This window comes from SAR324 cluster bacterium, assembly GCA_029245725.1.
Lineage (GTDB): Bacteria > SAR324 > SAR324 > SAR324 > NAC60-12 > JCVI-SCAAA005.
On the sequence record JAQWOT010000148.1, the window covers coordinates 1 to 57,671 of the forward strand.

55 protein-coding genes and 1 riboswitch are annotated in these 57,671 nt (G+C 43.7%); of the genes, 29 read left to right on the top strand and 26 right to left on the bottom strand.

Features of this window, described 5'->3' with window-relative positions; genetic code table 11:
- On the top strand, window positions 1-210 hold a 210-nt coding region (locus tag P8O70_06730), incomplete at its 5' end, for an RCC1 domain-containing protein (protein ID MDG2196570.1).
- A 374-nt stretch (window positions 211-584) separates the two neighbouring features.
- Window positions 585-737, top strand: a complete 153-nt coding sequence (locus tag P8O70_06735; GenBank protein ID MDG2196571.1) for a hypothetical protein — start codon at window positions 585-587, stop codon at window positions 735-737.
- Between the two features lie 108 nt (window positions 738-845).
- On the opposite strand, the gene P8O70_06740 is transcribed toward P8O70_06735, so the two are convergent.
- Window positions 846-974, bottom strand: coding sequence for a hypothetical protein (locus P8O70_06740; protein MDG2196572.1), 129 nt, complete (start codon window positions 972-974; stop codon window positions 846-848).
- Window positions 975-1,574: 600 nt separating this feature from the next.
- Here P8O70_06740 and P8O70_06745 point away from each other — a divergent pair.
- Window positions 1,575-1,760 carry a hypothetical protein gene (locus P8O70_06745; protein MDG2196573.1) on the top strand — a complete coding sequence of 62 codons (186 nt, stop codon included), beginning with the start codon at window positions 1,575-1,577 and terminating at the stop codon, window positions 1,758-1,760.
- 351 nt (window positions 1,761-2,111) lie between these two features.
- Here the strand turns inward: P8O70_06745 and P8O70_06750 are convergent, their stop codons facing one another.
- Together P8O70_06750 and P8O70_06755 are read right to left on the bottom strand one after the other, a co-directional pair.
- Window positions 2,112-3,776: an iron ABC transporter permease gene (locus P8O70_06750; GenBank protein MDG2196574.1), complete on the bottom strand. Its 1,665-nt coding sequence runs from the start codon at window positions 3,774-3,776 to the stop codon at window positions 2,112-2,114.
- A 4-nt stretch (window positions 3,777-3,780) separates the two neighbouring features.
- Window positions 3,781-4,794, bottom strand: coding sequence for a thiamine ABC transporter substrate-binding protein (locus P8O70_06755; GenBank protein ID MDG2196575.1), 1,014 nt, complete (start codon window positions 4,792-4,794; stop codon window positions 3,781-3,783).
- 139 nt (window positions 4,795-4,933) lie between these two features.
- A riboswitch (TPP riboswitch) is annotated at window positions 4,934-5,028 on the bottom strand.
- 176 nt (window positions 5,029-5,204) lie between these two features.
- Here P8O70_06755 and P8O70_06760 point away from each other — a divergent pair.
- The 4 genes from P8O70_06760 to P8O70_06775 all read left to right on the top strand — a co-directional run bounded on the left by P8O70_06760 (window position 5,205) and on the right by P8O70_06775 (window position 9,289).
- Window positions 5,205-6,011 carry an ion transporter gene (locus P8O70_06760; protein MDG2196576.1) on the top strand — a complete coding sequence of 269 codons (807 nt, stop codon included), beginning with the start codon at window positions 5,205-5,207 and terminating at the stop codon, window positions 6,009-6,011.
- A 34-nt stretch (window positions 6,012-6,045) separates the two neighbouring features.
- Window positions 6,046-6,867: an ion transporter gene (locus P8O70_06765; GenBank protein ID MDG2196577.1), complete on the top strand. Its 822-nt coding sequence runs from the start codon at window positions 6,046-6,048 to the stop codon at window positions 6,865-6,867.
- A 356-nt stretch (window positions 6,868-7,223) separates the two neighbouring features.
- The gene (locus P8O70_06770) at window positions 7,224-8,105 is read left to right on the top strand and encodes a substrate-binding domain-containing protein (protein MDG2196578.1); all 882 of its coding nucleotides are present in this window, start codon (window positions 7,224-7,226) and stop codon (window positions 8,103-8,105) included.
- 239 nt (window positions 8,106-8,344) lie between these two features.
- A complete protein-coding gene (locus tag P8O70_06775; protein ID MDG2196579.1) occupies window positions 8,345-9,289 on the top strand; it encodes an AEC family transporter in 945 nt (314 codons plus the stop codon).
- 279 nt (window positions 9,290-9,568) lie between these two features.
- On the opposite strand, the gene P8O70_06780 is transcribed toward P8O70_06775, so the two are convergent.
- The 3 genes from P8O70_06780 to P8O70_06790 form a co-directional block, all read right to left on the bottom strand.
- Window positions 9,569-10,039, bottom strand: coding sequence for a DsrE family protein (locus tag P8O70_06780; GenBank protein MDG2196580.1), 471 nt, complete (start codon window positions 10,037-10,039; stop codon window positions 9,569-9,571).
- 144 nt (window positions 10,040-10,183) lie between these two features.
- The gene (locus P8O70_06785) at window positions 10,184-11,428 is read right to left on the bottom strand and encodes a multidrug effflux MFS transporter (GenBank protein ID MDG2196581.1); all 1,245 of its coding nucleotides are present in this window, start codon (window positions 11,426-11,428) and stop codon (window positions 10,184-10,186) included.
- A gap of 59 nt (window positions 11,429-11,487) precedes the next feature.
- Window positions 11,488-12,378: an alpha/beta hydrolase gene (locus tag P8O70_06790; GenBank protein ID MDG2196582.1), complete on the bottom strand. Its 891-nt coding sequence runs from the start codon at window positions 12,376-12,378 to the stop codon at window positions 11,488-11,490.
- Between the two features lie 199 nt (window positions 12,379-12,577).
- On the opposite strand from P8O70_06790, the gene P8O70_06795 reads away from it, so the two are divergent.
- From P8O70_06795 to P8O70_06845, 11 genes are all read left to right on the top strand, one after another.
- On the top strand, window positions 12,578-13,222 hold the full coding sequence (locus P8O70_06795; GenBank protein MDG2196583.1) for a glutathione S-transferase family protein: 645 nt from the start codon (window positions 12,578-12,580) through the stop codon (window positions 13,220-13,222).
- 9 nt (window positions 13,223-13,231) lie between these two features.
- Entirely contained in the window at window positions 13,232-13,561 is a 330-nt protein-coding gene (locus P8O70_06800) for a multidrug efflux SMR transporter (protein ID MDG2196584.1), read from the top strand.
- 102 nt (window positions 13,562-13,663) lie between these two features.
- Window positions 13,664-14,416, top strand: a complete 753-nt coding sequence (gene nanR, locus P8O70_06805) for a transcriptional regulator NanR (GenBank protein ID MDG2196585.1) — start codon at window positions 13,664-13,666, stop codon at window positions 14,414-14,416.
- 50 nt (window positions 14,417-14,466) lie between these two features.
- On the top strand, window positions 14,467-15,258 hold the full coding sequence (locus tag P8O70_06810; GenBank protein ID MDG2196586.1) for an aldolase/citrate lyase family protein: 792 nt from the start codon (window positions 14,467-14,469) through the stop codon (window positions 15,256-15,258).
- Between the two features lie 52 nt (window positions 15,259-15,310).
- Window positions 15,311-16,315, top strand: coding sequence for a sugar ABC transporter substrate-binding protein (locus P8O70_06815; GenBank protein ID MDG2196587.1), 1,005 nt, complete (start codon window positions 15,311-15,313; stop codon window positions 16,313-16,315).
- Window positions 16,316-16,398: 83 nt separating this feature from the next.
- On the top strand, window positions 16,399-17,463 hold the full coding sequence (locus P8O70_06820; GenBank protein MDG2196588.1) for an ABC transporter permease: 1,065 nt from the start codon (window positions 16,399-16,401) through the stop codon (window positions 17,461-17,463).
- A gap of 3 nt (window positions 17,464-17,466) precedes the next feature.
- Entirely contained in the window at window positions 17,467-18,957 is a 1,491-nt protein-coding gene (locus P8O70_06825; GenBank protein MDG2196589.1) for a sugar ABC transporter ATP-binding protein, read from the top strand.
- 24 nt (window positions 18,958-18,981) lie between these two features.
- On the top strand, window positions 18,982-19,956 hold the full coding sequence (locus P8O70_06830; GenBank protein ID MDG2196590.1) for an ABC transporter permease: 975 nt from the start codon (window positions 18,982-18,984) through the stop codon (window positions 19,954-19,956).
- A complete protein-coding gene (locus tag P8O70_06835; protein ID MDG2196591.1) occupies window positions 19,919-21,031 on the top strand; it encodes a Gfo/Idh/MocA family oxidoreductase in 1,113 nt (370 codons plus the stop codon). The genes P8O70_06830 and P8O70_06835 overlap by 38 nt, the downstream gene beginning before the upstream one ends.
- Window positions 21,032-21,131: 100 nt before the next feature.
- A complete protein-coding gene (locus P8O70_06840) occupies window positions 21,132-21,998 on the top strand; it encodes an SMP-30/gluconolactonase/LRE family protein (GenBank protein MDG2196592.1) in 867 nt (288 codons plus the stop codon).
- Window positions 21,999-22,159: 161 nt separating this feature from the next.
- Window positions 22,160-23,230 (top strand): NAD(P)-dependent oxidoreductase, encoded by a 1,071-nt coding sequence (locus P8O70_06845; GenBank protein MDG2196593.1) that lies wholly within the window; start codon window positions 22,160-22,162, stop codon window positions 23,228-23,230.
- Window positions 23,231-23,271: 41 nt separating this feature from the next.
- On the opposite strand, the gene P8O70_06850 is transcribed toward P8O70_06845, so the two are convergent.
- Window positions 23,272-23,814, bottom strand: a complete 543-nt coding sequence (locus tag P8O70_06850) for an SCO family protein (GenBank protein ID MDG2196594.1) — start codon at window positions 23,812-23,814, stop codon at window positions 23,272-23,274.
- A 166-nt stretch (window positions 23,815-23,980) separates the two neighbouring features.
- Between P8O70_06850 and P8O70_06855 the strand changes: the two genes are divergently transcribed.
- The 8 genes from P8O70_06855 (at window position 23,981) to P8O70_06890 (ending at window position 34,044) form a co-directional block, all read left to right on the top strand.
- Window positions 23,981-25,576: a methyl-accepting chemotaxis protein gene (locus P8O70_06855; protein MDG2196595.1), complete on the top strand. Its 1,596-nt coding sequence runs from the start codon at window positions 23,981-23,983 to the stop codon at window positions 25,574-25,576.
- A gap of 259 nt (window positions 25,577-25,835) precedes the next feature.
- Entirely contained in the window at window positions 25,836-26,315 is a 480-nt protein-coding gene (locus tag P8O70_06860; GenBank protein ID MDG2196596.1) for a hypothetical protein, read from the top strand.
- A gap of 116 nt (window positions 26,316-26,431) precedes the next feature.
- The gene (locus P8O70_06865; protein ID MDG2196597.1) at window positions 26,432-28,798 is read left to right on the top strand and encodes an MMPL family transporter; all 2,367 of its coding nucleotides are present in this window, start codon (window positions 26,432-26,434) and stop codon (window positions 28,796-28,798) included.
- 10 nt (window positions 28,799-28,808) lie between these two features.
- Window positions 28,809-29,627: an outer membrane lipoprotein-sorting protein gene (locus tag P8O70_06870; protein MDG2196598.1), complete on the top strand. Its 819-nt coding sequence runs from the start codon at window positions 28,809-28,811 to the stop codon at window positions 29,625-29,627.
- A gap of 3 nt (window positions 29,628-29,630) precedes the next feature.
- A complete protein-coding gene (locus P8O70_06875) occupies window positions 29,631-30,830 on the top strand; it encodes a hypothetical protein (protein MDG2196599.1) in 1,200 nt (399 codons plus the stop codon).
- Window positions 30,831-31,155: 325 nt separating this feature from the next.
- Complete coding sequence (gene dctP / locus P8O70_06880) at window positions 31,156-32,184, top strand: TRAP transporter substrate-binding protein DctP (protein ID MDG2196600.1); 1,029 nt, start codon at window positions 31,156-31,158, stop codon at window positions 32,182-32,184.
- Window positions 32,185-32,264: 80 nt separating this feature from the next.
- Entirely contained in the window at window positions 32,265-32,744 is a 480-nt protein-coding gene (locus P8O70_06885; GenBank protein MDG2196601.1) for a TRAP transporter small permease, read from the top strand.
- Between the two features lie 7 nt (window positions 32,745-32,751).
- Window positions 32,752-34,044 (top strand): TRAP transporter large permease, encoded by a 1,293-nt coding sequence (locus P8O70_06890; GenBank protein ID MDG2196602.1) that lies wholly within the window; start codon window positions 32,752-32,754, stop codon window positions 34,042-34,044.
- Between the two features lie 60 nt (window positions 34,045-34,104).
- Here the strand turns inward: P8O70_06890 and P8O70_06895 are convergent, their stop codons facing one another.
- The 9 genes from P8O70_06895 to P8O70_06935 all read right to left on the bottom strand — a co-directional run bounded on the left by P8O70_06895 (window position 34,105) and on the right by P8O70_06935 (window position 44,763).
- Window positions 34,105-35,574 carry an amidase family protein gene (locus tag P8O70_06895; GenBank protein ID MDG2196603.1) on the bottom strand — a complete coding sequence of 490 codons (1,470 nt, stop codon included), beginning with the start codon at window positions 35,572-35,574 and terminating at the stop codon, window positions 34,105-34,107.
- 60 nt (window positions 35,575-35,634) lie between these two features.
- Window positions 35,635-36,768, bottom strand: coding sequence for a YHYH protein (locus tag P8O70_06900; GenBank protein ID MDG2196604.1), 1,134 nt, complete (start codon window positions 36,766-36,768; stop codon window positions 35,635-35,637).
- A 102-nt stretch (window positions 36,769-36,870) separates the two neighbouring features.
- Window positions 36,871-38,952: a SpoIIE family protein phosphatase gene (locus tag P8O70_06905; GenBank protein MDG2196605.1), complete on the bottom strand. Its 2,082-nt coding sequence runs from the start codon at window positions 38,950-38,952 to the stop codon at window positions 36,871-36,873.
- Window positions 38,953-38,988: 36 nt separating this feature from the next.
- The gene (locus tag P8O70_06910) at window positions 38,989-39,921 is read right to left on the bottom strand and encodes an MBL fold metallo-hydrolase (GenBank protein MDG2196606.1); all 933 of its coding nucleotides are present in this window, start codon (window positions 39,919-39,921) and stop codon (window positions 38,989-38,991) included.
- A gap of 263 nt (window positions 39,922-40,184) precedes the next feature.
- Window positions 40,185-41,171 (bottom strand): adenylate/guanylate cyclase domain-containing protein, encoded by a 987-nt coding sequence (locus P8O70_06915; GenBank protein MDG2196607.1) that lies wholly within the window; start codon window positions 41,169-41,171, stop codon window positions 40,185-40,187.
- Window positions 41,164-41,550, bottom strand: a complete 387-nt coding sequence (locus P8O70_06920) for a DUF1987 domain-containing protein (protein MDG2196608.1) — start codon at window positions 41,548-41,550, stop codon at window positions 41,164-41,166. The genes P8O70_06915 and P8O70_06920 overlap by 8 nt, the downstream gene beginning before the upstream one ends.
- A gap of 9 nt (window positions 41,551-41,559) precedes the next feature.
- Window positions 41,560-42,111: a SiaB family protein kinase gene (locus P8O70_06925; protein MDG2196609.1), complete on the bottom strand. Its 552-nt coding sequence runs from the start codon at window positions 42,109-42,111 to the stop codon at window positions 41,560-41,562.
- 7 nt (window positions 42,112-42,118) lie between these two features.
- Entirely contained in the window at window positions 42,119-44,215 is a 2,097-nt protein-coding gene (locus P8O70_06930; GenBank protein MDG2196610.1) for a SpoIIE family protein phosphatase, read from the bottom strand.
- 218 nt (window positions 44,216-44,433) lie between these two features.
- Entirely contained in the window at window positions 44,434-44,763 is a 330-nt protein-coding gene (locus P8O70_06935) for a GYD domain-containing protein (GenBank protein MDG2196611.1), read from the bottom strand.
- Window positions 44,764-45,081: 318 nt separating this feature from the next.
- Between P8O70_06935 and P8O70_06940 the strand changes: the two genes are divergently transcribed.
- A complete protein-coding gene (locus P8O70_06940; protein ID MDG2196612.1) occupies window positions 45,082-46,359 on the top strand; it encodes a DUF839 domain-containing protein in 1,278 nt (425 codons plus the stop codon).
- A gap of 182 nt (window positions 46,360-46,541) precedes the next feature.
- Complete coding sequence (locus P8O70_06945; GenBank protein ID MDG2196613.1) at window positions 46,542-47,069, top strand: pentapeptide repeat-containing protein; 528 nt, start codon at window positions 46,542-46,544, stop codon at window positions 47,067-47,069.
- 169 nt (window positions 47,070-47,238) lie between these two features.
- Here the strand turns inward: P8O70_06945 and P8O70_06950 are convergent, their stop codons facing one another.
- Window positions 47,239-48,237, bottom strand: a complete 999-nt coding sequence (locus P8O70_06950; protein ID MDG2196614.1) for a CDP-alcohol phosphatidyltransferase family protein — start codon at window positions 48,235-48,237, stop codon at window positions 47,239-47,241.
- A gap of 9 nt (window positions 48,238-48,246) precedes the next feature.
- Here P8O70_06950 and P8O70_06955 point away from each other — a divergent pair, with 9 nt between their 5' ends.
- Complete coding sequence (locus P8O70_06955) at window positions 48,247-50,142, top strand: sulfatase-like hydrolase/transferase (protein MDG2196615.1); 1,896 nt, start codon at window positions 48,247-48,249, stop codon at window positions 50,140-50,142.
- Here P8O70_06955 and P8O70_06960 read toward each other — a convergent pair.
- The 9 genes from P8O70_06960 to P8O70_07000 form a co-directional block, all read right to left on the bottom strand.
- Window positions 50,137-50,949 carry a phosphocholine cytidylyltransferase family protein gene (locus tag P8O70_06960; GenBank protein MDG2196616.1) on the bottom strand — a complete coding sequence of 271 codons (813 nt, stop codon included), beginning with the start codon at window positions 50,947-50,949 and terminating at the stop codon, window positions 50,137-50,139. The genes P8O70_06955 and P8O70_06960 overlap by 6 nt on opposite strands.
- A gap of 219 nt (window positions 50,950-51,168) precedes the next feature.
- Window positions 51,169-51,894 (bottom strand): sulfite exporter TauE/SafE family protein, encoded by a 726-nt coding sequence (locus P8O70_06965; protein ID MDG2196617.1) that lies wholly within the window; start codon window positions 51,892-51,894, stop codon window positions 51,169-51,171.
- Window positions 51,887-52,255 carry a GFA family protein gene (locus P8O70_06970; GenBank protein ID MDG2196618.1) on the bottom strand — a complete coding sequence of 123 codons (369 nt, stop codon included), beginning with the start codon at window positions 52,253-52,255 and terminating at the stop codon, window positions 51,887-51,889. Before P8O70_06970 ends, P8O70_06965 begins: the two co-directional genes overlap by 8 nt.
- 204 nt (window positions 52,256-52,459) lie before the next feature.
- Window positions 52,460-53,374, bottom strand: coding sequence for an SDR family NAD(P)-dependent oxidoreductase (locus tag P8O70_06975; GenBank protein ID MDG2196619.1), 915 nt, complete (start codon window positions 53,372-53,374; stop codon window positions 52,460-52,462).
- Between the two features lie 79 nt (window positions 53,375-53,453).
- Window positions 53,454-53,906: a GFA family protein gene (locus P8O70_06980; GenBank protein MDG2196620.1), complete on the bottom strand. Its 453-nt coding sequence runs from the start codon at window positions 53,904-53,906 to the stop codon at window positions 53,454-53,456.
- 202 nt (window positions 53,907-54,108) lie between these two features.
- Entirely contained in the window at window positions 54,109-55,479 is a 1,371-nt protein-coding gene (locus P8O70_06985) for a SpoIIE family protein phosphatase (protein ID MDG2196621.1), read from the bottom strand.
- Window positions 55,480-55,509: 30 nt separating this feature from the next.
- A complete protein-coding gene (locus P8O70_06990; protein MDG2196622.1) occupies window positions 55,510-56,559 on the bottom strand; it encodes an adenylate/guanylate cyclase domain-containing protein in 1,050 nt (349 codons plus the stop codon).
- Between the two features lie 114 nt (window positions 56,560-56,673).
- A complete protein-coding gene (locus tag P8O70_06995; GenBank protein MDG2196623.1) occupies window positions 56,674-57,201 on the bottom strand; it encodes a SiaB family protein kinase in 528 nt (175 codons plus the stop codon).
- Window positions 57,202-57,224: 23 nt separating this feature from the next.
- Entirely contained in the window at window positions 57,225-57,584 is a 360-nt protein-coding gene (locus P8O70_07000; protein ID MDG2196624.1) for a DUF1987 domain-containing protein, read from the bottom strand.
- Window positions 57,585-57,671: the final 87 nt, after the last annotated feature.

The window sequence follows — 57,671 nt, forward strand, 5'->3', positions numbered from 1 at the left end:
GGTGTTGCTACAGATGTCGCTGCTGGCACAGATCATATCTGCTACCTAGAGAGTGGTGCTGTTACTTGTGTAGGCAGTAACTCAGCTGGACAGAGTACTGTACCTACACTGAGCAAGACTCCAACTTCAGTTCACGCTGGCGCTGACTGGAGTTGCGCTGGATTTACTGATGGCACCTATACTTGCTGGGGAAGCAAGGCTGGTTGGTAAGAGTACAGACACGGCTTCCATAGTTCTCCTTGCTGCAGAACTGCTGTTATTCTGAAGCAATCTGACAACCTTTGAAGCCCTGAATCACTACTCGTGGTCCAGGGCTTTTTTGTTTATCCACAAACTCCCTCATCTGCCTTTCAGCCAGCTTCTCCCTATGGGAGTAGGAAAATTGCGTCTGGTCTAAACTCACCGATTTGCAAATAAATTTGGATTCAACGTAGTCTGAAAACTGTCACCTAGCTTGGAGAGTTGAGAACACACAAGCCGTCGATGAGAGTTTTGTAAAGATAGAAATTGAGAGAAGAATGAAAAGCTTATCAGAATACGATCATTCTGCCTAAGGGCCACCTGATCTCTGAGACAGATGGTAAATGATCCAATGCTTTGAAGACCGATCCAGAAAACGATTATCTACTGAGCATGCAGACCGTTCGACCAGCAGAAACATGCCCACTGACATCGCCAGCGGAATGACACCACTTGCTGAGGCTGGAAGGAAACGACAGCTCGACACGGCGAAATAGATCTCTAAAGGTAGGGTCCGTATCGTTTCATCAGCGATCATCAGGTTTGAATTGAGTTCTCCCAATAAAAGCGCAAAAGCGAAACTAAAGACCTAGCAACTAGGTTGGTCACTGCCAAGGCCAGAGTACCATTTTCCAGAAACGTAGACGTGGGATATGAGGGATCTTCGATTCAGTGTGCCATTGAGCGCGAATGGCTCTCCCAGTGGCAGCACCAAGCGGAGCCAGTAGGGGCATCCCAGGATCACTTGCAATGGTGCAACAATCCAAAAAAGGAAGCTACCCCACGATTTGCTGATGGATTCCTACAGAGAATTTAAAATTCGAACCTACAGCAGTTAATTTTTACTAGAAGAATGCCTGATGAGGAGAGCGCGAAGAAAGGAGAGAAGAAATCGTTGGCAAAGGACAAAAAAAAATGTGCTACAGTTAAATCAGCAGATATTCCGTCAGGATGTCTTGTTGTGTTGGGCCCCTGTATCCGTTGCCAAACCATCCGGATGCCGGGGCTTTTGCATTTGTATGTACGCAAAGTTGGATCGAGTTTTTACCAGTTTTTTATATTTATAGTTCTACCTCTTCTGAGTGTCAATTATTTTTCAGACAACCCTAAAAAGAATAATTATTGAAATTCAATAATATATAAAATATTTTTTCAATCAGAAAGTCTGATTTAATCAATTTTTGTCATAATTTTTAAACAAAAATCGGACATAAAAGCAGTATTAAAAGAAAATTACAATTTAATCACTCATTTTAAAGCTGAGTTCCTAAAATTTCTTGTCACGTTTATGCGATAATTTTGGAGAATGAAAAATAAACGAGAAGAAAAAACACATGAATCACATCAAGAGAATTCCAGATTATACCAATCTCCTGGAAGAGCTAAGCTCCACGGAAACCTGGTATCTTGATCTAACTACCATGAAATTCCTAGAGGTGAGTGAGAAGACCTACGATATTTATGGAGTCGGTAAGGAAGCTCCGCCCAGCTACGAGGACTTTTTATTCAATTGTGGATAGAACCTCATCACTTTCAACAACCTGTCACTGAAACTCTCAATCATAGGATCAGGCCCGCCTGTCAGTCAATTTCCCTGACACAATTCTGTGGGATGCAGTAAACTTAAATTTTGCAAACTTGGATATTTGGAGTCATGGAGACCAAAGATCGACGCCACCATCTCGCAAAGGCACACTTCGCCTCCTGCGGTCACGTTGGCTCGGTCGGTTTCAGGTGTTTTACGACAAGGAAACCCAAAGATCGACATGGCTACCTCTCAATGTTCTCACACTTTCTTGGGCAACAGTATTTTTCAGTCGGCAGATTGCTCAACTAAAATAGTGACTTTTTTTAGTTATTTTCCAAAAAGATTACTCTCTCAGCAGAGCAGTTCGTTCGACCAGCAAAAACAAGCCTACCGACATCGCCAGCAGAATAACTCCAACCGCAGAGGCCTGATGGAAACGATAACCAGACAAAGCCGAATAGATCTCCAAGGGTAGCGTTCGTACTGTTTCATCAGCGATCATCAGGATGGAATTGAGTTCTCCCAAGGAGAGCGCAAAGGCAAACCCAAAGGCCAGCAGCAAGGTCGGTCGCAGCCAGGGCCAGAGGACAATCCTCCAGAAACGCAGACGTGGGATGCAAAGTATCTTCGATTCAGTGTGCCACTGAGCGGGAATTGCCCTCCAAGTTGGTAGCACCAAGCGGAGCCAGTAAGGGCATCCCAGGATCGCATGCAAGGCAGCAGCAATCCAAAAAAGAGAGACACTCCCCGCAAGCCATGACTGGTTTAGATGAAACCAGGCCACCCCAAAGACCACCGTGGAAAAAGCCATCGGCAAGAGAATCAGCCCTTCCAATCCCGCTCTCAAGCGTAGCGGTACACGTTCCAACCAAATCAGCAGCCCAGCACCAAGGAGCGAAGCGAGCAGTGCGCTCGTCAACCCAATCCGAAATGAATTCCACAAGGCGGAAAAGAAACGATTGTTCTCCCTCTCAGCAAAGAGAACTTGATAAGCATCCCAGGTAAAAGCATCTGCTTGTCTTAGGGAATCAAACACGATGGCCAAAAGAGGACCAACCCCAAAAGTCAGTGCAGCTACCAACCAAGCCAAGCCCAGCCAGGCTTCGGGTCGTCTCAGTCGAAGTTGATCAGGAAGCCAGAGTCGGGGTAGTGACTGCTGTCGTATTGGACGCTGTTTGCGATGCTGCTTGAGCAGGAGCAACAAGGTGAAGATTGCCAGTCCAGACTGCAAGAGTGACAACACTGCAGCTCCTGAAAAATCCAAATCAATCCGTGCCAGTTGATAAATCAATACCTCGATCGTCGTGTGGCGGACACCTCCTCCCAACACTAGGATGATGGCAAAGCTGTTCAAGCAGAGTAAGAAGATCAGGGTGAAGGCTCCCAAAATCGAAGGAAGAATCAACGGCAGCGTCACAAGCAAGAAGTTGTATAAGGGGGAATGACCAAGCATTCGTGCTGCCAGCGAATACTTTGCAGAGATTCTCTCCCATTGATCCCCAATCAGCCGCATCGCCAGTGGGAAGTTGTAAAAGACATGGCCCAGCAGGATCCCATTGAGTGAATAGAGGAATTGAACTGGAGGTTCTTTGAGCCCGAAGAGGGACATCAGCGCTTGGTTGACCCAACCCTGATTCCCAAAAAACAGGACCATCGCCAGCACTACTAAGATGGAGGGCAACAGGAATGGCAGGTAAGCAAAACGTTGCAGGGCCGCTCGTCCCGGGAAGTCATAGCGAGTCAGCAGCCAAGCCCCGGGAAGGCCCAGCAGGATGGAAAGAACAGCACTCCAGAACGCCTGCTCCAAAGAGAATCCAAGAACTCGTAGGTTCCAGGGATCAGCTAAGAACTCCAACAGGTAGTCCAAGCGCAGAACCGAGACCCCGGGTTGGAGAGGGTCCTGACCACCCAGAAACAACAGCAGCGGCAAGTAAAATCCACCTACCAGCAACAGCATAGCCAGGATCTGCAAGAAGCCAGGAAGCAAACGCTCCAGGAGTTGGCTCATTTACTCACTGCGCCATTGTCCGCGACCAGCTTCGAAGCCACCGTTCATTGTTTTCCTCAATTTCTTCTGGGGAGAGAGTGAGCGTCTTGGCCGGACGCACCGCAGCTTGATAGGAATCTGGCAAGGCTTTTTCCGGCGCCACAGGGTACATCCAGTTGGTTAATGGAATCACATCCTGAAAGCCAGAGGTGAGCATGAAGTCAATGAATTCACGAGCTCGCTGTTGGTTCTTAGCGCCCTTGAGAATCCCTGCGAATTCAACCTGACGGAACATGCCCTCCAGAAAATCCAGTGCCTTGTAGCGCTCCGTCTGCTCATACTCTACGTGGTAGGCTGGACTAGTGACGTAGCTTAGTACAATCGGCACCTCCCCCTTGGTGAACATGCCATAAGCTGAAGACCACCCGTCCGTGATCGTTAGCAGATTCGGACGCAAACGATCCCAATATTCCAGATAGCCCTCTTCTCCATAAACCGCAACGGTCCAATGGAGCATTGACAAGCCAGGTGAGGAAGTTTTTGGGCTCTGAATCACGACCTTGCCTGCAAAACGTGGATCACTCAGATCAGCAAGACTCGTTGGTGGTGAGCTCAACCGTTCAGAGTCGTAGATAAAGGCAATGTACCCATAGTCAAAGGGAGTGACACGGTATTCAGAATCAAGCCGCAGCTCTTCAGGAACACGATCCAGGTTGGGGGAGCGATACGGCTCCCAGAGATCATGCTTGAAAGACTTGGCCAGTTCACTGTCATTGACACCCAACAGCACATCCGCTTTGGGATTGGCTTTTTCCAGGATTGTCCGGCTCAGTAAAGAACCAGAGTCCCCAGGGGCGATCACTTGGACCTTGCAAGAACACTGTTCCTCAAAAGCCTTGAAGACCACAGGTCCTGGACCCCATTCAGTATTGAAGGAGTCATAGGTGTAGACCACTAGGTCTTGAGCAAATGCAGGCAGTGCAAGGGTCGTTAACAGTAGAATGCCGGCAAGCCAGCGAGATAGTTTTTGTTTGAGCACGAGCGTGTTCCTCAACAAGGAGTTGACAAAAAGTGAGTCTGGGTTGATGAAAATCAACCATCCTGAGTCACTGGATCACGCTTCGACGGGGAGAGATGCAAATAATCGGAGATGCAGTACGCAGGCACTTGAGAAAGTGCAGCTGGAGGCATCGTTTTCCTGCGCCGGCATTATCCGGATCAGGTTCCAAGGGTTTTCTCTCAGGCAGCCAAGCCACCACCCCTAACGAAGCCCTAACAGAGTAATTTTGGACTTTTTGCTTGTCAATCTCCATGTTGAGTCCGACTACAAATTTTCCATTGCGCCTCCTCCAAGCTTCGTCTGCCTCGACTCTTTGCAGCATCTTCAGTATCACCCACCTCCCAAGAGTCTGTGAGCCCATTCACTCAAGTGTTTCATCGAGAAGAACCATGACACTACAACAAAGGATCTGGGAGATCGTAGAGATGCACGAAACCCAGGAAGCCTACTGGTTTGATAAGTTCATCATCTCCCTGATTAGTCTGAACCTGATTGCCTTCGTTTTGGAAACTGATCCTGATCTAGCTGCCGAATTCGGTCATTGGTTCCGTACCTTTGACGCGATTTCCATTGGTATTTTTACGGTTGAATTGGCTGCTCGACTCTACGCTTGTCCATCCGAACAGCGATTTTCTGGCAAGTTCGGAAGGTTACGCTACCTATTCTCTCTACATGGATTGGTCGATCTATTGGCAATTCTGCCCTTCTATCTGCAATTGATCTTCAGCTTCTTTGCCTTTGATGCTCGTTTCTTGAGAATTCTCAGGGTCCTGCGATTTTTGAAAGGCTTCCACTATTCACGGTCTCTACAACGGTTGACCCAGATTTTTGCTGGCAAATCAGAAGAGTTGCTCTCTTCACTGATCGTGATGCTCTCCCTGCTCTTTGTCACCTCGACCCTGATGTACTATGCAGAGCACGAAGCGCAACCGAATAAATTTGGTAGTATCATAGAGTCGATGTGGTGGGCCGTAGCGACGCTGACCACCGTGGGCTATGGGGATGTCACTCCAATCACCAGCTTGGGGCGCTTCCTGGGCGCTGCTTCCGCAATCATTGGAATTGGCTTGTTTGCGATTCCCACCGGCATTCTAGCTGCCGGCTTTGCAGAGCCTAACGATCCCATGGAGTCTAAAGAAATCGAAAAGAAGCCTTCCCACAAAGTCTGCCAACACTGTGGACAGACACTGGATTGAAATAGATCGCCATCAATCAGTAGAGGAATTGACAATGGATAAAGAAGTCAAAAAGCGGCAGCAGCTGATCTGGAGAATCCTGGAAAACCATGAGACACCCGTTGGCATGTGGGTGGATCGGCTGGTGATCGTTCTGATCGGACTGGACCTGCTGATCTACGTGCTGGAAACGGACAGTGAGTTCGAAGCAGAATACGGGGACACCTTCTTCTGGTTTGATGCCTTTTCCGTCACTATTTTCATCTTAGAATTTTTGCTCCGACTTTACGCCTGCCCAGCTGTCACCAAGTTCGCAAGTCAGGATGGGCGCATCCGCTACTTACTGACCCCCTATGCCTTGATGGATTTTTTGGCAATCCTACCCTTCTTTCTGCACGGCATTGCCGATATACGGTTTTTACGAATACTTCGCTTGCTTCGCATCTATCGGCGATTTCATTACGCAAGAGCCTTCGATGATCTCAAGAGAACACTCCGAGAAAAATTACTGGAAATCGCAAAGTCATTGTTTGTGATGATTTGTCTGCTCTTTGTTATATCCAGCATGATGTACTATGCGGAACGTCATGAAAATCCAGAGGCGTTTGGAAGCATCCTCAGAGTCATGTCTTGGGCTGTCAGCACACCATTTACAGTAGGATTTGGCGGAGCTACCCCAACGAGTTTCCTTGGTCAATTGTTAGGCTCTCTCGTGGCACTTCTTGGTATCGGTGTCTTTGCGGTACCCTCTGGAATCGTTGCATCTGCATACTTCGAAACAAGAAGAAATTCACCTGAGCCTGTTTTAAGTGCAAAAGAATCGATGGAGGAACCCAATGATAATGAGGGAACCAAACACGCTGCCAACTTTCATTAGGATTCATAGATCATTTTGTAAATTCCTCTAACTTCAGTAACTGGACGCTATTCAGTTCTAATCTACTAAACATCTTTTTTTCATTTTCTCGATTTTTTGATTGCCAAAACCAGTTTCGGGTAATCTGCTTTCCGAAACCGGTTTTGGCAACTCAATTAGCGATTATGAAAATCACCATTCAAGATCTTGCAGATCATTTAGGGATTTCCAAAGGGACGGTTTCCAGAGCACTACGGGGTTACGCTGACGTTTCTGCCTCGACGGTAGCGTGAGTTCAGCAAGCCGCGAAGGAATTAGGCTACCAACCCTCCGCTGTAGCCCAGGGAATCAAAACGGGTTTGGCCTGCTCTGTTGGCTTGATCCTGCTGCCCAAATCTCGGGCTGCAAGTCGTCCATTTCTGATGCAATTCATTAATGGGATCTTCACCTCGATTGCCAAGCAGGGCTATACATTGACGGTGGCAACTGCACAATCTGATGCAGAGATGGTTGAGCTTCATCGTGATCTGTTTGTTCAACGCAAGGTTGATGGATTTATCCTACCTCGAACGATGCATGACGACCCACGCATTCAGATCCTCGATCAATTGAAGGCTCCTCTGGTGCTTTACGGACAAACAGAGAACCTAACCCAGTACTCCTGGTTCGACATCAACCAGGTTGAGTGCTTCCATAGAGCAACAGCTCGCTTGTTGGCTTTTGGGCACAGACACTTAGCATTTCTGGGAGGAGATGCTCAGTTATTTTACAACAGCCTCCGTAAAAAGGGTGTGGAACTCGGAATCGAGGAGTTCGATCAAGAAGAAGTTCAACTGCAGATCTTTGAAAACATCACCACGGTTCCAGATGGGTTGGATTGTGCGATGAGATTGCTGAAATCTCCACAACCTCCGACGGGTTTCCTTTGTGCCTTGGATCTTGCTGCACTTGGAGTCATTCGAGCCACAAAGCAACTGGAGTTGATCCCTGGAGAGCATATCTCAGTAATCGGGTATGAAGGGATTCCCGAGGGGGAATTCAGCGAACCAGGTCTGACCACCTTTGCAGTGGATCAATATGAGGCTGGCTTCCAATGTGGAGTCAAGTTGATGCAATTAATCCACGAAAAAGGGGCCAAGGTCACTGGAACGCTGACCACAGCAGTGTTGCTGGAGCGGGGCTCCGACGGTCCAGCCTGTCTCAATTCTAGTGAATTAGCGACTTTCATCCGTAGTCGCAAACGCTTGCTTTCATCCTAAAAGACACCCCACATCCTGGTCCGCCAAAATGGGAACTCCTCCTTGGAAGAAGAAACCAACTTCCACATGCGATTTCTACCTGAATACGTTCATCTCTTCAATGTAGAGGGGAAAGCACTAACCAAAAACACTTGATCTCTTTGTACATTCTCCGATTGTTGTCTACTCTCCCAGCAACCATAGTTTGAAAGTTTGCCAGAACTAGTCAGCCCTTCCTCCAGACCTACTTTCCTAAGGTTGTGCGATTGAATCCTATCTTTGACGTTATCTTCCCAGTTTTTGCCATCATCGGTATGGGCTACGGTGCAGCTAAGCTCAACTGGGTCAAGGAATCGACAGTGGATGGTCTGAGTGATTTCACCTACCACTTTGCAGTTCCAGTGATGTTGGTGCAGACGATCTCCCGCTCCTCATTGCCTGACCAAGTACCCTGGGCCCTTCTGTTCTCCTACTATGGAGCCTCGTTCAGCGTATTGACGCTAGGATTCCTAAGCTGTCGTGCTTTGCTAAGACGAGATTTTGGAGACAGCGCGATGCATGGTTTCACCAGCACGTTCCCAAACACGGTTTTACTAGGCATTCCAGTAGTCTTGATGACTTTTGGGAAAGAAGCGACAGTGCCCTTGTTCCTGATCATCAGTCTGCATTCAACATTACTCCTGCCTGTGATTACGACTCTGATGGAGATTGCCAAGGGACGCAATGCCTCACTCTCAAAAGTCACCCAAAATGCCTTGCGAGGTGTTGCTACCAATCCGATTATCCTGAGCCTGGTTTCAGGAATTCTGATGAACCTGTTCAACCTCCGATTACCGGAACCACTTGATCCTGTTGCAGAATTGATGGGGGATGCAGTCACCCCATGCTCGCTGTTTGCTTTGGGGGCGACACTCACCCGGTTTCGGATTGCAGGACGCTGGAAGGACATGGGGATGGTAGTGGTAGCAAAACTACTCCTGCATCCAATGATTGTTGCTTTTCTAGCTCTGGTTGTTTTTCAGTTGGAGTATGAGCTCTGGGTACATGTAGCGATTCTAATTGCAGCTCAACCCGTTGGTGTGACTCCCTATCTGTTTTCTTCGCGTTATCAGGTCAACGTTGCTCTTGCTAGCAATGCAATGTTGATCACCACTTTACTCGCTCCGATCACCCTGTCGACGCTGTTGTGGTTCTTTCACCGGTAGTCCATCCCTCTCTTTTTGTCTGTATTTGCTAAAAGTCTTTTGAACTTTTACTTTTCTTCATCAACAGATTCCTTCCCCAACTGGTGAGCGGTTTCAAAGCCGCATGTATTTTACTGGCATGGGCTATCAAAATTGCCCCACGCTCTGGAGGCAAACAATATCAATCCAACCGGAAGGCGGCCAGTGATGCAGAAGCACTGTTAGACGTTTTAAGGAGGAGTGAGGCCACTCCGAAAAAAGAGCGACCAGCATACAAGGAAAGGAACTTGGTGGAGAAAATTACGGCTTGATATAGGTGTAGCCCTGGATCTGCAGGTTGGAGAGTTCTGCAACACCACTTGGGACAACATCATCCTGGGAGGCATCGTATAGATCTTCCTCCAAGTTGATATTGCGACCCTTCAATGTGTTTGCGCAGACATGAAAGCGCACTCCCTGATTCTTCAAACCTGTAATTCGGGTTTGCATCTCTTCATTTGCATTCCCACGCTTCATCTTAGTGCCTTCCACTTCATCCGGATACAGCAACACCGCAAGCCCATTCCCGTGCATTACCACGCGGATATCCATGTTTTCAGCTCCGACTGCGTTGATGTGATTTTGAATATTGCGCAAGGCGCCTGTGTTCTGTTGTGGATTGTCCCCATTGATGTGATAAACGACTTTTTGCTTGCCGTAGCCCAAGGCGCTTGAACACACCGCTAGGATTAAGCCAGTTCCCAACAGCATAATTTTCAGAAGATTTTTCATTCTTCCTCCTCTTTATTACATTTGAGTATTCAAAATAATTTATACAATAAGCGCTTTTTTTTTAGAAAGATCAGAAGGGAAAGTCAACTAGAATCTGTCAAACAATATCCAGAACCCCTCACTCAGCGACGCACAAAGAGAGATTCACTTTGCCAGAGCGACTTCAACTCCAGTTGACGGGACACCTCCTTGATTGGCCCAATGAATTGCCAAGATCGACAGAGCACTCCCGAAGAAATAGCCGATGACCAAAGGAGCAATAGATTGGTCATAAAGTTGTCCGATCACAGAACCAAAAGTGACTCCGATCGTGGTGGATAGGAAGCCCACAATCGCAGCTCCAATCCCAGCAATGTGCCCCAATGTCTGCATTGCCATTGCGTTTAGATTTCCAAAGAGAATGCCCATACAGAAGAACGTGACCTGTAGGTACAAAATTAACAACAGCAGAGAAGGTTGGCCATTATGCAACCAAGCAATTCCAAGAAAGCCCAAACTCCAGATTGAAATAGCTGGACAGGCAATGCCAATCATCCGGCGCATCCCGTAACGCATCACCAAGCGAGAGTTTGCAAAGAACGCTGCACCGATTGAAAGAGCCAACAGGGCAAAGTACAGCGGAAAATCTTCTCCAAGGCCATATTGAATTTGCAGGATCTGCTGAGACATCGAAAGGTAGGCGGCAAAGGGGCCAAAAATTAACCCAGCCGCAATTGTGTGTCCAAAAGCGTGGCGATTCAGGCCAACCTCTTTAACACCAGCAATCAGTCTCTGAGGTGTGAAGGGAATCCGCCTTTCCAGTTTCAAGGTCTCGGGTTGACGCAGTCCAAACCAGATTGAGACGATGGCCCCTAGCCCAAGAAAGAGAGCAAAGATCCCCTGCCAATTCCAGATGTGCAGGATGCCCTGACCAACAGCTGGTGCAATCGCGGGTACAAGGATGAACACCGACATCACGAAGGACATCACTTTTGCCATCGAATCACCAGAGTAGAGATCTCGGATCAGCGCAATGCTGACAATCCTTGGCCCCGCCAAGCCAACCCCCTGCAAAACACGACCAAGGAGCATCATTGTGTAGCTCGTTGAGAAAACCGAGACCAGGCAGCCAATGCTGAACAAACCAATTCCCAGCTGAATCGCAGTTTTGCGTCCAATACTATCGGACAGAGGTCCGAACAGGAGTTGTCCGAGTGCCAATCCGAGAAACAATAGGCTAATCACAAGTTGCGCATCATTCGGATGATCAATCTGAAGGGTAACTCCAAGTTCCTGCAAAGCAGGGATCATCGCATCAATGGTCAAAGCCACCAACGATTGCATCAGAGCCATTAAACCAACAAATTCTGGAAGGGAGGGCGTCCGCTCAGGACGAGCAAAAAGACTCATACGCGATTGGGTTCCTGCTTAAGGAAAATAAAAATCGAGATAGAAAAGTGATTTCTGGATCAGAAACGAAGGAATGGGAGCAGTTCATCGAGAACTTGCTCTGGTGATTCCTCTGGCAGGTAGTGTCCACAGTTCAGGGCGGTACCACTGACATGGTTGGCTCGTTCACGCCAAACTTCGAGAACCTCATACTTACGATGCACAAGGCCCTTCTCTCCCCATAGTGCCAACAGGGGACATTCAATTTTTAGATGCAGATCTGAGGTGTCATGCTCTAAGTCAATACTTGCAGCTGCTCGATAGTCTTCACAGGAGGCATGAATGGTTTCTGGATTTCGGAAGCAGCGCAAGTATTCAGCAAAGGCTTCGGGGGCAAAGATGGAATCAGGAGAACTCCAGCGTCCCATCTTCTCAGTGAGGTAGTATTCGGGATCGGCTCCAATCAGTCGCTCCGGTAGGCCATTGGGCTGAATCAGAAAAAACCAGTGGTAGTAGCCCGTCGCAAATTCCTGATCTGTGGTCTTGAACATGTGATGAGTTGGAGCAATGTCCATCACACAGGCTCGTTCCACACGCTCTGGATGATCAAGGATCATCCGGTGTAACACCCGAGCTCCACGGTCGTGTCCGGCTACGGCAAACTGCTGGTAGCCAAGCTCTTTCATCACCTCAACCATGTCCTTGGCCATCTCACGCTTGGAGTAGGGCTCATGATCGATCGTAGACTCTGGTTTTGAGCTGTCTCCATAACCACGCAAATCTGGACAGATGACGTGAAATTCTTCTGCCAATTGTGGAGCTACGCGGTGCCACATCATATGTGTTTGTGGATAGCCATGAAGCAGCAGCAGAGGCCTCCCTGCCCCTCCATGAACCAGGTTGATTTCCGCTCCCCGGGTCTGAATCCGAGCTGCTTCAAAGCCTTCAGCAAAGGTTGATTTATTGCTCATTGTATTGAATTTTTTCCACAAAATATTTCCTAAAAACTTAGGATCAGATTCATTTCTCTCTTGCGTGAGTTGCTAAAAAGCAAGAACCTGCCACTAGACTTGATCACATTTGTTATTTTTAAGATTGAACCTCTTTTTCATAAGGAACAAGTGTTGTTGAACGACATCGGTTCCATCTCTTTGCTCAGCCAGGAAATTCATGATTCTCTACGCCTTCCCCATCAGTAACTTCTGCAGCAAGGTCAAAATTGTCCTGAGACACAAACAGATTCCCCACAAGATCTTACCACCACCGAGTGGGTATGGGTCAGCTGAATACAAGCAGATCGTCCCAACCGGCAAAATCCCAGGATTAGTGGATGATCAATTGGTACTCTCTGAATCAGAAGCCATCAACGAATATCTAGAAGAAAAGTATCCGAATCCTGTAATGCTTCCGGGTGATCCTGCAAAACGGGCTCTGATTCGTCAACTCTCAAGACATCATGATCTTGCAGTGGAACCCATTATCCGCTCCCTGTTTGGCCAAGTCGCTTACCAGAATCGAAACACAGAGGTCTTGGAGGCCAAGGCTGCTGAACTCCAAAAGCGGCTCAACATGTTGGCTGAGTTGGTAGATCCTCAACCGTTCTTGCTGACTTCAGAACTGTCTCTAGCTGATGTGGGGTATGCCCCAACACTACTATTGGGAGAGTTGATGTGGGAGTGCTTTGGAATGTCCTGGAACCTACAGTCACGACTGAAAGAATGGCAGCAGAATATTCAGAAGGTCCCCGCTGTCTCAGAAACTCTTCAGGAAGCCCGCGAAGCCACGGTCACGTGGATTGCCAGCAAGCAAGGATGATTTCTGCTCATGCACTATTTTTATCTGGCGCTGGCGATCCTGGGTGAAGTGATTGGGACCAGTTTTCTCAAGGCCACAGAAGACTTCACCAAACTCTGGCCCAGCCTGGTTGTGGTACTTGGCTATGGTGCCGCCTTCTACTTCCTAACCCTCTCCCTGAAGGTGATTCCTGTGGGGATCGCTTATGCCACCTGGTCGGGGATTGGGATTGTGCTGATTACTATCATCTCGATATTTATCTACAAACAGGTCCCCGACTGGGCTGCCATTGTTGGGATGGCCTTGATCATCGCTGGAGTGGGAGTCATTCAGTTATTTTCCAAGACGGTGCATCCTTAGTAAATTAAAAGTGCAACTCTTGAAAATAATTGAAAACTCTCTGAATTATTTTTGTGCCACAAAATCCTTGACAATCTAGCAGATTCTAATAAAAGAACTGGTATGATAAGTATACCGCTAAAAAAGAATCACATAAAAAGAAAACGACTTTACGAAGAAGTTGTTGAGCGAATTCAACAACTGATTAATTCGGGGGAGATTCGGCCAGGGGACTCTTTACCATCAGAGAGAGAACTGATGGAAATTTATGGAGTAGGAAGGCCAGCAATTCGAGAAGCACTCCTTACTTTACAGAAGGCAGGATTTGTTTCTGTGAGTGGGGGAGGGCGAACTAAAGTTATTGAACCAACTGCAGAGCATATTGTTGAATCTTTATCAACGGCAGCACATCACTGGTTGGGGCATCCAGAGGGTGTCAAAAACTTTCAAGCAGCCAGAAAATTCTTCGAGTGTGGTCTTGCGAGATATGCAGCGCAACATGCAACAGAAGATGACCTCCAGCTGTTAATGAAAGCGTTGCAAGTAAATAAGGATTCAATGAATAACTCTAAACTTTTTGCACAAACAGATGTTGATTTTCATTATGTCTTAGCTATGATCCCAAAAAATAGCATATTTAAAGGGATTCATGCTGCTATCTCTGAATGGTTAATAGATCAAAGACATACAGCTTTAAGTTCACCAGGTGAAAATAAGATTGCATACCAAGCCCATAAAGAAATTGCTGAGGCAATTTTCAAGAAAAATGCGGATTTAGCTGAAAGTCTAATGGAAAACCATCTAGATCAGGTTGCTGAAGCTTATTGGGAAATTACAAAAAGCCAGGAGATGGCATTGAAAGACCAAAACAGCTAATTAATCATGTTTTTACACAATTCAATTGATCATAGAAATAAAGTCAAAATATGAGTTTAAATTATACATTTTTGAGAAATTTAGAATCAAAGGAACTGATTACGGGGATAATGATTTTTGAGTTTTTTAATCTTGGTCTGCCAAAGATTCTCAAAGAGTGTGGTGCAGATTTTGTGATATACGATGCCGAACACAGTGGTGTGGGCATAGAAACAATCAAGATGATGGTAGCAGCAGGAAGGGAGTTAGACCTTTACCCAATTGTCAGAGTGCCTAGTTTAGACCAAAACTCAATATCACAATACCTAGATGCAGGGATCAAAGGCATTATGGTGCCAAATGTTAAATCCGCTAAAGAAGCAAAACAGATAGTGAAACTAGCCAAATATAGGCCAATTGGTGAGAGAGGTATTGCTTTCAATGTTGCGCATGATCATTACAGTCCAGATGATCCAGAAAAAAAGATTCGAGAAGCAAACAGTAGCAATACTGTCATTGCAATGATTGAGAGTAAAGAAGGAGTTGAGAACTGCGAAGAAATTTTGTCAGTTGAAGGAATTGATATGGGATGGCTAGGTCATTTTGACTTAACAGACTCACTGGGAGTGTTAGGTAATTTCCAACATGAATTATTTACTGAAAGTGTAGAGAAAGTTTCTAAGGCAGGTAAATTAACTAATAAACCACTTGGGTTTCTGGATATTAATCAGTCTATGCTACTACAGTTTAGAAAATTGGGTTTTTCGGTACTTGGTTATGGACATGAAGTGTTGGTCTTTCAAAAGGCATTCAAGGATGGGATAAAAATGATGAAACATTTAAAAACAGGAGGAAATATGTAAAAACAATTTTTCATCAGTGATTAAAATAATTTCTTACAATATGAGGTGTAAAATGAGGAATTTCATACTAGCAATTGCAGGTATTGTGATCGGGACAGTAGCCCATGCTGAGATATTGATTGGGTTTGGTGCACCAGCTCTCGATGGTGGACAAAGAGCCATCATGAATGGATTTGTCTCAAAAGCAGAGGAGAAAGGTTGGGAGGTGATCGTATCGAATGCTAATTCAGATGCACAACAGCAAGCAAACCAATTGGACAATTTCATTGCACAGGGGGTCGATGCAATTGTCACGGTACCGGTAGATAGCAAAGCTGTTTGTTCCTCAGTTGAAAGAGCTCAAGATGCTGGGATTCTTTTCTATACTATAGATCGTTCAACCATTGGTTGTAAGGTTAATATGACAGTTCAGGCTGATAATTATTTGGCGGGACAGCAGGCAGCTGAGGAATTGGTCAGGCTTCTCACTGTCAAGCATTCAAAAGCCAAGGGAACAGTCTTAGAACTACAGGGGAATATGGGGCAAAACGTAGCCCAGTTGAGAGGTGGAGGCTTTAACGATGTAATGAAAAAGCACCCTGACATCAAAGTCATTAGCAAGCCAACTCAATGGCAAGCAGAGAATTTTGGTCAGGCTACACTAGATGTCGTGGGATCAAATGCAATTGATGGCATCTATTATCACTCTGATTGTGTGGGAACACGACCAATCTCAGCGGCACTGGATCAACTGAATAAGAACTATAAAAGAGGTCACAAAGACCACATCTTCAGAGTGGCTGTGGACGGCTGCAGTGACGGATTGCAGGCAATCAAGGATGGCTGGAGTGACCAGGCCTCAAGCCAACCACTGCCAGACTTCGGAATCATAGTCAATTGGATCGAGAAAGAACTGAATAATGAGCAGATTCAACTAGGAAGTGTAATCCAGCAAGGAGCACCTTGGTCGCCTGCAAAGATATTCGAAAGTGACTCAGGCTTGATGCTAAATCTAGCAACATCTAATGTCACTTCAGCAAATGTATATAACCCTGCTTTATGGGGTAATATCAAGTAAGTGTTTAAACAAATACTGGGACAACAATAATCAGGTCCCAGTATTCAAATAAAAGGGAGAAAGAAAAAGAACTTATAAGCCCAATGAGATTCCTCAATTTAATTTTAAACAACCTGATCTGGTTTCTCGTCTTTTCAGCATTTATCTTCTTTTCGGTTGCCTCCGATAGATTCCTTAATCCTGTTACAATCAGTAATATCTTAATCAGTATTTCTGCGTTGGGATTTCTTGTCTTAAGCCAGTCTTACACATTTATTACTGGAAACTTTGATCTATCAGTCGAATCAACCTTAGCTTTTACTGCGATGGTTGCAGCTTTACTGATTATCTCCTCAGAAAATGGTGGACTTGATATTGGATTGCATTACATCTGGGCAATCCTAATTATGCTTATCATCGGAATAAAGATTGGCTTGTTCAATGGTTACCTAATCACAAAGATAAAGGTAAACAATCTAATTGTTACAATTGCAATGTTATTTCTTCTGAGAGGGTTAACATATGGAATTTCTCCAGGTACGACAATCAGCTTTTTTCCAGATGGTTTTAGATGGCTTGGCAATGATTCCATCATCAAATTTAGTATTGATGGCTATCGTGGCAAATTAGTAATACCAGTTTCAGGTCTACTAGTTACATTAGCATTTATAATTGCGTTCTTTCACACAAAATATACACAGTTTGGAAGAAATATGTATGCAATTGGTGCTGACAAAGAAATTGCAAGAAATAATGGTATAAATGTCGATCGCACAATTATAATAGTGTACATGATCGCAGGATTATGTGCAGCTATTGCAGGAATCATAATCGCAGGACGATTAAACAGTGCTACACCAACAATGGGGCATGGAATCATCTTTACTGTACATGCTGCAGCAATTATTGGTGGTATGAGTATTTATGGAGGAAGAGGAAATGTTGTCGGTGCTTTCGGAGGAGTTTTGCTCTGGGCAATTCTGGACACAGGACTCAATATTATGCGTGTTTCACCTTTCTGGATTGAAGTAAGTAGGGGACTTCTACTTCTACTTGCTGTACTCATTGAAGCAATAAGAAATAAATACCAGCAAAGAATTCTAACAATCAATAAATTCTCTCGATCAAAAGTGGGCCAAGAAGATCAATTCTACTGGAAACATAGTTAGGAAATGAAAGAAATTTTACAATTAGTTGATATCAGCAAAAGATTTCCAGGTAATCAAGCATTATCCTCCGTATCGGTAACATTCCATGAGAATGAAATTCATGGGATAGTGGGTAAAAATGGTGCAGGTAAGTCAACACTAATGAACATTGTCATGGGGATCATAGATGCTGATGAAGGAGAAATTTTCTTCAATGATACTAAAATTCAGAATGCTCAACCCAGGACTATGATTGAACTGGGAATTACTTTCGTACCACAAAAGCTTCGAATGCTTAACACACTTTCAGTTGCAGAAAATTTATTCTGTGGAAATCTTCCTAAGAATCAGTATGGACTCATCAATTGGAATAAAGTTTATAGGAAAGCGAACGAAGCCTTAAGTAGTATGGGCCTTAATCTAGATTGTAAAATTTCTGTACAAGAGTTAAGTGTTGAACAAAGAACAATGCTAATTATATCTAAAGCAGTTCTTTATGATTCAAAAATAATAATTTTAGATGAACCAACTGCTGTTTTAAATAAAAGAGAAAGAAGATTATTATTTAAATTCATAAATCAGCAAAAGGAGAAAGGAATAAGTTTCATTTTCATTTCTCATCATTTAGAAGAAATTTTCGAAATTTGTGACAATGTAACAGTACTTGTTGATGGGACAAGTAAAGGCACACATTGCGTAAATGAATTAGACATAGAAAAATTAATCAATTTAATGGTCGGAAAAAGCGTAGGTTCGTACAAGAGAACGAATTACATCAGTAATAAGAAAAAAGTTTTTGAGGTAAAAAACTTAACACGGCGGGGTTATTTTGAGAAAATCAACTTTGCTATTCATGAAGGTGAAATTTTGGGAATTTGCGGCCTTGGATCTTCAGGGTTGAATGAATTGATGCAAAGTCTCTATGGAATGGACAGAAGAGGAATTGGTGAGATCAAACTTGAAGGAAAAGATTTTAAAAGTAAAACACCCTCAGAATCAATGAAACAGGGGGTAGCATACTTAACACATGACAGGCATGAGAATGGGTTGATAAATTTCCGCTCTCTTGCAGAAAATATTACTGTGTCTGTTTTAAATAAAATTTCAAATTGGACTTTTATTCGTAATTCAAAAGAAAGACATATAGCTATTGATCAAATTGAAAAGTTAAAAATCCACCCACCTGACCTAGAAAAGGCAATTGACTTATTTAGTGGCGGCAATCAACAAAAAATTATCTTTGGTAGATTATCTGTAATTAATCCTAAATTAATGCTTTTACAGGAGCCAACTCAGGGCGTAGATGTGAATGCCAAAAATGATATTTACAGAATTATAGAAGATCTATCTTTGGATCAAATTAGTATTCTAATCGCATCCTCAGAGATTAGAGAAATGATTAATATTTGTGATCGCATAATTGTAATGAATGAAAATAGATTGGTTGAAGAATTTGCGCATGAAAGTTTTTCATTTGAGAAAATTATGTTATCGATGGAACAGGCCCAATCTTAAGTATGCTGTCCTAATTACAAAAATATGCAACATTTGTTTAAATACTTTATCTGGTATGTCTTGATCTCTACTTTTTTGTGCTTTTCGTTTTTAATTCCGAATTTCTCCTCACCAACAAACATTCAGAATATCTTGATAGGTGGAAGTGTATTAGGAATTATGGTGATCGGACAAGCTCTCTGTCTTTTTGCCAAAAGTTTGGATCTTTCTGCAGAAGGCAATGTTTCTATTGTAACTGTTATTGCCGCATGGCTGATGCTACCAGCAGCAGAATCAACTTTTGCACAAGCGGGTGGTCTAGGTGTTGAATTAGCACCTGTTTTAGTTGTTCCAATTATGCTTACTTTAGGGACATTATTTGGTTTCATTAATGGTCTCTTGATTGCGTATGTTGGTATGAATTTCTTTATCGTCACCCTGGCAATGCAACTTGTTCTGAGAGGATTTGGTTACGTTATCAGTGAGGGAGCGGTGATGCCTGGAACACCAGATTCATTTAATTTTCTTGGTGGTGGGCAGGTTTATGGAATTCCAATGCCGATTATCACAATGATTATCGTGTTCTTGATTTTTCATTTTTTTGTAAAGCAAACAACTATTGGCAGACAGATTCTTTTTGTTGGTAGTAACATCAAAACTGCTCAAACAGTTGGTATAGACCAAAAGAAAATTGTCCTTTTCGTATATGCGGTAAGTGGTTTCCTTGCTGCCTTTGCTGGATGGATGCTTCTTGGGAAGTTAGAGACCTCTGTTCCAAACCTTGGTGTTGAACTCACTCTGAACGTTGTTGCTGCTGCAGTAATCGGCGGAGTTAGCCTCAAGGGTGGTGAAGGTTCGCTAATTGGAGCACTTGCTGGGGTTCTTTTGTTGGCAATTATTAATAATGCATTAAATTTGATGAGTGTGGATCCCTATTGGGTGAATGCAGTTCGTGGTTTTATCATCCTGCTAGCGCTGATTATTGACGCCCAAAAGCAAAGATTTCTCAGCCGAATATGATTGTTCTCATTATTTTTTCTTTATGAAGTTAGCACTTATTGGTTGCGGTAGAATAGCTGCTGTACATGCTGAGTCTGTTATTCAATATGCTGCAGATTCAAAGCACCCTATTGAAATTGTCGCTTTAATTGATACCAATTTTGTTAATGCTGAAGAATTCAAAAGTACATACAACTTATCCTGCAAAATATTCACTCAACTTGAAGATGCTGTCCAAGAAACAGCTTTGGATTCTGTCATTATCTCTGTACCCCATTATCTTCATGAAGATCTTGCTCTAAGAGCTTTTAGCCAAAATTTGAATGTTCTTCTTGAAAAACCGATGGCCCATACACTTGATTCTGCATATAGAATTTTAGAGCAATCAAGAAGATCCAATCAAATTTTCATGATTGCTGAAAATAGCCAGTATTGGCCTGAGATCTTGAAAGTCAACGATTTGCTTTCTGATGGGATTATTGGAGAGGTTGTCACAGCAAAGGCTTCATTTAGACAAGCCTCCGATAAAGATATATTTGACAGTTACTGCGTTTTGCCGGGTGGCACTGAATCCAAAGCATGGAGATATTCTGTAGCAGCTGCTGGTGGCGGAATTACAATTGATGGTGGTGCTCATTGGATTCGCCCATTAAGGTTTTGGTTTGGTGAAATCCAAGAGACTTTCTGCAAGTTTTCTTATCCCCACCCTTTGATGGAAGGTGAAAGTTTATCTCAGGCAATATTTACTTTTGAAAAACCTCTAACAGCAATTTTTGAAGGTATTCTCACTGAAAAAACTGTGTTTTCGAAAGATTACACATTTAGAATCACAGGCACCCAGGGAGAGATCATGGTTGGGCCTGAGGGCGGGGTATATGTTTTTGACCAAGCACACCCGGATGGTTTTCAGTTGTTTGATAGACATGGGTACATTTCATCTTTTTACCATCAGTTTCATGATTTTTACTCTTGTGTTGTGTCAGGAAAAACGCCCGATGCCAGTGCTGAATATTCTTTGGGAGAAATGAGAGTTGCCTTTGCAATGGCCAAATCAAACATTGAAAAGATGTGGGTGTCCCCTCAAGAAATATTTTGAATACCTCAATTTCTGATGAAATCAGAATATATAAAACGCTTTAAAAATTTTATTTAGTCCTTTACTTAATCCTTTTGATTCATTTTTTTTGGAGCTGCAAATGAAATCAATGGAAGTTTGCAATGTGCCGGTTTGCGAGTTAGGTGAGGGTATCTTTTGGCATCCTGAGCGTCATAGCTTTTGCTGGTTTGATATTCTTAATTCTAAGTTTTACGAACAAACTGATGATCAATCGACTAAGGTAATTGATTGTCCTGGTATGGCCAGTGCGGCTGCAAGGATTGACAGTAATCGACTTCTTGTTGCAGTTGATGATGGTCTTCATATTTTGGATCTTGAGAGCAAAAGGTGGGAGAGTTATTTAGAGATTGAGTCAGAGAATTCTCTGACGCGTAGTAACGATTGTAGAGTTCATCCAAGTGGTTCTTTTTGGTTCGGGACAATGGGTCACAATGCTGAACCAGGTGCAGGGTCTATCTATCATATCAGATCAGGTAAAATTCAATTGCTGTATTCCAGCGTCACTATACCCAATTCAACTTGTTTTACACCTGATGGTACTACCGGCTACTTTGCAGACAGTGCGCTAAATTTAGTCTGGCGTGTAGAATTGAATCCTCAGACAGGACTACCTTTATCTGAACGTCAGGTTTTTATCTCTTTTGAATCCAATATTATACCTGATGGTGCTATCGTTGATTCACAAGGAAACGTTTGGATAGCCCTTTGGGGAGCCTCCAAAGTAGCAGTATATCGCCCCGACGGATCTTTGCTTACCGAACTTCATGTCTCAGCCAGTCAGGTGAGTTGTCCAGCTTTTGGTGGTGCGAATTGTTCTGAATTGCGCGTGACTACAGCGTGGGCCAATTTAGATGACACTTCTAAATCAAGCCAACCTGATGCAGGGTGTGTCTTCAAATTTGCTTCAGCACATGTAGGCCAAATTGAGGCAATGTATAAACTCTGATGATACTTGCCAATTCAGTATTTTGGGTCACACAATTATAAAGAATTCTGGCAAATAATTTTGTCAAGTTTGCTATCAGTGATTTTGGTGTCTCATTACCCCTTTTCGAAAGATGTTAAAAGAGTGAAGCAATAATCCACAATTTATAGGGAGAATCCGACGTGCCCGAATTGAATGTAGATCAATTTCGTATCGCCTTGAGCGCCGATTTTCTGCGAGTGGACGGTAGTCCTTCCTATCCCATGTTTGATCTCTCTACGCTCCAAAGAGATGAGCGCATCCAGTTGGAATATGTTCCTCCGGTGAATGGAGAGATGGTGGCCGATGCGCTCAAAGAGTTCGATGCGCTGATACTCTTATCCTCCAAGTTCTCCCGTCAAAGTATTGATCCGGAAGGCAGGTTATCTCTAGTGGCTCGCTTCGGAGTTGGCTACGACTCAGTGGATGCTGATGCCTGTACGGAGTTTGGTATTGGATTGGCGATCACCCCGAATGGAGTCCGGCGTCCTGTGGCGGTATCTATAATCACCCTGATGCTGGCATTAACTGGCAAGTTGATGGTGAAAGACCAACTGACGCGGCAAGGCCCAGCAGGGTTTGCAAAGCGCTCTGAGCACATGGGAGTAGGATTGGTTGGTAAAACTCTGGGTTCGCTTGGAGTAGGAAACATTGGAGCAGAGCTTTTTCGATTAGCGACTCCCTTCGATCTGAGGTTTATTGCCCATGATCCATTCCTCACTGAGACAAAAGCTCAGGAATTAAATGTGGAACTGGTATCACTTGAAGAGTTGTTCCTGCAGTCAGACATACTTGCGATCAACTGTCCACTAACTGAAAGTACTCGACACATCGTCAACGCAGAGCGGCTATCATTGATGAAACCAACCGCCTACTTGATCAACACCGCCAGGGGTCCTGTTGTCGATCAAACTGCTCTGACAAAAGCTCTCCAGGAGCAAAGAATTGCAGGGGCTGGACTTGATGTTCTTGAGGTGGAGCCTCCTCCGTTGGAAGATCCTATTCTGCAGTTAGATAACGTTATCCTCACACCTCATGCTCTGTGCTGGACTGATCAATGTTTTGCTGGAATTGGTGCAGCAGATGTACAAGCCGTTCTAGCTGTGATGCAGGGCCAGATCCCAGTTGGATTGGTCAATCAAGAGGTGCTTGAACATCCTAGTTGGCAAAAGAAGCTTGCTAACTATTGTCTAAGATTTGGAGTAGACAGGTGATTGGAATTTACCAATCTAGCTAAAGTTGAATTCAGAAAGCTTTATAAACTTTTCAGTAGTTGCTGCCTGGTCAGGCGGGTTGCAGAGAAAATCTGCTTCAGCCTCCAAGATTCATCCTGGGCGTGCTGAAGTAAGAACAAGGCATCAGAATGTGAAAGGCTGGTTGAGATTCCACCTTCTGTCGCAGGTAAGTTCAATCCCAATTCTTGGGCCAGTGACCCCAGTTTTCCACGATCCAGGTGGTAGCCAGTAAACTCAGGATCAAACGAATTGGCATATTCTGAAACGGTAAAAGCTGGAAGATCTACTGCTATGTTCACCAAGCCCACTTGAATGGGGACTGGGAACCCCCCGTTCGACTTGATCGCATGAAGCCGCTCCATTGCGATTGGACAAATCTCTCCACAGCCAGGAAATCCAAAAAAAAGCAAAGCCTGATCAGGTTCACTCGGTAGGAACTCCAGCTGGACTGTCTTGCCTGAGCTAGCCATCGGGAACCACGGCAGCGCAATCAATAGCCCTAGCATTGCCCCAATCAGTACTGTACCTCCCAACCAAAGACATCTGTGATTACTTTCAAACATGTTCGATAAATTTTGCAGTTATTTTATGACTCACATTAGTATTCACGGTTCAATTTACTAGACATGTTCAACATCACTGACACAAATTGTAAAGGAACCACATAGGAACCCTACAAATATCAGAATTTCGATCAACTAACCTAGTCCCAAAAATTGAGGAATCCCTGTGAGAATATTTTTTCATGCGTTTTCATCTCACATTTCTGAATCCGTAAAGCAGGCCCTGCAAGAAGATTTCATCAAAGCAGATCGGCTGTTCCTGATATTGACTGTTGTTCAGTGGTTACTGGTTAGTACCGCAACTGCTCTGCCAACTGGAACCTATTTGTTTGGCTTCATCACTGGTGGAATCGTCACTTTATTGGTCGGCCTAGCCTATCTTTTCTACAGGGGCACCGTAGTGTGTCGGATGGTTGTTGGGGCCAGTCTCATGTTGTTTTCAGCAATCATGATTCAGCAGGGATTGGGCCGCATCGAGATGCACTTTCATGTCTTTGTCTCGATGTCTTTTCTGCCTCGCTATCGAGATCCAATACCAGTACTGACCGCTGCCATCGTAATAGCCCTGCATCATCTGATTGGGAATTACTGCCAACAAGCCGGCTGGATGATTGCCGGTATGCCCGTCTCTGTTTTTGATTATGGGACCGGATTTGACATCTTTCTGCTGCATGCTGTTTTTGTCGTGGTTCAAGCAGGAGTCTTGACCTCCATCATTGTGGATAACACTAAGAATTTTTGCGAAAGCAACGCAATTGTTCAATCAATGCTTGAAGTCAGTCAAACACACTCATTCAAAGGTCGCATTGAACTGATCGATCCTAATCCAGACTCGCCAATTCGGCACTACAATACTCTGATGGACACCATCTCTGAGTTGTTTGGGCAAGTGCAGGAGATGGTCTTCGCTCTACAAAAAGGAGATCTGAGTAAACGAATCGAAACCACAGATCAAGGAGATATTCGGGAAGTTCAGGACTCTCTCAATAGCTCTATGCAATACATGCAAGAGTTGGTGAGCGATATCAACAGCACGATGCAGGACCTAAAACAGGGGAAGTTTTCTGGCAAAGTGAAAGCCTTATCAGCAGGAGAGTTCTCAACAATGAGCCATGGAGTTAATCAAACTGTCGAAACTTTGAGGCATCTGGTTGGGCAGATGATCGAAACCACACAAAATCAGGCAAAAACGGTAGAGGAGGTCTCAGTGGCCGTGACTCAAGTCAGCCAACGGGTCGAAGATAACGCCAAGTACGCCGAAGAGGCTGTAACTATGATGAATCAAGCTCTGAATAGCACCCAAATGAATGTTCAGCGGATTCAGAAGCTACACACAGCAATGAGTTCAATTCATGACAATGTTGCGCAAGTTCAGGAAATTGCGAAGCAGACGACGTTGTTGGCCTTCAATGCCTCTGTTGAATCTGCAAGAGCAGGTGTGCATGGTAAGGGTTTTGGAGTAGTTGCACAGGAAGTCAACAATCTAGCGACACAGAGTAAGCTCACTGCGCAGGACATCCAACAAATCGCTAAAAAATGCTTGGCAACTGCCGAGGAAGCAACAGCTGAATTACAGAACTATGTGCCTGAAATCACCAAGACCACGGCAATGGTACGGGAAATTCAGCTGTTTTCTAATGAGCAAAACAGTGCCCTCAAGAGCATCCGTTTGGAAATGGATCAATTGAGCGAACTTGCCCAACGAGGAATTCAAAATCTACCCAGCCTTAATACCTTTGTCCCCCCATTGAGTAGTAAGTGAAAATGTTTTCGACAGAGGACTACAATCAATTCTTCAACTCATTTTTTAGAACTCCATCGAAAATGCTGGAGAAACTCACTTGAGACTTTGAGGTTATAATTTTCATTTCCTAATCCCCATCTTGTTCGACAGAATTGTATCCTATAAATTAAAGTATCATCCAATTAAAAGGTAAAAATTTTTCAAAGATGGTGTATGGTATCAATGACTTCACAAAGGAGTCATTGATATTCATTTTCTTACTTCAAGGAGAGTTCAAATGAGTGTAATGAAAACTGTAGCAAGGCTATCTGTAGCATTGTTAATTACAATCCCAGTAAATTCAGCATTCGCAGGTGGACACATGAAAGGTTGGGAAGCTACTGGTACCCAAATACCCATTTCTAGTGAAACAGTTACCGGAAAGACAGGTGCTATCACACACATGAAATCAACTGACATTTGGGATTATTCAAAAGCACCAGAAGGAATACCAAGAGTGGTCAAAGCTACTTGCCATAATACGGTAGTAACAAACTCTGGCGGAGCAATGTTGGGTGGAATTGGCGTATGTGAATCAGTAGATCCTAATGGCGATGTAAGCTTATTCTACGGTACTTTTGGCAAAGACGGTGTTTACAACGCAACAATGGCACAAGGAACTGGAATTTACGAGAAATACGTTGGGATGGAAATTACTGGTGGCTTTATTGGACAATTGCCTGATGGTTCAGGTATTTACCATATGACACCAAAATAAACTAATAAACCACATTTTTCTTCAGGTTTGCCCTTGATCACATATTTGCTTAAAGGGCAGACCAAAGTTCGAAGGAAAAATAAGAGATAAAATTCTTCAAATTAAGTAAAATATAAATGAAAAATTATTTTCAGCAAATTGACTTATATTCAGTTAAATTTACTGAGATGCTATTGCGAAATAAATTACTAACAATAATCTTATCAATAGTCTTCGCACTCATTTGTGGATACGGCGCACAGAATTTGAAATTTTCTACAAATTATAGAGTTTTCTTTTCTGATAGTAACCCTGAACTAAAAGCTTTTGAATCATTTCAAAGTACATATACCAAAAATGACAATGTACTTTTTGTTGTTAAAAAGAAAGATTCAGGAAATATTTTTAATAATAGTGATTTATCAGCGATAAAAGAACTGACTGAGCAGGCTTGGCAAATTCCATTTGTAATAAGGGTTGATTCAGTAACAAATTTTCAACACACCAGCGCTATTGAAGATGACCTAGTCGTTGAAGATCTTATTAATGAGACAGATGCAGAAGAAACGTATTATCAAAGCAGGCTCAAAATTGCTTTGGAAGAGCCTTTATTACTGAATCAGTCCATCTCTAAAGATGGAAAAGTATCTGCAGTAAATGCGGTTTTACAATTTGCGGAAAAAGATTTGATGGAAGTTCCACAAGCTGTCAATTTTGCACTGGATATTGAAAGGAAAATTGAAGCTGATTATCCCAATCTTGAAGTATATGTTTCTGGTGTCGCAGCTCTTAATAACGCTTTTGCAGAAGCTGGAATGAAAGATGCCGGAACCATTACTCCTATTATGTTCTTAGTGATATTCGCCCTAGTTTGGCTAATCATCCGAGCTTGGAGTCCAACGGTTGCAGTGTTGATTTTGATTATCTTATCAACAATGGTTGGGATGGGGATTGGTGGATACGCAGGTATTGAATTAACCCCAATTTCAATGGCCGCACCAACTGTAATTTTAACACTCGCAGTTGCTGACGCAATACACATATACATCACCTTAAAAAGGTTAATGCAAGAAGGAATGGTCAAACAAAAAGCAATTGTAGAGTCTTTGAAAATAAATTTTCTTCCTGTGACAATAACATCTGCAACTACAATTGTTGGATTCCTTGCTCTTAATTTTTCTGACTCCCCACCTTATTGGCATCTTGGCAATATCACAGCAGTGGGCATTGGTGCCGCTTGGTTATTCTCCATTACACTTTTGCCAGTGATTATAAGCTTACTACCTTATAGTACCAAGGTAGTCTCAGAAAAAGAAAAGACTCAAAGTATTATGTTGAAGTTGGCAAATTTTGTTATTGATAATCACAAGAAAGTATTTATCGGAACTAGTGTAATAACACTAATTATTATATGCTTCATTCCGACAATTAAATTTGATGATCAATGGGTTGAGTATTTTGATGAATCTGTAAAATTCAGAAGTGACTCTGATGTTGTTTTAGATAATTTTGGAGTTTATCCAATTGAATATTCGATCCCTGCAAAATCAGAAGGGGGTATCAGTGAACCAGAATATCTGCAGAATATAGAGAAATTTATAATATATTTACGTGGGGTCAAAAATGTAGAGCATGTGTATTCAATCTCAGACATTATGAAGAGGTTAAACAAAAATATGCATGGTGATGATCAAAATTATTACAAAATTCCTGAAGAAAGAGAATTATCTGCCCAATATCTTCTTTTGTATGAGCTTTCTTTACCATACGGACTAGACTTAAATGATAGAATCAACATTGATAAGAGTGCTTCAAGGGTGACGGTTACCTTTGGTCGATTAACCACTGCTGAACTAAAGAATTTTCTTGTTCAGACTGAAAATTGGATGCAGGAAAATTTCCCTAATTACATGCAAACGAAACCAACTGGTGCCAGCGTAATGTTCACCTACATTACAGAAAGAAACATCAGTAGTATGATTACTGGGACGATGATAGCAATTTTTGCAATTGCTTTGATGATGATTGTCGCTTTGAGAAGCTTAAAATTGGGCTTGTTAAGTCTAATTCCAAACGGACTACCCATTCTTACCACCTTTGGTGCCTGGGCAATCCTAGTGGGTGATGTTGGGTTTTCAGTTGCTACAGTAGCTTCGATATCGCTCGGAATCGTAGTCGATGATACTGTTCACTTCCTATCGAAATATGTTCGAGCACGAGAAGATCGTCAATTAAGTGTTGAAGATTCGATTCGATATGCCTTCGATAATGTAGGAATGGCCATTGTCATCAATACCTTCATATTGGCTGTGGGTTTTGGAGTACTAACTAGCTCTACATTCAAATTAAATGTAGACATGGGACTGATGACAATTTTAGCAATTGTTTTTGCACTCATTTTAGATTTCCTACTTTTGCCTGCCATTCTTCTCTTCAAAAATGATTCTGCTGTTTCCAACAGTAGAAATGTCAATACTGTCCATCCTGCAACTTCTGGAGTATGAGGAGCGCACTATGTCAATCAATGCAACAGCAAATCATTCAAAAACTTTTTTGATCATTTCATTAATCTTTTTGCTTTCTCTTTCTGTAACAGCCTTTGGCGAATCACCCGAGGAAAAAGGTTTTGAAATAGCTGCTAGATCAGATCGATCTGACAACGGTTATGGAGACAGCAAAGTAGAAATGACAATGATTTTGAGAAATGCTGCAGGAGATGAAACGACAAGATCAATCAATTTTACTACTCTGGAAAGAGAAAATGAGGAGGTTGGAGACAAAAGTCTTGTGCTCTTCAACACACCTCGGGACATCAAAGGAACCGCTCTTCTTTCCCATGCACAGATTCTAAAACCTGACAATCAGTGGCTTTATCTGCCAGCCTTAAAAAGGGTCAAGAGAATTTCTTCAAGCAATAAGTCTGGTCCCTTTGTGGGATCAGAATTCGCTTTTGAAGATTTTACAGCTACTGAACTCAAAAAATTCTCATATAAATTTTTGAGAGAGGAGCCATGTGGAGAGTTGACTTGTGATGTTTTGGAAAGAGTACCTTTGTACAAAAAGTCAGGATATTCCAAACAAATAAGTTGGATTGACCAATCAATTTTTCAACTAAGAAAGTTAGAGTTTTATGACCGTAGAGGCCAACTGCTGAAAGTACTTGAAGCATCTGATTACAGAGAGTATTTGGATGGTATCTGGCGCTCTCACAGGTTTGCCATGAAAAATGTACAAACCAAGAAGCAAACAGACTTAATTTGGGCAGATTATCAATTCAAGACCGGATTGGCTGATAATGCTTTTGAGAAAGGAAAGCTGAGCCGGGTTCGGTAACTCATGTTTTCATTTTCTAATCTTTTCTTCGCAAACGTCCTTTTTCTCTGCTTCATCACCAGCAGTCTTTTTGGTAATGAAAATATTGATACCCGGTTATCTTTGGGGATTGAAACTAGATTTTTTAAGAACCCCCCAAAGTGGGTTGGACAATCTACGGATGATTTTCAAACCTCTGTCGAAGGGTTTTTTGAGGTATTCTATCCTTTAGATAGTAATCACTCCGTCACCATCAACCCTTTCTTCAGAAAAGATGGGATTGATGAGAACAGAGATCTCCTTGATATTAGGGAAGGATACTGGCTCTTTGAATCTGATCCAATAGAAGTTTTGGTTGGTGTCAACACTGTTTTTTGGGGTGTCGCCGAATCGATTAACTTAGTTGATGTTATCAACCAGACTGATGCTGGAGACTTCTCTGGGGACCAGAAATTAGGTCAACCAATGATAAATCTTCAGTTTCTTCCAGAGTACGGGACATTTTCTCTCTATCTCCTACCTTACTTTAGAGAGAGAAGTTTTTCCGGACATGAAGGACGCTTTAGAGGCGCTACTGAAATTGAAAATAATGATTCAGAATTTGAGTCCACAGATGCGCTACACAACTTAGATGTTGCTCTTCGATATAGTCACTACTTTGCTGATGTAGATTTTGGTCTGAGCTATTTCAAGGGAACCAGCAGAGAGCCCCTCATTTTACCAAACTCAGCAGCTGAATTACTTCCATATTATGGACAAATTAGTCAGATAGGTTTGGACTTCCAATACACATATGTTGACTTGCTTTTCAAAACCGAAGTCATTGTGAGAGACGGATTTTCAGAGACATATACTGCGGCTGTATCTGGTTTTGAATACTCCTTTTACCAGATATTTGATTCTGATTCTGATTTTTCAATTTTATTTGAATATCAGCATGATGACAGGTCTAAGTACGAACCCCAAACTCTTTCTGATCAAGATATTTTTGCGGGATACCGAATTACTCTTAACGACTTGTCCGACAGCTCTTTTCTGGGTGGAACTATCTATGACACGAGTAGGTATAACTCAACCACTTTTCTAGAATATGAAACAAGAATATACGAAAACTTTAGTCTTCAAGTTTCAGTAACTGAATTTTCTGGAGCTCAAACCTCAGATCCATCCTACATATTTGATTCAGATGACTTTGTCCAAATCAAGTTGACCTCCTATCTGTGAGGCTGAAACTTTAGATTTTTTCCCCAAGCCACGTACCTACACCGACAAATTATCAGCCATCAAATTAGTTAATAATTGCAAATAATCATGAGACTACGTTACTCACTGAATTTCTGCTAAACTGATTTCTTCGTTGATCCTCTTGCTTTACAATTGCCGATATTTTGCAAATTTTTACCTGAAATCAGCACAGTAATTGGTTTTGCAAATCGTTTAAAATCAGAATCGACTTGTCTTGCAGAACATCCCCCAGTAACTAGCTAACTCCCCATTGTTTTCAATCACATTTCTTGTGGTTCTTCAATCATTCAGTAAAGGTGAGTTCATGAAAAGCTTTCTTCCATTCATCAAGCGTTCGATCACAGCAGTACTTGCAGGAACACTGCTTTTTTCCACCCCAGTTTTCTCGCAGGAGTTCAGCTGGAAATTCAATAATGGCCTCCCTGAAAATCGTAATGAATCCAAGGAACTTGAACGCTTTGCCAACGATGTTGGTGCAGCTACAGACAACAAGCTACAAATCAAGATCTATCATGGTGGCTCTCTTGGTCTGAAAAACGAGGATGTCCTGCGTTGGCTTCCCACCGGAGCAGCAGAGATGGGCCTGGTCTGGGCCAATTACCTGGGACGGGATGCACCCGCAATGAACGCTGTTTACATTCAGGGTTCTGTGGGCTCCACAGAGGAACACCTGAAGGCGATCCCAGTGCTCAAGGATATCTATGCAGAAGAGTTGAAGGAGTGGGGAATCGTGCCTGCAGGATTCTTGGCTTTGCCGATTCTTTACGCTTCTATCTTTTGTCGTGATGAAGCAGTGAACACGCTGGAAGCACTACGAACAAAGAAACTCCGTGTCTGGAGCAAGGACATGGTCGAAACATTTGACAAGCTCGGTGTATCCGCACAGATCATTGGTCAAACTGAGATGTATGTTGCCTTGAAGACCGGGGTTGTGGATTGTGCGGTCTATCCAGCTCTGTACGCCAAGACCGTTTCCCTACAGGAAGTCACAGGCTTCGCTTCTTACCTCTATCCAATTGCTGGCCTTCCCTACGTTCTAGGAGCTTCTGAGCAACAGTGGAATTCGCTACCAGCTTCCATGCAGTCTGAAGTTAAGAAAGCAGCAGATAATCTCTTTGCACGGTCCACCGACTATTCTGATGACAACGAAAAAGAACAGAAGGCCCGTCAAGATTTGGAGCAAGCCGGGATCAAGTGGATAGCTGATTTTCCAGCTCAGGATCAGCGGGCTTTCCTCGATGCGGCAGCCAGTACCTGGCAAACCATGGCAGAAGAAGCCGGCGGTAATGCTCCAGCCAACAGAGCTAAGATCCTTAAAGCGGTCGGTCGCTGAATGATGAACAATTTCAAGAGAAGTCAACCAAATAAGTACTTTGTACCTGGCACTCCTCTCACTGTTCACTGAGAACCCATGTGCAGTTGATTTCAAGATGGATGGTCGCGCTGGCTGCCTTGGCAGGCTTAGGAATGGTTGTAATGGTTAGCGTGGGAGTAGTGATGCGCTATTTTCTCAACTCCCCGCTGAACTTTACCGAAGAGGTGGTCGGCTTGCTCCTGTCTGCCTCTCTTTTCCTGATGTTGCCCTACCTTACACTGCACGATAAGCACGTGCAGATCACACTGCTTAGACAGCATCCTTCTGAAAAGGTTCGCTGGGCACTGAGGATTCTCAAGCAGTTGGTCACCTTGGCCTTCTTTGCATGGATGCTCTATGAGACTCTTCCATGGTTAAAGTTTGCCATAAAGCTGAACCTCAAATCGGAGATCTCCCGACTTCCTCTACTTCCCTGGATGGCCATTCTCCCCATCTCGTTCTTCTTGACAGGCATCGCCAGTCTGCTCTGCCTTTGGAAGATTCATCGTTCTTCCCACGACTCCGCTTCATCAGGTTGAAGTCCAAATGTTTTGGACAACTCTTCTCAGCACACTGATCGCAACAGCTGCCAGTAGTGCTCCCCTCGGCGCAGCGCTCGGTTTGACCGGACTGATCATCCTTCAGTTCTTTGTAAATGGTGCGACTTCCCTAGCTTTGAACGCTGTCTGGAACGTCCTCAATGAGTTTACTCTGAGTGCGATTCCTTTGTTCATCATCATGGGAGAAGTGATGCTGGCTTCTGGAGTCAGTCAACGCATTTACGCAGCCCTGTCAACTGTCTTCAATCGAGTTCCTGGAAACCTGCTACACACTAATATCGCAGTCTGCACAGTCTTTGGGGCAATCAGTGGTTCCAGCCTATCCACTGCAGCTGCTGTCGGAGCAGTAGCCTATCCAGAGATGAGTCAGCGAGGTTATGATCGACGAATGGTGGTTGGAAGTCTGGCTGGCGGTGGAACCCTCGGTCTGCTGATTCCTCCATCCTTATCTTTGTTGATTTATGGTTCACTGACAGAAACTTCGATTGGTCAACTCTTTTTGGGAGGAATCATTCCAGGACTGTTGATGGCGCTCTGCTTCATGGCCTACATCCTTGTGCGCTGTCTGAGGGATCGAACTCTATATCCCACAGAGCTAGAGCTGCAGCTTCCCTTTCTCCAAAAGCTTAAGAGTTTATTGAGCATCTGGCCCGTTGCCGGGCTGGTCTTTGCGGTGATGGGCACAATTGTGCTGGGGATTGCTACCCCAACAGAAGCTGCCGGAGTTGGGGTTGTCAGCGCAATTGCCTTGGGCTTTCTCTGGGGAGACCTAACTTTTCGTAAGCTAGTGGACTGCTTTCGCCAGGCAGCCATCACCTATGGATCGATTGGCTTTGTAGTGGTGGGGGCTGTGATACTCGCTCAATCCATCAGTATTCTGGGAGTACCTCAAGCCTTGATTGAGGCTATCGAAGAGTTGGGTTGGGATCGCTACTGGGTGCTGTTGTTGGTAATTCTCTGCTACGTTCTACTGGGATGTCTGTTTGATGGCTTGTCCCTGATGGTGATGACACTACCGATTGTCTTTCCTCTGCTCACAGGATTGGGTTTTGATCCAATTTGGCTGGGGGTCATTGTCACGATCCTGATTGAGATCGGCCAGGTGACCCCGCCTGTTGGTTTGAATCTCTCAGTGATTGTTGCTGTCACCAACCATGAAATCGGCTTGGGCAAAACCGCTTTGGCAACCGTTCCCTATTGGCTGCTGCTCTTGCTGGGAATTCTCGTGTTGACCCTCTTCCCCAATCTTGTTCTTTACCTGCCACAAAATCATTTCTGAATCACTCCTTAACCCTGCACGGCGATGACAGATCATCGTCTCAACTTTAGGTTAGAGTTGCTAGCTTGCGGGGCCGAAGCCAGTAGGCCAGCGGATCTCTGCATGGGATTCAAGGTGCTGTTCAGCCACCTTCAATAACCAGAAATCAGAAAAAGCTCGGCTGTGTACCTGGACGCTGAGTGGTAATCCTTCGCTAAAACCAATCGGCACTGTCAAACCAGGGGTTCCCATCAGTGCAGTAGTACAGTGATAAGTTCCGTTGTAAGTTCCATAGCTAACTCGTTGCCCATTCACTTTGAAATTCCAGTTCATCCGAGTTCTCTCAAAAGCAGGCCCAGGCATGTTTGGAAGCATCCAGAGATCATACTTGTCATAGAACTTTGTCACCTGTTCCCGAATTTCTTCGAGTCGCTCCAAGGCTTTTTGAAAATCCTGCTCTGACGAATGAAATCCTCTTCGAAGATTCTGAGCGATCCAGCCGCCACCCATTCGCATCTGTAACACATAGAACAACAAGATGGAGTTGAGGGGTTCCGTTCGCATCAACTTGGGGAGTGAGATACTGGCGAGATGACCAGTGATCAGCGCCCACAATTCAAAACACTCCGCCATGTCGACCTCAGGTGCACAATCTCTTGTCACCTTGTGACCATCTTTACTCAGTTTGTTCAGAAAAGATTCGATCACTGCTTGAGTCACTTCGTTGGCGGTGATGTCCAGAATTGTGTCGGTTTGGGCAATACGGAGTTTTTCAGGGACCGGAGGTGTATCCTGTCTCTGCTCAGGGGCTAAAACAGAGAGCATCAAGTGGAGATCGGTAATGCTGCGACCCATCGGCCCACAGACGGTCAGAAAAGAAGGAGCATCAGGAAAATCTTCAGGCCCCACGTCATTCATGGGCAGGAGGCCGTCAGTGGTACGCAGTCCAAGGATTCCGCAGCAGTGGGAAGGGAGTCGAATAGATCCAGCCAGATCAGAGCCCATGTCCAAAGGAGTCATTCCGGTTGCAATTGCCGCAGCTGCACCTCCAGAAGATCCACCAGGAGTCCGAGAAAAATTCCATGGATTAACTGTTTCTGGATAGATTGGGTTCCGACAGTTCCAGTCATAGCATCCAAACGGAACGTTGGTACGTCCAAGGATGATGGCTCCTGCTCTTCGTAGCCGTGCTACCAACTCACAGTCCTTGGAAGGCTTGTAATTCCAGTACTGTGGTAGTCCCAGGGTCGTTCTCATTCCTTTGACGATCGCATGATCTTTCAGAGTAATCGGCACACCGTGCAAGGGACCAATTTCGTTGTTACCGGCTGACAACTCTTGATCGGCTTGCCTTGCCCTCACAAGTGCCTCCTCTTCGTCTAGAGCACTGACCGCCTTGATTTGAGGATTGTGGTGCTTGATCTGAGTGAGATGTGCCTGCACAACAGTTTCTGCAGTGACCTCTCTTTCGCGAATCAACTGAGCCAGTTCCCAAGCAGGACGGTGAGTCCATGTCAATAAGGACGGGTAGTCCTTAGACGTTGTATTCATTGAAATCTACTTGGTTGGAGCAAGGCCATGCTCTCTTTTGGGGACAACACTTTCTGCATTTTAAGGCTTTCCAGACGTCTTGCGGAAGGAACTGTCAGGACTCCCTTTGAAGCATTTCATAATCCAAGGATAAGCATTTGTCACAAAATATCCGTAATGACCATTGATCATCATTCCGTTGCATTCATCCAGATCTCCACTACCTTGTTTGTATTCATAATCATCGATATAAGTACCACTATAAGTTCCTCCTGGGAACGCACTTTCTCCTGACTTGCTTTGCCGCATACCGCCATCGTCTACAAGGACATAGCTTGAAGTGACTCTGCGTATGCTTACATTGTCATCGATGAAAGGTCCGTAAATCGGAAAGCCATCGGCTGCAAATCCAATCACTCCCGAAGCCGTTTGCCCTGAAGTGTCGTACATAGCTAGAGGATCACCATGATAATGGTAGGCTCCATCCGGTTGTGTATGAGCGTTGTGAGAATCCGTTCCAAACTGATTCTGGGGAGACATGGGGTCATAGCGCCATGGAATATTCGTCTCAAAGCAGCCAATCTTTTCCTGACCCAACGGCTCGTTACCAACTCCATAACAAGCTGCAGCAAGCAGATCGAGCTTGGCTCCATTTAAAAAAATCGCATTATCGTATTGCAGAGTAAGTTGGGTGGTACTGTTTGCTGTAGATGGTGAAACAGGAATACTAAAAGTTTCGTTGACCATGCCAATCGCTGTTGCAAATGCCCCAGTATCATTAACATCATGGTTAGGAATCGAGTTGCTGCTGATCGTGCAGGTGCTGCCATTCGCAGTAATGGAAAGTGATCCTGACAAAGTACGGTTATTGCCACGGTCTTTGATCGTGGAAGTGAAATCACCAACGTAGGCACTGCATGAAGGATTTGTCTTCGTGAAGATATAGTTTGTGATGTCCGTTGGTGTAGTATTGTTGTCCTGGGAATCAGTGTTCACATTTTGATCTCCATCTTGATCTACAGGTGTACCGACATCATCAGACACGGAATCATTATTTGAAGTTCCAGCATTTTCTGTTGTCTGAGGCTCAGATTCTTGTGCAGTATCCCTAGTTGATGTGCTGTTGTCACTTCCGCTGGAAGAACCACCACTGGAACAAGAAACCAAGGCGGCCGTCAATAATGAAAACAGACTGAATTTTATGAATCGTTGCATGAGAAGGCTCAACAAGCTTAGTGAGGTTAATGAAGTGAAAAACTGAATAAAACTGACTGAAAGTAGGTAGTACCTGTTAAAAAGAATCGACGCAGGAAAAAATTAAAAAGAGAATCCGAACAAGGTAAGGTCATCTCTTCTTTTGTTATCAGCCTGGTAGTTATTCAGATCTTTCATGATCCATTCAATAGCCTCAGCCACCGAGTTGGAAGACTTGATTTGACGCAGGAGACGCTTCTTGCCATACATTAGATTCTTTGCTCCACCGACTTGATCGGTGATTCCATCCGAGAACAGATAGAAGCTCGAATGTTCATCGAGCTTAGTTTCAGTTACTTTAAATGGGATTGGGTGTTCTTTGGAGTCATAGCCTAAACTGACCTTGTCTCCTTTCATCTCTTTTACCTCTGCCCCCGTTTTCTGATACAGATTTGATTTGGCTCCTGCAAAGCGTAAGATTCTCTCTTTCTTCGAAAAACAACAAACTCCACAATCCAGCCCAAAATTTGTGCTATCTCCAGCACTTAACTTAAAGGTTTGGCTCAATAAATCGTCAAGTTGATCTAAAATTCGATCTGGCTGACTGAGATCATGTAGTGAAGCGATACGATCCAAGATTGTACTGGAGATGAGTGTCATAAAAGCTCCAGGGATTCCGTGTCCTGTACAGTCTGCAACAACCAGTGCTGTCCAGTCTTCCTGCTGTTGGGCCCAATAGAAATCCCCACCTACGATGTCCCTGGGCTCCCAGATGTAGATCAGTTCATTGAATCCATAGTGGCTTGGTTCAATTCTGGGTAGAATTGATGATTGGATCACGCTGGCCGATTGAATACTGTCTGTAATTAGGTTGTTGGCCTTTTGAAGATCAAGAGTCCTTTCTCTAACTTTATTATCAAGTTCTGTATTCAAGGACTGTAGATTATTCATTGCATTATCTTTAAACGCTTTTATTCTCTCTTCTAACGCTAAATTAATTGCAATTGGGCATAGTATCAAAAGTATGCCACCTAATGGCAATGCAACAAGATTAATAATTTCAAGTCCAAAGTAGCCTTTATTTGCCAGATTAATAATTATTGCCATAATCCCAAAGGAAACAACAGGAATCGTAAGCGCAAAAACGATGTAACCTGAGGCTTTATCTCCTGATTGCCAAGATTTGAATGAAAGAAATGCGAAATAAAGTAATAAAATAATAGTAGGTACAAACTGTAAAACCATTCGAAAATATCCAATGCCTAATGGTTGAATTGGATACTTTTCAAGGTTAGTAAAATATTCACCATCAGGAAATTCGAATGATCTAATAAAGTAGTAAAAAATAATCAATAAATGTAAAATAATTAAGCTATTGATTAATTTACTTATAATTTTGGAATCAAGATTTAAGAAATTTCTGAAAAATTGAATGATTGAAATCAATACACAGCTAAATATTAGTTGTCCTATGTGGGGATTACCGCGAAAACCAATGGTATAGCCAGATAAATAGATTGCAGAAAATACCAGAGTAAATAGTAAAATTGTCAACCATAAATAGTTCGAATCTCTTGTCACAATAAATGATGATATGCTATTTAGAAAAAGATAAATAAGTATTGCATAAAAGAAGATATTTCGCATGATTTGAAAGAAGGCCTGAGATTGTAGATTTTCCCAGCTATCGATACCAAATGTCACATGCCTGGTTGATAGTGTTCTATGGAGAGGTTTAAACCTATAAAAACTATAGATTGTAGTTATTTCATTGATTGGCATCACAATCCGATATCGAAATTGGATTCTATCAATACCAATAAAATTATAGGAATCATCATTAAATTTAATATAATCATATTCTTGAATTCCTTTCGAATTAACTGCATATAATTTCTTTTCAAATGTAGTCCAATGACGAACACCAAGATCAGATTCATCAGTTTGATTAAGAACTGCTAATTTTACCCAGAAACCATTATAATACGAATGTATATTCTCAATTTCACCTTTCCAATTTGCTTTCTTAAGGTCAGATAGACTAGTTGTTTCATCCATGCCTTCAAGATACTGAAATTGCTCGATTGGAATCTTTGAATCACCAGTGTAAACGTATGGACTCCCAAGGGCACAAGTACCCGCAATGTACAGGGAGAATATTGTGATGCTGGTGATTAGGTAAGTAAGAACTGACAGACGAACCATATGATCTCCAGTTATCCTATTTTCTAAAATAGAGGATTATTTTTTGATCCCTCTGATCAGATTAGACCACCAATCAATAGTCACTGTTTGGTCTTCCAGTGAAATTAATTGACCCAGTTTGGGAGTCATTAATTTCACACCATGTATTTTAGAAAACTTGACGCTCTCTTGAATCGGGTCATACCAATTGTGGATTGCAAGATTAAACATACCCCAATGAACAGCGACCAAATAGCGTCCCTTGAGATCAATCGAAGCCTGCACTGCTTCCTCAGGTAGATTATGCACTTCCCGCCACCGCACGTTGTATTGCCCACTATCAATAAATACCAAATCAATGGGTCCGAACTTGTCTCCAATTTGTTTGTAGTGGACGTCGTACCCTGAATCCCCACTGAAGTAAAAGCTGACATCTGCTGACTGAACAACCCAAGAAGACCAAAGTGTTTGAGATATATTAAAGAGAGCCTGTCTGCCGGAGAAGTGTTGGGCTGGTGTTGCAGTGAAGGTAACCTGATCGAATGATGTGGACTGCCACCAGTCTAATTCAACCATCTTCTCTTCACTCACCCCCCAGCTTTTCAAATGAGATGTAACCCCTAGTGGTACAATGAATTTTGAAACTTTGTTACTCAAGTACTGAACAGTATTCATATCAAGATGGTCATAATGGTCATGGGAGATCAAAACGACATCGATTTTTGGTAACTCATTGAGCTCAAGAACAGGTGGTTGAAATCTAGGTACGATGAAATTGACAGGCGAGGCTGAAGGTGAGAAGACGGGATCTACTAAGATGATAGTGTTCTGAATATTTATCAGGAGGGTTGAGTGACCAAACCAAACAAATTTTATGCTTCCAGTCGGCTTTAAAAACTCCTTGAGATCAGGAGGCCGTATTTCGGGCAGTACTATCTCAGGAACAGTTTGATTGGGATTAAAAAGCATATTATTGGAAAATCGCTTCATGGGATTCTTCCAGAAGCTATCTCTCTTCCGCATTTCTGCAAAAATATTTTCTCTACGATTTTGGAACCTTTTGTTCTCAGTGGAATAGTTCGGGGACTTCATGAGTTCGTCCAAGTGGGTTCCACTTGGATTTTCGCCCAATTGAGAGCATCCCGAAAATGAGTGGATCAAGCCAATAACCAGAGCACAAACACTGATTTTTCTAATAATTTTCATGGGGTGGCTAAGGAGAGTGGGGCGGTAGGAAAGCGATTGGGAAAAAACTATTCAAGAAGAGTTAGTACTTCTTTGATTTTCTTCCTGACGAGAGCCCGATTTTCAATTTTGCTTTGGTCTAGAATTAACGAAAGTCCTGGAATCTGATGTTCAGTCAAACCAAACTGATCAGCTTGTTCCATCATGAGTCCCTCGACTTTATAAGTCTGCACAGGGTACGAGACACCTTTGACCTTGATCGTGTTATTCTTTGAGCAGTTGATCTCACTTCGCACATGAAGATAGGTGTCTTCGGAAATAAGGATCGAGTTTGGCTTTGCATTGCTTTCCAGCCTAGAAGCCAAGTTTACCCCGTTACCAATCACAGTATAATCTAACCTATCTTCGGAACCAAAATTCCCAACGGTACAGATCCCAGTGTGGATCCCCATTCTCGCATTGAGTGGGAGAGCAAGGCCTTTATCTTTCCAGATCGCACGAACTTCAGCCAATTGGTCGACCATCTCCATTGCCATCCTGACACAATTGACGGCATCAGCTTTTTCCCCCTTACTGGCTGGGTCACCAAAGAAAATCATGATTGCGTCGCCAATATACTTGTCGATTGTTCCTCCCCACCGTAACGCAATTTTAGACATTTCAGTGAGATAGTGGGTAAGCAACTCTGTGAGTACTTCGGGTTCCAATCTTTCTGTCAGTTCCGTAAAGCCTTCGAGATCAGAAAAGAAAATTGTCAGGAGTTTTCTTTGAGTCTGAACTTTCACATCAAGTTCACCGGTAAACAGAGAGTTGTAAACCTCCGGGGAGAAGTATTTTGAAAGTTTCGTAGAAAAATTGGCTAATTTAGCATTGGCAACACTGAGTTTTTTTTGACTTTTATCACTCAATCGAATGAGCCGATTTTGCTCCTTATTGAGCTTGATGTACGCCTTGAGTAGTTCTGCATAGTGACGCGCCTCAATTTCTTCTTCTGAATCAACTCGTTGTTTACCCTGCTCAATAATCGATTCTTCATGAGAAAGTAAATCAGTCATCAGAGTAACTCATTAACTTAAAGTTAGCATTCTCAATGTCATCTGAAAAATCTTCCCCAAATTCTTCCATAGTGTCATCTTCCTCGTGGTAGTGCCATTCAATATTGATCTCTCTGTTCTCTCCCATTTCATCGATAAGCTCGAAAAGCTTCATCAGCACTCGAGCACTTGAACTATTGAAATAAGTTAGTTTGAAAACGAATGTTGCAGGTTCTTTAGAATCATTTTGTGAATATTGTTGGATTGATTCTAAAATTGGCCGATAAAACTCATCTGAGTGCTCTGGGTAGGATTCTCCACCGAATAAGAATGAATGATTACTAAAATCAAACTTGATTTCGGGTGTTGTCTCAGTAGCTTCAATTTCTAATGTTTCCATTTTCTCTACTCAAATGATAGCGTTGATGCAGAAGAAGGTATAATCAGCACTTACTTCTTCAAATGAAAACTCTAATGGATATCCTGCTCTTCTAGCCATTTCTAAAAACCCTAAACTAGCACCTTTACTTCCCTCTTCAGGACCTGCCATCATCTGTTTTTTGTATAATTTCTTTAGTTCATCCTTATCTTTACCTTCAATCACTTGTACTCTTTCCCTCATCCTCTCTACATCTTTATTGAAAATTAGATTACCGCATTGGACTGTTATTCCATTGTGATGATGCCCGATTGTGATTATACCGTACCGAACCTCATTTTCTAACTCATTAGAATCACCAATTGAATCTGCAGAATATCTGATTACATTTTGAACTCCTTCAACAAAGATGGAAAACACTTTTTTAGTTTTTCCAAGTTCTGTTTCTTCAGCTTCTAACTTCTTTTTAATTGTTTCACCAATAGCTACTAAAATTTTCTGAGTTACATATCCACTGTAACAGAACATGATATCATTTTCTTTTAATGTTTTTTGGAGTTCATAGAACTTAATTGAGTCCATTTTACCTCTATTCAACTGATACAGTTTTCATATTATTATTTATCTGAAATCCAAAAAGTGAAATATCATCCCTCCTTTTATTCGTACCCTGGTATTGCTCAAAATCCTGAGAGATATTTTGAATAGTCAAATTCAAACTATCAGCCTCATTGATCTTCCGAATAATCCTCTTTTTGCCATACATGATTTTCTTTGGACCACCAATTTGGTCAGTCAATCCATCTGAAAACATATAAAATGTTGGCTCATCAGTTAAACTTACTTCATGCACATCAAAACTTTGGGGATGTGGTTTAGTAACATAACCTAAGCTCTTCTTATTGCCTTTTAGCTCAAGTACATTGTTAGCTACTTTGTAGTACAGATTCATCTTAGCTCCAGCAAAGCGGAGTAAATTCTCCTGATCCGAAAAACAGCAAACTCCCCCATCCAACCCAAATTCAGTTCCTCTGTTCTCATCAAATTTGAGAGTCTCTTCCAATAGAAAATCCAATGAATTCAAGATCTGATCTGGTTGGCTGAGATCCACAATCTCTTTAACTCGATTCAGCAGAGTTGTGGATATCAGTGTCATGAATGCCCCGGGTATGCCATGACCAGTACAATCTGCCACTACCAAACACGTCCAGTTTTCTTTCTTACCCACCCAATAAAAATCCCCACCCACCACATCTCTAGGCATCCAAATGTACTTCAACTCATCAAAACCATGCTCTGGATGATCAAACTTTGGTAGAATTGCGTTTTGAATCATACTAGCTGAATCAATACTTTTCGTAATTAATTGATTTGCCTCAGTCAGGGCTTTTGTTCTGGACAGTACTTTCTCCTCCAAAAGATCAATCGCACTTTGCTTCATATCATTCAATTTCTGAGCGAGGGCCATTCCAAGCATGATGAGTATCAGTAAGAATGCGAATACTTGTACTACATCTTTTATGACTTTCAATGTGTAACCTGTCTCAAACAAAAACCACATATCAATAAATGCTGTTGGAAATATAACTACAGGCACCAAAAAAGTAAAAAACAGAAACTTTGCGACCTTATCACCCCTCCTCCACAATAAATAGGAAATACAAACAGCTGATACTAATATTAAACCTATTGGAATAAGTGCTAAGTTCATTGGAATTGTACCGACACCCCAAGGATGATGTGGGTATTTAATTATATTTTTGTAAAGTTCAGTGTTTGGGTATTGGAGAGAGTCATAAAAATAGACCAATGCACATAAAATATAAAATTTTGTGATAATATCATAAACATTATAAGTTTTAGGAAATATCTGTTTAAATGAAAGCAAATTTTGAAAAAATTTTATTAAAACAATTGACATAACACTTAAGCCAATTGCCCCATAAATATAGTTAAGTCTTACACCAAATGTAGAGCTAAGTATCCAAGTAATGAATGGGTATAGCCCAACCAAAAGTGTTATTGAAATCCAGAGATACGATCTTTCTTTAGAAACCAGAAAATAAAATAAAAAATATAAGCTAAAACAAATTAGCATTGAGATCATTACGACATATCCCAATAACCTCATGACTTCGTTAAATTCAATATCTTGCCACAATCCAATTGCCATCCAGTCCAGACCACCTTCAAAAATTTGATTTCGATCTAACGGCTGACTTCTAAAATAACTGTAGATTTCGACTGGTTCATCTTTTGGCATTATTATTTTATAATTATACCAAAGGCGATCTTCTGATCTATGTGTATAATTATTATATATTGAACGCACCAAAGGAAAACTATAAATTTTTTCAAAATTTTTATAAATGATTCTTTTTTCAAAATTCCACCTGTGAACTAACCCTAAGTTTACCTCATCTAACTTATTTTTGATTTTTAATCGAACCCAGTAACCATCGTAGAATGATTGAGGATTATTCATTTTTGATGTCCAGTTAGCTTCTGCTAATTCCTTGTAATTTAATTGGTGACTGACACCTTCTAAAAAAGAATAATATTCCCTAGGTACGTTTTTTTGTTCTTCTGATGTGATTAAATAGATTTTTTCTCCATTTTCAAAAGCAACAAGTTGATTCTGGTCAAGAAGCACTATGATAATTGTGAAAAAAATTATTTTTTTCATAAAATTTTTAATACTAAAAATCTATTAAATTTATTATGATTCGCTTACGAGCGATGATTTCTTAGAATATTTCTTAGAAATTCTATAGATTTCTGGAAAAAATCCAGATTAGATTTTGGTGATATGGATCTAGTATAAATACTAATTTTTGCATAACCACGAATTAAATTGGGTTCCTATTCAATAGGAACCCAATAAACGAAGCACTTTGATTGGAATTATTGCCCAGGCCCTTTATAATTGGCACTACCGGCTTTAGACATCACTTCAGTAACCGTTTCTTGAGCGATACAGGGAATCGTTTCAACATCCTGTATCATTCCTGCCATCCAGGCACTAGCAATGACAGACATAAAAGCAGCCTCAGAGGGCGCCTCACCCGCTACGATAGCATCCCACTTGCCATGGGTAAAACCAAAGAAATGGAGTTTACCTCCAACACTGGCCATGGCTGTGGCAATGGCAGCTGCCCGATCTGAATCCGGGTTTTTCATCAGTGCTTCCCAATAGGCTGGGGTCACCTTTACATTTGCAACGGCTTTGTACATTGAACTCCTTTCTTTTGCTCTTGATCAAAATGGTTGGTGCTAAAAATCTCTCTACTCTTTACGATTACTCTCTGTCAGTAGAAGAGACTGGCAGAATCTAGACTATTCAGAGAAATTTGTCTACCAATCAGTAGTCGTTTTATATGTCTATCCGGAAATAATTATTAATATTTCAAATACAATTTCCCTTTTGAAATAACTTCCTTTCACAAACTTCTCTACTTTTTGGAATGCTTTTTACTACTAATGTACTAATCTAATTATTATTCTTTAACCCAAGATCAATTAGAAAGATTTCTAAGTTCAATGAAAGTCACATTGAAAACATCCATAGAAAGTGATGATGTACTAAGCCGCCGAACTATGCTTCGGCACTTGTTTTATCAAGCTGTTCTGATCGGAGTTGGTACAGTTCTTCATCCTCATGCTGCAAGTGCGATGAAGACGACTCTGAACAATGAAGATTTGCTGAATTGTCATAACGCATCACCAAATGCAGCAATACCTAAATCTCTTGCAACCAATCTCAAAGAGCTTGGTCCTTTGCAAGCACCTGATCAGAACGGAGTTCGACTTCCTAAAGGTTTCAGGAGCCGTATTGTTGCTGAGTCAGGTAAAGCTCCGATGGGATCCTCCTATATTTGGCATGGAGCTCCTGATGGGGGTGCTGTCTTTGCCAAAAATGATGGGGGTTGGATTTACGTTAGTAACAGTGAGTTGGATGATGGGAATGGGGGCGTTGGGGCGTTGGAGTTTGCCTCAGATGGTAGGGTAGTCAACTCTTACAGCATACTGAACAACACATCTCGCAATTGTGCTGGAGGAGTTACTCCCTGGAATACTTGGCTTTCCTGCGAAGAGTTTGAGGGTGGAAGTGTCTGGGAGTGTGACCCTTATGGCATCAAATCTCCGACCGTTTATCCTGCGCTTGGCTGTTTCAACCATGAAGCTGTTGCAGTCGATCCATATGGAAAGCAGCTCTACCTCACAGAAGACAAACCAGATGGTTGTTTATATCGTTTCACACCAGCGAGTTATCCTGACCTCACATCCGGAAAGTTGGAGGTTATGAGATTAATTGATGAAGAATCTGGTTCCACCGAATGGCTTAGAATTCCTGATCCTTCTGCAGTCACCTTAGCCACACGCAAGCAAGTGCCTTCAAGCACCCCATTCAATGGTGGTGAGGGCATCTGGTTCCACAGTGGGATCATCTACTTCTCAACAAAAGGTGACAACAGAATCTGGGCATACGAGACACTCAGTGGGACACTCAATATCATCTACGATCGAAATTTTTCGTGTACACCAATTCTCAGTGGAGTCGACAATTTAACGGTATCACCAAAGGGCGACATTCTGGTGGCTGAAGATGGTGGTGATCTTGAAATTGTAGTGATCGGAGCTGACGGTGTAATAACTCCTGCTGTTCAGTTAGTTGGTCATGACAATTCTGAAATTACAGGGCCTGCTTTCTCACCTAGCTTTGATCGCTTGTATTTCAGTTCCCAGCGGGGCACAAAAGGGCTTTTGAACTTCTGGGGTAATGACACAGGAATCACATTCGAAATTCAAGGTCCTTTCTTCAACATTTGAAAAATTGATATCGATAAGCACCAATGAGTTGTATAAATTAAAATTCAAAACCAATTCTGTAACAACAACCTGCATTAGAAAGAGCTGAAATAAGTATTCTACCTCAAATGCAAATTAGGCATCACTAGCCCAAAAACTAAATAGTAAAATCAATGATTCTTATTTTCCAAAATTAGGCAAAAATGAAACATGATGATCTGGAAAGACTTTCTTCGACCAGAAATTGTCCAAATGGTGACCTGAGTGGTGGCGATCTGAGTGGTGCTTATTTAAGGGGTGTTAAGCTACAAGGAGCAAATTTGAAAGATGCGGACTTCTCAAGCTGCGATATGGAGAGCGCCAACCTCCAAGGGGCTGATCTCTATGGAGCTAATCTCGAGAGTACTAAATTACGTTTCGCCAATTTGGAAGGGGTTAACCTAGAAAATGCCCGACTCGATCAAGCAGATCTGCATGGGGTAAATCTGAAGGGTGCTCGAATGGTGGCAGCGAACCTCGTTGATGTAGATCTGCGTTTTGCCGATCTAGAAGGATGTGATCTGCGTAGAGCTCATCTCGAAGGAGCTAATTTCAAAGAGGGAAACCTGAAAAATACCAACCTGGGAGCCGCTAGTCTGAAAGGAGCCGATCTCTCATTTGCAGAAATGGAAGGAGCCCAACTCTGCAATACCACTATGCCCGATGGGGAGATTATTTACAAAGACTGCTGAATGCCCACCTTGAGATCCGCTATCTTCTCAGCACAATCCTTGCTTCTTAAAAAGTAACAATTTGCCGTTGTTCAAGATCAGCAATTTTCCCAAATCGGTCTCCAAACCAGCACTAGTCTCTTTGAAATGACTTTGATCCAGACAGGAGTTGGTTATTGTCAATGGTCCCTCAAGATGGTGTGGATGGATTCCACCAGACCCAATGGGGACGCCAGAGGATCAGCAAGCGTCTACATCTCAATAGCATAGAGAAGCCCAGTCCAAGGCTAAACAGCATCAGCAATGGAATTGGATTCCAGGAAAGCCAGTGAAACCCCACCAGTCCTGCCAGCAGTCCAAAAACAACCAGATCCACTGTGACACTCTCTTGACTCGTGAGGTGCTGCTGCATGTTCCTGAGGATGAATTCTGAGGAAAAGATGGTGATGGCGCAAAAGAGCCAACTGGTGGAGAGTTCCAAGTAGATTCCTAACAGCACAAGCAGGCTGCCCCCAATGCCGAAAACCAGAAATTCTCTGGGCAATGCGCCCATTCGTTGCAGACAGGTGATGACAGTCCCGAAACAGCCCAGGGCGAAGCTAGCCAGGAGAAATTGATAGATTGGCCAGCCAAGTGCAAAGTGCCAAAGGGCTCTTCCACTCTCAGGAACGCAGAAGGCAAGCATGACAATCATCAGTACAACACCTTCCAGGGAGCCAATTTTTCCGAAGTATAGTTCCCGGCGTACTCGCTGCTCAACATAGGTTGCTGCAAAAGCGAGAAAGTTTAACCAAGTCAACACGAGAAAGAGTCCATCCAACGGCAGATGCAGACACTTGAATCCCAGGTAAACAACAATCGCTCCGTTGAAGACATCACTGAAGTGATCCAGCCACTCTCCCAAAGGAGAGCTTGTTTGGGTCAACTTGGCCTGCAGACCATCAAAATGATCAAAGACCACGTAAGCTGTAATCACCATGACAGCAGCACCAATCTCTGCAGGAGAGGGTAATTCCAAGGTCGTGAAGTAGAGGAAGATGCTCCACATCACTACGATAGAGATCAAGGTGAGATAATTAGCAGGGACTCCATAAGGAATCCAACGATGCAAAGGAATGAAAACATGCTTCTTGAGGACGGGCAGCAGCACTGACTCATCTACACAATTATAACGATATTGCTCACTCATTGGTTCACGATGTTTCTACAAGATCTGAAAAAAGCAAAACCAGTCCTACAGGAGGTGTTGGGGCATTACCTGATCTTTCTAGCGCTCTTTTTCTGCTTCCGCCTCGCAGTGTTGCTTCAATACGGAGAGCTATTTACTGAACTGAGTTGGGGACAGCTTGCGCTCAGCCTTTTGGAAGGAACCCGCTTCGATTTGGCATCCACCACAATCTTGCTGCTAGTCCCGATGCTGGTGCTGACCTTTCCACTGCGCTTCACAGGATCATCCATCTACCGCAAGCTGATCCAGGCTATTGTCTACTTGCAAATGTTGGGTCTGATCATCTTCTTGAGTGCGGACTTCATTTACTTCAGTCACGTCAAACGCCACATCACCAATGAGCTACTCTTCTTAGCCAATGATACAGAATATCTGCTACTGGAAGCGAAAGCACAATGGCCCACGATCTTGGGAGTGTTGATTGCCGCCGTTCTCTGCTTCCCTTTATTTCTCAAGTGGCATCGTCGACACAACTTGGCAGGCGTTCGCTCCTGGAGTGGCTACCTGATGAGTTTCCTGATCATGGCTGTGCTGGCTCGTGGTGGAGTACAAATGAAACCGATTGCTGTAATTGATGCCTACCGTCATGGCAACGGCAGCATGGGCAATCTAATCCTTAACGGCATGTTTTCGGCCTCTCACTATAGCATCTCTGGACACTTCATTGAGCGGAAAATCACGAATGAAAAGGAATACCTAAGTACCCTTGGCATTGCAGAACCACAAGATCCAACCTATCCACTCGAACAAAAACCTGTCCGAAGCAGCAGTACCAATCCAGAGTTGAACCTAGTGGTCGTCATGGTCGAAAGCCTCTCCGCTAAGTATATTGATGGACTGTCCGGCGGAGGCTACGGAATCACTCCGGAACTGGACAAACTCATCACAGAGAGTCGAGTTTTCACCAACTTCTTTGCCAATGGTCAACGTAGTGTGGATGGGGTGCAGTCCATCCTCACCGGAGTGCCACCACTACCTGGCATTCCAGACATGACAGCGTTGACAGCCAACTACCCTCGGCTTGGCAACATGGCAAGAGCCAACGATATTCGAACCGTCTTCGTTAGCTCCACGAATAGGGAGTCCTTTTCACTAGATCTGATAGCCAAATCTGCTGGCTTCAACGAGTACTTTGGGCGAGAGGACTACCCTCTGCTGCTCCCCTATCCAGCAGAAGAAGTCCAGCGACCCTTGGGCTGGGACTATGAAGCGATGATGTATCTACTGCAGCAGCTGCAGGAATCAGATGGCCGCTTCTTCGGTTACATCAATGCCAGTTCGGACCACACCCCCTTTGCCAAGCTGCAGGAACCCTTCACAGGTTTCGAACACGGAACGGATACCGAGGGTGGTTACCTGAACATGCTGCATTACACCGACTGGGCGATTGGCAAGTTCATCGAGGAATTCAAGCAGCATCCACAATTTGATGACACGGTCTTCATCATCACGGCGGATCACGCGATGGCTCACTTTCAATCGAACGAACCCTACGAGCGCTTTCGGATTCCACTGTTGATCTATTCCCCCAAGCACGTGAAACCTGGGATTTCTGAAAACTATAGCTCACAGATCGATCTGCTGACCACAATTGTCGATTTGCTTGAACTGGAGGGGACCTACAGCAGCATTGGCAGCAACCTGCTGGAAGAGAAACCACAGTTTGCAGTAGTCAAGGAGGGGGCACTGATCAACATCTTCAGCCCACTTGGTTTTCTGCAACACTCGCTGGGCCGAATGGTTCATTATCAGTCAGCAGCAAACCAACCGTCCGAGCAGGATCGCCAGCAACTGGAGGATCAGGTTCTGGCATTTGATCACCTGACCTATCTATTGCTCACGGCGAACCGCTGGCAGCGTCTATGAGTAAGCTAGCTCTGCGCTGATTTCTGTATTCTCTCTGGCTTGGATTCTAGGGTAAACCTCATTGATCACTCTCTGATAATGCGACTCCATATCAATTTCCGCCCAGACCAAGTCCAGAATCTTCAGATAGGAGATCTCACGTTCTGCACTAAGGTCAGAGATGTTCTCTTCGTAATGGTACTGCAATGTACGAGGTTTGTTCGCTGCGTGAGAATCACACATGGCCGCAAACAGATCAGCAGACAGCCAGCTGATTCCTACCAATTCTCCACGCAGAGTAAACTGTGAGGACGGTTGCTTATTGATGTATCGAATTCTTCCAAGCTCTAGCAACTCTCCCTTGCCATTCCTGGGCTCTCCATAGATCCAAACCTCATCCTTCGAATTTGTCTGGCCTGAGGTCAGCACCGTATCCGGCTGACCTGATTCCAACAACAACTCCAGAGCTCGGCGCTCGTAGATCAAATCGGATTCCAACAACAGAAAATCCTCTTGGACTTGACCCTTCATCATAGCCAGGGACTCCATACTGCCCGTCGAAGCATACTGTAGGTTATGCACGAAATCGAGGTGGGCTCCTCTCAACTGTTCTCGTAGTCGACTTTCCAACATCTGATGCTGAAAACCAGTGACTACGAAGAACTTGGTAATTCCAGAGGAACTCAGCAACTGAATGGATCGCTCCAGTAACCCAGATCCTTGAATTTCCAGGAGTCCTTTGGGAACTTCGCCGATCACGCTACGCAGGCGCAGACCAAGTCCAGCTGCCAGGATGACCGCAGTTTTTGGTTGGTAAATACAAGGCATACGATACGGAGTGAGGTGAAATGCGGCTTGGGCGTTTGGGGAAAAGCTTCATTAACGACTGGAATTGTCTGATGAGCTAACATGTGCACTGTGAGTGCCGTACGACGAACCAAATTTTAGCAGAACTTTTAAAGTTGTGGTGGGAGAAAGTTCAAATAACAAGGAAGAAAAACTGGTTAGACTCAGCTAGGTAAGCTCTCCAGATCGCAGTTGGAAGTTTTAATCTCCCCATAAATCCAAACTTGCCAGCACCACCATCCGCATGGCCAGCAGCGTCAACACCCATTTGAGAACCACGCGAAATCGTTGATCACTGATCTTGGAGAGGACACGCTGTCCGAGGATATTGCCCGCCACAGCACCCATCAAGAGGGCCAGAATGATCTGCCAATAGGCCAACAGTTCAAAACCAATCAGACCAAAGGCCAAGGTCTTGAACCCATGTTGGAAGCTCATTGCTGCGCCATGGCTGCCCACCACCGATTGTTTGGGCCAATCATCATTGGGTACCACTGACATGACCAGTGGACCTGTGGCACCAAAGAGCATGGACAAGGCTGAAGTGATAGCCCCTGAAAATGCTGGATGCCAACGAAACAGTTTCAGCCATTGGGTGCGCCAGGTGGCGATGAGAATGAACGCCCCTAGGAACAGACCTGCGGATCTCCCGCCCAGCAGCGACACCAATGGCAACACCATGAGTGAACCTGCCGCAGAGCCTAGGAAAAAACCTCTGAGATAATCCCATTCCAGATAGGCACGATGGACATAGGCCCGCCCGATATTAGAGAAAAACTGGCCCACTCCATGGATCGGGATCAGCGCTACAGGTGGTAGGATTTGACCGAGCAAGGCAAGCAACAAGACACCGCCACCTAAACCCAAAGAGGCGGTGATCAGTGAGGTGATGGCCGAGGCCACCCCCACAAAGATCACGTCAAACATCAGAATTAGCAACGTCGCAGGCCACAATCCTCATAAATTGTAGCTGCACAGATGGGGAGCAAAAGATGGATTCTTGTCCTCGCTGATCCAGATTTTCCATCATTGCTCCAATTCTTTCAATAACAGCTGATTCTTCAAAAGATTCCTTAAGACATCCGTTGTCACGTATCCAAGTTACCTTGTAATTTGTGAATATTTCTATCTTTGGTTCAAATTGTAGAGAATCATCAAAAGTTCCCAATGGAATCAACTGAAAGCCATCTAAAAACTCAGGTCTAACAAAAATGCGAGTTGCACAGTTAGCACATGAAAAATAGTGAACAGGCAGGCCACTTCCTCCAGGGGTTACAAACTCATGGATAGGACCATTTATTTCTAATTCCTCTTTCCCATAGACAGTGAAACCAAAACGGTTCCTCCCATTCTTCTACAACGCTGGCAATTGCACTGATAAACCAGCAAGGGATCAAATTCTGTCTGGAAGCGCACTTGCCCGCAGTGACAACTACCTTGATGCTTAATCATAAAAATCCTTGTTTATAGCCTAAATCACTGAAACCAGTTTTCAGACTCTGTAGTTTTTTGCCCCAGGAAATAAGCCAGCAACATCTGGGTTGTTTGTTTCAGAAGGGTCAGGCAGTTCAGCATCAAGGTCATATTGAATCACAGGTTGTGACATGATATCACGACATCGTTTTGCTGCTTCAACACCTGAAAAATCTCCACTTGGTAGCTCACCATTAGTATCAGTAAAACCATAATCTATAGCTAATTCTGCAGTATGAATGACTTTGCCATTTAGTTTAGCTAAATCTTCTTTCGAGGCTTTGTTAAGGAGAGCTGCAACAGCTCTTCCCGAAAAGATAGCAGTTTCACCACCTGGAAATGCTGTCACCTCGGTTACCGCAGCTCCAGGATACAAGGTGATAGCCTGAACACCATGAGGTTTCAGTTCAGCTGCCATATCAGTTGTGAGCCTATCCAATGCGGATTTGCCTACTCCATATCCTATATCAAATAGGTACTGAACACCTCCGAAACTAGAAACTTGAACCATTAAGCCAGATTTCTGTTTTACCATTACCGGAGCCAACAAACTACTCATCACGTAGGAGCTTCTAAGCCCAGTCTTGATGGATGCATCAAAAACAGAGATGGGACGTTCCCAAAAAGGTTTACCACAGTGCGGTGCTATAGCGATAAGGCCTGCATAAGCGCTATTCACCAATAAATCGATTTGATTTTCTTTTCCCGCGACCTCCTTCACAAAAGTTTGAGTAGCCTGATCATCATTTTGATCTAGCGCATAGGGAATCACACTACCATTACCACTGGAGACCTCATCTGCAAGAGCTTCAAGTGCTTCTTTATCTCGAGCAGCTGCATAAACCCTACATCCTTCTTCTTTTGCTAAAACGAGTGCGATTCCACGCCCCATACCTCTTGAAGCTCCAGTAACTATACAGATCTTTCTATCCATTATTTTCTACTCTGTTTTGTAATTTTTTTAATTGGCTATAGGGCACTTTTCTTTGATGAAAGTACCCTTTTTGTTTTCCTTAATTGCGCTGATCCAAGTTTTCCATTAGTGCTTGCATTCTTTCGACAACGGCAGCCTCCTTAAAAGACTCCTCGACACAACCATCATTAGTGAGCCAATCTAAGCCATAGTTTCTATAATATTCAATTCGGGGCTTCAGTTCTCTATTATCATCAAAAGCTCCAATTGGCAGGAACATAAAACCATCAAAAGCATCAGCATAAGCATGTGTACGAGTTCCACATTCTGGACAGAAATGTAAATGCATTGGCATTCCACTGCCACCCATAAAGTCATAGCTTTTGGATTCACCTGTCACTTCAATATCACTTGAACCGTAGATAGTATAGACTCCTACGGTACCCATTAATCTTCTACAGCGGTTACAGTTGCACTGGGAAACCAACATCGGATCATACTCAGTTGTGAATCTAACTTTCCCACAGTGACAGCCACCTTGATGCTTGATCATTCTTTGTCTCCAACACTAGTTAATGAATTAGTCCCATAACTTAGAAGATTCTCTTTAAAGCTATGGACTGTGATTTCACTACTAACCTCATCAACACAAGATCTTAGCAGTGAGTAAGGTTCTTTTGTGTTCTGGACTAAGACCTCTCATCTAGTCGATCAAATAATAGAAAAAATGCTACCATCAGGCATCCTAGCCATCCTCACTTCACACGAAAAATGAGCATCGTTTGATCATCCTTAAGCGGTTCCGTTCCACGATAGTTCTCGATGGCAATCGAGATGTTATTGGCAACTTTCTGTGGAGAGTGATCACTCCAAATTTGTAAAGACTTCGTCAACTGGTGCTTACCGAACAGCCTTGGATTTTCCCCTTCATTCATCACATCGGTGATGCCATCGGTGTACATCACAAAGATCTGATCCTGCACAGGGATTAGGCTGGTTTTGAATGCATAATTGAGTGGCACTCGCACACTCCCTACAGATTTTCGGTCCCCCTTCAATTCCTCAACTTGCCCATCTCCGGAGATCACCAGCATACCGTTGCGGGCACTGGCGAATGAAAGTTCTTTCTGCTCACGATGGTAGATGCAGATACTGCCATCAAAACCCTCATCTGAAGTCGATTCGGCTTTGTCATGCTGATTCAAAATGTTTTTGATCAATTGATGGACAGTGGTTAGGTATTGTCCTGCGCTCTTAACCGCTGGATCGTTCATCGCTCGGTCAAAAGCAGCACTCGTGATTGTGGACAGCAGCGCACCGGGAACCCCATGACCCGTGCAGTCCAACACAGCAATCACCACGTCATCTCCAAGATCTTCCAGAATGTAGATATCGCCACCAACAATGTTCAGCGGCTTCCAGACAATACTCACATCCAGATCCGAAGGAATTTTCTTCGGCAGCAAAGCGTTCTGAATACGAGAAGCCGAGCGGATCGACTTATGAATCTCCTCACGGGCTTCCTCAACAAGTTGTCGTTGACGAGCCACTTCCTTGGTGAGGTTGTTGCTGAGCTTAGCCTTCAGATTGAGACGTGCGATTTGCTTACTCAGTTGCTGGACCTCGGCCAGAGCCAGAATTTTTTCGGTCACCATCTTGGCAAGCCCATTCAGTAACTCGATCTGCTCTGAAACTGGGCTGGTTTGAGGAGTGCCGCTGATGCCAAAGAGGGTTCCGATCGCTAGGCCTTCCGGATTGATCAGAGGCACCCCCACATAAAATCTGCGCTGGATCTCCAGATGGTTTTCAGTGCCATCATTTCGTTCGTCTTTCTCCCAATCCTCAATGACCAGGCTATCCAGCATGTTCATAGTCAGATTGCAGATGGAGCCGGTCCTCGGAGTCTCTGTCTTGTTCAATCCGGCTTCAGCCAGGAAATGTTGCTTGGTCTCATCTAGAATTGAGATACCCGCTGCTTCTACACCCAGCAGGTTCTTGATCAACCCAGGCACAACCTGAATTTCACTTTTGCGCAACTTGTCCAGATTGCCAAGATTTGAGATCGACTCTAGGCGCTTGATTTCCTGCTGCTTGAGCAGTGCTGCCTGATCCAGTTCTGTTTCCATAACCCTCTGAAGTACTCTAAATCATCTAGTTCAATTTCGGTTTTCTGTTGAATTCACAACAAGATGTCTCGCCTGCCGTAGTAAATCCTGAAGCGCCGCACTGACCTCTGGGGAGAGTTGGCTAGGATCAATCTCCAAGTCCAAACCTGGAGCATGAAGGGCTAAGGCCTGGGTGCGGTCCTGTTCAATACTCTCCTGGACCACATAGGTCTGGATCGGACGAGCAAAGCCCTTGACCTGGATTACCTCTTTGGGAACACAGTTGAAGTGATCCTGCACCAGCAACATTGTCTCCTCACTGATCAGCACCTCGCCTAGCTTGGCTGCTGATTCCAGTCTTGATGCCAAGTTGACGTGATTCCCGATCGCCGTGTAATCCAGCCGATTCTCAGAGCCGAAGTTCCCGACTGTGCAGATTCCCGAGTTGATCCCACAACGAATGCGGAAAGGACGAGAAACTCCCATTGTACGCAAGGTCACATTCAACTGATCCGTCTTGCTCTGCATCGCCATCGCCATCGCCACACAGCGGGTCGCATCCTGTTGTGGGCCATCTGTCTCAGGATCGCCAAAGAAAGCCATCACCGCGTCACCGATGTACTTGTCGATGGTGGCACCATGAGAGATCGCTATCTGGGCCATCTCATTTAAGTAGGCATTGAGAGATCGAGTGAGGATTTCTGGTTCAAGCTGGTCAGTAATCTCCGTGAAGGAAGCAATATCTGAAAAGAAGACAGTCAGGAACTTGCGATCCGCTCCTACTCTTACTTCCGCTTTACCTGAAAAAATCGATTCGTAGACTTGGGGAGAGAGGTACTTGGAGAGCTTGACCGAGAGCGATTCCAGCTTCTCATTTTGATCACTGAGGGTAGCGTTGAGGAGAGATTGCTCATCTGAAAGGCGGCGAATTTCTGCTTCACTGCGATCCGACATCTTGATCAGTCGGCGTGTGCGCTTGAGCAATTTTTCATAGCCCTTCAGCAGTGCTGAAAAAGCCTCTGGGGTCAGATCCTCTGCCTGAAGATGCTGCTCAGCCTGCTCGAGGATTTGTTTTTCCGTAGCAAAAAGGTCATTGCTCATAACCATTCCAACCCTAAAAAACCACACATAAGTTGATGCCTCAACACACCTAGTCCATATAAGACAGCATTCTCTCCTTCGTGTTTGCCATGATCATCGGCAAAACGATTCACATCAACTGGAAGCTTCCTTGATCCAGACCTTGAAGACAAAGAGTAGTTCCATGGATCCCACAAAATCAAACTCGAATCGATCTGCTTTACGGGCCATTTCAATAAAACCCAAACCAGCTCCTTTGCTGCCCTCAGGTGGTCCATCACGTAAGCGTTGCTTGTAGGCCTTGCGCAGCTCCTTGCTGTCCATCGCTTTCAATTCTGCCAAGTTCTGTCGGAGGTTCTCTACATTTTGCTCATCCATCGGGTTGATCGCTTCAACCAGGAAACCATCTTCAGCCCGGCTGATGGCAACCGTACCAGTCCCTCCAGTGGCAATCCGTTCCTTGGAGTAGCGAATCACGTTCTGGGCTTGCTCAACAAAGATGCCAAAGACTCGCTTGGTGATTTCAGCATCATCCTCCATCTCGTTCACCTGCTCACGGACAATGCCAGAAAAAGTCGACAGCACGTCCTCAGAAAGGAGTCCGGAGTAGCAGAAGAAGGTTCTACGCTGTTCTAGCAGTTTATGGAAATCCTGAGACTGCATGGAAACTCTCTCTTGGGGTTGGTTCAGATTTCGACGATTTGATATTGCGCGTGTTCGAAGTCTTCCTCGAAGTCCTCTCCAGCTTCCTGCATGGAACTATCATCAGCCCGGTAGCACCAATCAATGGAGATCTGCTTGCCTGATTCGGCGGCCTCCTCCAATTCCTCAAAGAAATCAAAGAGGAATTTTGCAGAGGAGCTGTTGAAGTAATAGAGTTCAATCCGCACCTGAAAGGATTCCACACTTTCTAACTGGTCTCTCAAGGCTTGCATCACCGGCTCTGCAAACGCGGTGATGTCTTCCGGATAGCACTCGCCCTTCATTTCTATCCCTGTTAAAGATACCGAGACCGCCGGGGTACGATTCGTCGCGTCTAGCTGCATACAATCACTCCAAATTCTGGATGGTTTTTCTGCTTCGTGCTTCTTGTAGGTAGCCTTTGATAAAATAGCAAACCCTAGTTGCAAATG

Bases quoted from the DNA above. Each gene is read 5' to 3' on its own strand.
- P8O70_06735 (MDG2196571.1), top strand. From the start codon at position 585: ATGATCCAATGCTTTGAAGACCGATCCAGAAAACGATTATCTACTGAG.
- P8O70_06740 (MDG2196572.1), bottom strand. From the start codon at position 974: ATGCCCCTACTGGCTCCGCTTGGTGCTGCCACTGGGAGAGCCATTCGC.
- P8O70_06745 (MDG2196573.1), top strand. From the start codon at position 1,575: ATGAATCACATCAAGAGAATTCCAGATTATACCAATCTCCTGGAAGAG.
- P8O70_06750 (MDG2196574.1), bottom strand. From the start codon at position 3,776: ATGAGCCAACTCCTGGAGCGTTTGCTTCCTGGCTTCTTGCAGATCCTG.
- P8O70_06760 (MDG2196576.1), top strand. From the start codon at position 5,205: ATGACACTACAACAAAGGATCTGGGAGATCGTAGAGATGCACGAAACC.
- P8O70_06765 (MDG2196577.1), top strand. From the start codon at position 6,046: ATGGATAAAGAAGTCAAAAAGCGGCAGCAGCTGATCTGGAGAATCCTG.
- P8O70_06780 (MDG2196580.1), bottom strand. From the start codon at position 10,039: ATGAAAAATCTTCTGAAAATTATGCTGTTGGGAACTGGCTTAATCCTA.
- P8O70_06785 (MDG2196581.1), bottom strand. From the start codon at position 11,428: ATGAGTCTTTTTGCTCGTCCTGAGCGGACGCCCTCCCTTCCAGAATTT.
- P8O70_06790 (MDG2196582.1), bottom strand. From the start codon at position 12,378: ATGAGCAATAAATCAACCTTTGCTGAAGGCTTTGAAGCAGCTCGGATT.
- P8O70_06795 (MDG2196583.1), top strand. From the start codon at position 12,578: ATGATTCTCTACGCCTTCCCCATCAGTAACTTCTGCAGCAAGGTCAAA.
- P8O70_06800 (MDG2196584.1), top strand. From the start codon at position 13,232: ATGCACTATTTTTATCTGGCGCTGGCGATCCTGGGTGAAGTGATTGGG.
- nanR (MDG2196585.1), top strand. From the start codon at position 13,664: ATGATAAGTATACCGCTAAAAAAGAATCACATAAAAAGAAAACGACTT.
- P8O70_06810 (MDG2196586.1), top strand. From the start codon at position 14,467: ATGAGTTTAAATTATACATTTTTGAGAAATTTAGAATCAAAGGAACTG.
- P8O70_06815 (MDG2196587.1), top strand. From the start codon at position 15,311: ATGAGGAATTTCATACTAGCAATTGCAGGTATTGTGATCGGGACAGTA.
- P8O70_06820 (MDG2196588.1), top strand. From the start codon at position 16,399: ATGAGATTCCTCAATTTAATTTTAAACAACCTGATCTGGTTTCTCGTC.
- P8O70_06825 (MDG2196589.1), top strand. From the start codon at position 17,467: ATGAAAGAAATTTTACAATTAGTTGATATCAGCAAAAGATTTCCAGGT.
- P8O70_06830 (MDG2196590.1), top strand. From the start codon at position 18,982: ATGCAACATTTGTTTAAATACTTTATCTGGTATGTCTTGATCTCTACT.
- P8O70_06840 (MDG2196592.1), top strand. From the start codon at position 21,132: ATGAAATCAATGGAAGTTTGCAATGTGCCGGTTTGCGAGTTAGGTGAG.
- P8O70_06850 (MDG2196594.1), bottom strand. From the start codon at position 23,814: ATGTTTGAAAGTAATCACAGATGTCTTTGGTTGGGAGGTACAGTACTG.
- P8O70_06860 (MDG2196596.1), top strand. From the start codon at position 25,836: ATGAGTGTAATGAAAACTGTAGCAAGGCTATCTGTAGCATTGTTAATT.
- P8O70_06865 (MDG2196597.1), top strand. From the start codon at position 26,432: ATGAAAAATTATTTTCAGCAAATTGACTTATATTCAGTTAAATTTACT.
- P8O70_06870 (MDG2196598.1), top strand. From the start codon at position 28,809: ATGTCAATCAATGCAACAGCAAATCATTCAAAAACTTTTTTGATCATT.
- P8O70_06875 (MDG2196599.1), top strand. From the start codon at position 29,631: ATGTTTTCATTTTCTAATCTTTTCTTCGCAAACGTCCTTTTTCTCTGC.
- dctP (MDG2196600.1), top strand. From the start codon at position 31,156: ATGAAAAGCTTTCTTCCATTCATCAAGCGTTCGATCACAGCAGTACTT.
- P8O70_06890 (MDG2196602.1), top strand. From the start codon at position 32,752: ATGTTTTGGACAACTCTTCTCAGCACACTGATCGCAACAGCTGCCAGT.
- P8O70_06895 (MDG2196603.1), bottom strand. From the start codon at position 35,574: ATGAATACAACGTCTAAGGACTACCCGTCCTTATTGACATGGACTCAC.
- P8O70_06900 (MDG2196604.1), bottom strand. From the start codon at position 36,768: ATGCAACGATTCATAAAATTCAGTCTGTTTTCATTATTGACGGCCGCC.
- P8O70_06905 (MDG2196605.1), bottom strand. From the start codon at position 38,952: ATGGTTCGTCTGTCAGTTCTTACTTACCTAATCACCAGCATCACAATA.
- P8O70_06910 (MDG2196606.1), bottom strand. From the start codon at position 39,921: ATGAAGCGATTTTCCAATAATATGCTTTTTAATCCCAATCAAACTGTT.
- P8O70_06915 (MDG2196607.1), bottom strand. From the start codon at position 41,171: ATGACTGATTTACTTTCTCATGAAGAATCGATTATTGAGCAGGGTAAA.
- P8O70_06920 (MDG2196608.1), bottom strand. From the start codon at position 41,550: ATGGAAACATTAGAAATTGAAGCTACTGAGACAACACCCGAAATCAAG.
- P8O70_06925 (MDG2196609.1), bottom strand. From the start codon at position 42,111: ATGGACTCAATTAAGTTCTATGAACTCCAAAAAACATTAAAAGAAAAT.
- P8O70_06930 (MDG2196610.1), bottom strand. From the start codon at position 44,215: ATGAAAAAAATAATTTTTTTCACAATTATCATAGTGCTTCTTGACCAG.
- P8O70_06935 (MDG2196611.1), bottom strand. From the start codon at position 44,763: ATGTACAAAGCCGTTGCAAATGTAAAGGTGACCCCAGCCTATTGGGAA.
- P8O70_06945 (MDG2196613.1), top strand. From the start codon at position 46,542: ATGAAACATGATGATCTGGAAAGACTTTCTTCGACCAGAAATTGTCCA.
- P8O70_06950 (MDG2196614.1), bottom strand. From the start codon at position 48,237: ATGAGTGAGCAATATCGTTATAATTGTGTAGATGAGTCAGTGCTGCTG.
- P8O70_06955 (MDG2196615.1), top strand. From the start codon at position 48,247: ATGTTTCTACAAGATCTGAAAAAAGCAAAACCAGTCCTACAGGAGGTG.
- P8O70_06960 (MDG2196616.1), bottom strand. From the start codon at position 50,949: ATGCCTTGTATTTACCAACCAAAAACTGCGGTCATCCTGGCAGCTGGA.
- P8O70_06965 (MDG2196617.1), bottom strand. From the start codon at position 51,894: ATGTTTGACGTGATCTTTGTGGGGGTGGCCTCGGCCATCACCTCACTG.
- P8O70_06975 (MDG2196619.1), bottom strand. From the start codon at position 53,374: ATGGATAGAAAGATCTGTATAGTTACTGGAGCTTCAAGAGGTATGGGG.
- P8O70_06980 (MDG2196620.1), bottom strand. From the start codon at position 53,906: ATGATCAAGCATCAAGGTGGCTGTCACTGTGGGAAAGTTAGATTCACA.
- P8O70_06985 (MDG2196621.1), bottom strand. From the start codon at position 55,479: ATGGAAACAGAACTGGATCAGGCAGCACTGCTCAAGCAGCAGGAAATC.
- P8O70_06990 (MDG2196622.1), bottom strand. From the start codon at position 56,559: ATGAGCAATGACCTTTTTGCTACGGAAAAACAAATCCTCGAGCAGGCT.
- P8O70_06995 (MDG2196623.1), bottom strand. From the start codon at position 57,201: ATGCAGTCTCAGGATTTCCATAAACTGCTAGAACAGCGTAGAACCTTC.
- P8O70_07000 (MDG2196624.1), bottom strand. From the start codon at position 57,584: ATGCAGCTAGACGCGACGAATCGTACCCCGGCGGTCTCGGTATCTTTA.